This is a genomic window from Flavobacterium esculini (assembly GCF_048284325.1).
In the GTDB taxonomy this organism is placed as follows: Bacteria; Bacteroidota; Bacteroidia; order Flavobacteriales; family Flavobacteriaceae; genus Flavobacterium.
Map to the genome: position 1 here is coordinate 57,672 of NZ_JBLVPI010000008.1, position 57,671 is coordinate 115,342.

General features: G+C 34.7%; 45 protein-coding genes and 1 pseudogene (2 of these 46 cut by a window edge). 17 read left to right on the plus strand and 29 right to left on the minus strand.

The window, feature by feature from the left end; translation table 11 throughout:
• From ACNQGG_RS08820 to ACNQGG_RS08855, 8 genes are all read left to right on the plus strand, one after another.
• Positions 1 to 1,122 carry the 3' portion of a sugar porter family MFS transporter gene (locus tag ACNQGG_RS08820; RefSeq protein WP_416858198.1) on the plus strand. It extends 198 nt beyond the left edge of the window, so 1,122 of the gene's 1,320 nt are visible here — the last part of the coding sequence; its start codon lies beyond the left edge, outside the window; its stop codon occupies positions 1,120 to 1,122.
• Positions 1,123 to 1,127: 5 nt separating this feature from the next.
• On the plus strand, positions 1,128 to 2,726 hold the full coding sequence (locus ACNQGG_RS08825; protein WP_417963111.1) for a glycoside hydrolase family 32 protein: 1,599 nt from the start codon (positions 1,128 to 1,130) through the stop codon (positions 2,724 to 2,726).
• 66 nt (positions 2,727 to 2,792) lie between these two features.
• Positions 2,793 to 5,870 (plus strand): SusC/RagA family TonB-linked outer membrane protein, encoded by a 3,078-nt coding sequence (locus tag ACNQGG_RS08830; protein ID WP_417963113.1) that lies wholly within the window; start codon positions 2,793 to 2,795, stop codon positions 5,868 to 5,870.
• Between the two features lie 10 nt (positions 5,871 to 5,880).
• Positions 5,881 to 7,587 carry a RagB/SusD family nutrient uptake outer membrane protein gene (locus ACNQGG_RS08835; protein WP_417963115.1) on the plus strand — a complete coding sequence of 569 codons (1,707 nt, stop codon included), beginning with the start codon at positions 5,881 to 5,883 and terminating at the stop codon, positions 7,585 to 7,587.
• 27 nt (positions 7,588 to 7,614) lie between these two features.
• Complete coding sequence (locus ACNQGG_RS08840) at positions 7,615 to 9,453, plus strand: hypothetical protein (RefSeq protein ID WP_417963117.1); 1,839 nt, start codon at positions 7,615 to 7,617, stop codon at positions 9,451 to 9,453.
• A 65-nt stretch (positions 9,454 to 9,518) separates the two neighbouring features.
• Positions 9,519 to 10,628 carry a DUF4960 domain-containing protein gene (locus tag ACNQGG_RS08845; RefSeq protein ID WP_417963119.1) on the plus strand — a complete coding sequence of 370 codons (1,110 nt, stop codon included), beginning with the start codon at positions 9,519 to 9,521 and terminating at the stop codon, positions 10,626 to 10,628.
• A 70-nt stretch (positions 10,629 to 10,698) separates the two neighbouring features.
• Positions 10,699 to 11,616, plus strand: a complete 918-nt coding sequence (locus ACNQGG_RS08850; protein WP_417963121.1) for a carbohydrate kinase family protein — start codon at positions 10,699 to 10,701, stop codon at positions 11,614 to 11,616.
• A 267-nt stretch (positions 11,617 to 11,883) separates the two neighbouring features.
• Positions 11,884 to 12,339, plus strand: a complete 456-nt coding sequence (locus ACNQGG_RS08855) for a tellurite resistance TerB family protein (RefSeq protein WP_417963123.1) — start codon at positions 11,884 to 11,886, stop codon at positions 12,337 to 12,339.
• Between the two features lie 557 nt (positions 12,340 to 12,896).
• On the opposite strand, the gene ACNQGG_RS08860 is transcribed toward ACNQGG_RS08855, so the two are convergent.
• The 5 genes from ACNQGG_RS08860 to ACNQGG_RS08880 are packed head-to-tail and all read right to left on the minus strand — an operon-like array spanning position 12,897 to position 21,686.
• A complete protein-coding gene (locus ACNQGG_RS08860) occupies positions 12,897 to 14,705 on the minus strand; it encodes an alpha/beta hydrolase fold domain-containing protein (protein ID WP_417963125.1) in 1,809 nt (602 codons plus the stop codon).
• Positions 14,686 to 17,664 (minus strand): glycoside hydrolase family 2 protein, encoded by a 2,979-nt coding sequence (locus ACNQGG_RS08865; protein WP_417963127.1) that lies wholly within the window; start codon positions 17,662 to 17,664, stop codon positions 14,686 to 14,688. The genes ACNQGG_RS08860 and ACNQGG_RS08865 overlap by 20 nt, the downstream gene beginning before the upstream one ends.
• On the minus strand, positions 17,664 to 18,788 hold the full coding sequence (locus ACNQGG_RS08870; protein ID WP_417963130.1) for a glycoside hydrolase family 88/105 protein: 1,125 nt from the start codon (positions 18,786 to 18,788) through the stop codon (positions 17,664 to 17,666). The genes ACNQGG_RS08865 and ACNQGG_RS08870 overlap by 1 nt, the downstream gene beginning before the upstream one ends.
• A 24-nt stretch (positions 18,789 to 18,812) precedes the next feature.
• The gene (locus tag ACNQGG_RS08875; protein ID WP_417963132.1) at positions 18,813 to 21,545 is read right to left on the minus strand and encodes a glycosyl hydrolase; all 2,733 of its coding nucleotides are present in this window, start codon (positions 21,543 to 21,545) and stop codon (positions 18,813 to 18,815) included.
• Between the two features lie 9 nt (positions 21,546 to 21,554).
• Positions 21,555 to 21,686, minus strand: a complete 132-nt coding sequence (locus tag ACNQGG_RS08880; protein ID WP_417963134.1) for a hypothetical protein — start codon at positions 21,684 to 21,686, stop codon at positions 21,555 to 21,557.
• Between the two features lie 1,260 nt (positions 21,687 to 22,946).
• Between ACNQGG_RS08880 and ACNQGG_RS08885 the strand changes: the two genes are divergently transcribed.
• The 5 genes from ACNQGG_RS08885 to ACNQGG_RS08905 all read left to right on the plus strand — a co-directional run bounded on the left by ACNQGG_RS08885 (position 22,947) and on the right by ACNQGG_RS08905 (position 30,430).
• Positions 22,947 to 26,015 (plus strand): SusC/RagA family TonB-linked outer membrane protein, encoded by a 3,069-nt coding sequence (locus ACNQGG_RS08885; RefSeq protein WP_417963136.1) that lies wholly within the window; start codon positions 22,947 to 22,949, stop codon positions 26,013 to 26,015.
• 23 nt (positions 26,016 to 26,038) lie between these two features.
• A complete protein-coding gene (locus ACNQGG_RS08890) occupies positions 26,039 to 27,982 on the plus strand; it encodes a RagB/SusD family nutrient uptake outer membrane protein (protein ID WP_417963138.1) in 1,944 nt (647 codons plus the stop codon).
• A 1,021-nt stretch (positions 27,983 to 29,003) separates the two neighbouring features.
• Entirely contained in the window at positions 29,004 to 29,759 is a 756-nt protein-coding gene (locus ACNQGG_RS08895; RefSeq protein ID WP_417963140.1) for a hypothetical protein, read from the plus strand.
• 1 nt (position 29,760) lies between these two features.
• On the plus strand, positions 29,761 to 30,198 hold the full coding sequence (locus tag ACNQGG_RS08900; RefSeq protein ID WP_417963142.1) for a DUF5675 family protein: 438 nt from the start codon (positions 29,761 to 29,763) through the stop codon (positions 30,196 to 30,198).
• A gap of 7 nt (positions 30,199 to 30,205) precedes the next feature.
• Positions 30,206 to 30,430: a hypothetical protein gene (locus ACNQGG_RS08905; RefSeq protein ID WP_417963144.1), complete on the plus strand. Its 225-nt coding sequence runs from the start codon at positions 30,206 to 30,208 to the stop codon at positions 30,428 to 30,430.
• Positions 30,431 to 30,666: 236 nt separating this feature from the next.
• Here the strand turns inward: ACNQGG_RS08905 and ACNQGG_RS08910 are convergent, their stop codons facing one another.
• The 23 genes and pseudogenes from ACNQGG_RS08910 to ACNQGG_RS09020 all read right to left on the minus strand — a co-directional run bounded on the left by ACNQGG_RS08910 (position 30,667) and on the right by ACNQGG_RS09020 (position 52,756).
• Positions 30,667 to 30,861, minus strand: a complete 195-nt coding sequence (locus ACNQGG_RS08910; protein WP_417963277.1) for a GDCCVxC domain-containing (seleno)protein — start codon at positions 30,859 to 30,861, stop codon at positions 30,667 to 30,669.
• Positions 30,862 to 30,936: 75 nt separating this feature from the next.
• A pseudogene (locus ACNQGG_RS08915) lies at positions 30,937 to 31,281 on the minus strand (MerC domain-containing protein); the annotation flags it as partial.
• An 87-nt stretch (positions 31,282 to 31,368) separates the two neighbouring features.
• Entirely contained in the window at positions 31,369 to 31,749 is a 381-nt protein-coding gene (locus ACNQGG_RS08920) for an ArsR/SmtB family transcription factor (RefSeq protein WP_417963278.1), read from the minus strand.
• A 194-nt stretch (positions 31,750 to 31,943) separates the two neighbouring features.
• Positions 31,944 to 32,123 (minus strand): hypothetical protein, encoded by a 180-nt coding sequence (locus tag ACNQGG_RS08925; RefSeq protein WP_417963145.1) that lies wholly within the window; start codon positions 32,121 to 32,123, stop codon positions 31,944 to 31,946.
• 25 nt (positions 32,124 to 32,148) lie between these two features.
• Entirely contained in the window at positions 32,149 to 32,571 is a 423-nt protein-coding gene (locus tag ACNQGG_RS08930) for a DUF6943 family protein (protein WP_417963147.1), read from the minus strand.
• An 881-nt stretch (positions 32,572 to 33,452) separates the two neighbouring features.
• Positions 33,453 to 33,926: a hypothetical protein gene (locus ACNQGG_RS08935; RefSeq protein WP_416858091.1), complete on the minus strand. Its 474-nt coding sequence runs from the start codon at positions 33,924 to 33,926 to the stop codon at positions 33,453 to 33,455.
• A gap of 21 nt (positions 33,927 to 33,947) precedes the next feature.
• Positions 33,948 to 35,426, minus strand: coding sequence for a Fic family protein (locus tag ACNQGG_RS08940; RefSeq protein WP_416858092.1), 1,479 nt, complete (start codon positions 35,424 to 35,426; stop codon positions 33,948 to 33,950).
• Between the two features lie 277 nt (positions 35,427 to 35,703).
• Complete coding sequence (locus ACNQGG_RS08945; protein WP_417963150.1) at positions 35,704 to 36,918, minus strand: efflux RND transporter periplasmic adaptor subunit; 1,215 nt, start codon at positions 36,916 to 36,918, stop codon at positions 35,704 to 35,706.
• 2 nt (positions 36,919 to 36,920) lie between these two features.
• Positions 36,921 to 38,168: a heavy metal-binding domain-containing protein gene (locus tag ACNQGG_RS08950; RefSeq protein WP_417963152.1), complete on the minus strand. Its 1,248-nt coding sequence runs from the start codon at positions 38,166 to 38,168 to the stop codon at positions 36,921 to 36,923.
• Positions 38,169 to 38,170: 2 nt separating this feature from the next.
• Positions 38,171 to 39,427, minus strand: a complete 1,257-nt coding sequence (locus ACNQGG_RS08955) for a TolC family protein (protein WP_417963154.1) — start codon at positions 39,425 to 39,427, stop codon at positions 38,171 to 38,173.
• Entirely contained in the window at positions 39,414 to 41,351 is a 1,938-nt protein-coding gene (locus ACNQGG_RS08960) for an efflux RND transporter permease subunit (protein WP_417963156.1), read from the minus strand. The genes ACNQGG_RS08955 and ACNQGG_RS08960 overlap by 14 nt, the downstream gene beginning before the upstream one ends.
• Complete coding sequence (locus ACNQGG_RS08965) at positions 41,348 to 42,643, minus strand: efflux RND transporter permease subunit (protein ID WP_417963158.1); 1,296 nt, start codon at positions 42,641 to 42,643, stop codon at positions 41,348 to 41,350. The genes ACNQGG_RS08960 and ACNQGG_RS08965 overlap by 4 nt, the downstream gene beginning before the upstream one ends.
• A gap of 5 nt (positions 42,644 to 42,648) precedes the next feature.
• The gene (locus tag ACNQGG_RS08970; RefSeq protein ID WP_417963160.1) at positions 42,649 to 43,119 is read right to left on the minus strand and encodes a heme-binding domain-containing protein; all 471 of its coding nucleotides are present in this window, start codon (positions 43,117 to 43,119) and stop codon (positions 42,649 to 42,651) included.
• 1 nt (position 43,120) lies between these two features.
• On the minus strand, positions 43,121 to 43,831 hold the full coding sequence (locus ACNQGG_RS08975) for a DUF3347 domain-containing protein (RefSeq protein WP_417963161.1): 711 nt from the start codon (positions 43,829 to 43,831) through the stop codon (positions 43,121 to 43,123).
• A 192-nt stretch (positions 43,832 to 44,023) separates the two neighbouring features.
• The gene (locus tag ACNQGG_RS08980; RefSeq protein ID WP_417963163.1) at positions 44,024 to 44,842 is read right to left on the minus strand and encodes a heavy metal-binding domain-containing protein; all 819 of its coding nucleotides are present in this window, start codon (positions 44,840 to 44,842) and stop codon (positions 44,024 to 44,026) included.
• Positions 44,843 to 44,862: 20 nt separating this feature from the next.
• Complete coding sequence (locus ACNQGG_RS08985; RefSeq protein WP_417963165.1) at positions 44,863 to 45,381, minus strand: DUF3347 domain-containing protein; 519 nt, start codon at positions 45,379 to 45,381, stop codon at positions 44,863 to 44,865.
• Between the two features lie 152 nt (positions 45,382 to 45,533).
• Positions 45,534 to 45,905, minus strand: a complete 372-nt coding sequence (locus ACNQGG_RS08990) for a hypothetical protein (RefSeq protein ID WP_417963167.1) — start codon at positions 45,903 to 45,905, stop codon at positions 45,534 to 45,536.
• A 323-nt stretch (positions 45,906 to 46,228) separates the two neighbouring features.
• A complete protein-coding gene (locus ACNQGG_RS08995; RefSeq protein ID WP_417963169.1) occupies positions 46,229 to 46,858 on the minus strand; it encodes a hypothetical protein in 630 nt (209 codons plus the stop codon).
• 182 nt (positions 46,859 to 47,040) lie between these two features.
• A complete protein-coding gene (locus ACNQGG_RS09000) occupies positions 47,041 to 47,700 on the minus strand; it encodes a P-loop NTPase family protein (RefSeq protein ID WP_417963171.1) in 660 nt (219 codons plus the stop codon).
• On the minus strand, positions 47,684 to 48,571 hold the full coding sequence (locus ACNQGG_RS09005) for a transcriptional regulator (protein WP_417963173.1): 888 nt from the start codon (positions 48,569 to 48,571) through the stop codon (positions 47,684 to 47,686). The genes ACNQGG_RS09000 and ACNQGG_RS09005 overlap by 17 nt, the downstream gene beginning before the upstream one ends.
• Before the next feature lie 158 nt (positions 48,572 to 48,729).
• Entirely contained in the window at positions 48,730 to 49,020 is a 291-nt protein-coding gene (locus ACNQGG_RS09010; RefSeq protein WP_417963175.1) for a helix-turn-helix domain-containing protein, read from the minus strand.
• A gap of 372 nt (positions 49,021 to 49,392) precedes the next feature.
• Complete coding sequence (locus tag ACNQGG_RS09015; RefSeq protein WP_417963178.1) at positions 49,393 to 50,223, minus strand: RteC domain-containing protein; 831 nt, start codon at positions 50,221 to 50,223, stop codon at positions 49,393 to 49,395.
• Positions 50,224 to 50,311: 88 nt separating this feature from the next.
• Positions 50,312 to 52,756: an aminotransferase class I/II-fold pyridoxal phosphate-dependent enzyme gene (locus ACNQGG_RS09020; RefSeq protein WP_417963180.1), complete on the minus strand. Its 2,445-nt coding sequence runs from the start codon at positions 52,754 to 52,756 to the stop codon at positions 50,312 to 50,314.
• A gap of 255 nt (positions 52,757 to 53,011) precedes the next feature.
• Here ACNQGG_RS09020 and ACNQGG_RS09025 point away from each other — a divergent pair, with 255 nt between their 5' ends.
• From ACNQGG_RS09025 to ACNQGG_RS09040, 4 genes are all read left to right on the plus strand, one after another.
• Positions 53,012 to 53,395 (plus strand): DUF7793 family protein, encoded by a 384-nt coding sequence (locus ACNQGG_RS09025; protein WP_417963182.1) that lies wholly within the window; start codon positions 53,012 to 53,014, stop codon positions 53,393 to 53,395.
• Positions 53,396 to 53,446: 51 nt separating this feature from the next.
• Positions 53,447 to 54,355 carry a helix-turn-helix domain-containing protein gene (locus ACNQGG_RS09030; RefSeq protein WP_417963183.1) on the plus strand — a complete coding sequence of 303 codons (909 nt, stop codon included), beginning with the start codon at positions 53,447 to 53,449 and terminating at the stop codon, positions 54,353 to 54,355.
• A gap of 140 nt (positions 54,356 to 54,495) precedes the next feature.
• The gene (locus ACNQGG_RS09035) at positions 54,496 to 56,016 is read left to right on the plus strand and encodes a MauE/DoxX family redox-associated membrane protein (RefSeq protein ID WP_417963185.1); all 1,521 of its coding nucleotides are present in this window, start codon (positions 54,496 to 54,498) and stop codon (positions 56,014 to 56,016) included.
• A gap of 97 nt (positions 56,017 to 56,113) precedes the next feature.
• A complete protein-coding gene (locus ACNQGG_RS09040) occupies positions 56,114 to 56,377 on the plus strand; it encodes a DUF6520 family protein (protein ID WP_417963187.1) in 264 nt (87 codons plus the stop codon).
• Positions 56,378 to 56,446: 69 nt separating this feature from the next.
• On the opposite strand, the gene ACNQGG_RS09045 is transcribed toward ACNQGG_RS09040, so the two are convergent.
• Positions 56,447 to 57,671, minus strand: partial view of an alpha/beta hydrolase family protein gene (locus ACNQGG_RS09045; protein ID WP_417963189.1) — the 3' end only. The gene runs 1,415 nt beyond the window's last position; only the last 1,225 of its 2,640 coding nucleotides appear in the window; its start codon lies beyond the right edge, outside the window — the gene reads right to left on this strand; the stop codon is at positions 56,447 to 56,449.

Genomic DNA, 57,671 nt, shown 5'->3' on the forward strand with positions numbered 1-57,671 from the left:
ACAAATAAGTTAGGTCGAAAAAAGACCTTATTAATTATAGGTGTTTTATTTTCTATTTCTGCTGCTGGTTCAGCACTTTCAAATGATCCATTTGTATTTGCTTTTTTTAGGTTTCTGGGAGGTTTAGGAATTGGGGCTTCAACAATTGCGGCACCAGCTTATATATCTGAAATCGCACCAGCCAAGGATAGAGGGCGTTTAGTGGGATTGTATCAATTTAATATTGTATTGGGAATTCTAATTGCTTTCTTATCCAACTATCTTCTAAGTGATGTAGGTCCAAATGCTTGGAGATGGATGCTTGGTGTTCAGGTTTTTCCTTCTATAATTTATACCCTAATGGCTTTTAGTATACCTGAAAGTCCAAGATGGTTGTATTCAATGCTTAGAATTGAAGAAGCAAAACTTATTTTCGAAAAAATTGGATCAAAAGAAGATGTTCAAGATATTTTGGATGATTTAAGTAAAAATAGTAATAGTACTCCTTTGAATGAAAATATTTTTATGAAAAAATACCGTTTTCAATTAATCTTGGTTTTTTTGATAGCTGCATTTAATCAATTATCAGGAATTAACGCCTTTCTATATTATGCTCCCAGAATATTTGAAGAAGCAGGATTAGGTGCAAAAACGGCATTATTAAGTAGCATCGGTATTGGTATTATAAATTTAATCTTTACACTAATTGGAGTTTATCTTATTGATCGATTGGGAAGACGCAAATTAATGATTTTCGGATCTATTGGTTATATTTTTTCCCTTTCAATGGTGGCCACTTCGTTTTACTTAAACTGGACTGGACTGGCAGTGCCTGGGTTTTTATTTCTCTTCATTGCATCTCACGCAATCGGACAAGGAGCTGTTATTTGGGTATTTATTTCTGAAATATTTCCCAATCATTTGAGAGCTTCCGGACAGTCTTTTGGTAGTTCTGTACATTGGGTTTTAGCAGCTATTATCCCTTCGATGGTGCCTATCCTTTTTACAAGTTTTGGCGTTGGAAATGTATTTGCCTTTTTTGCTTTTATGATGGTTTTTCAATTGCTGTTTGTCATTTTTATGATGCCGGAAACCAAAGGAATCTCTTTGGAAGACGTAAGTAAAGGATTAATTAATAAATAAGAATTATGATGAATATATCAGAAATAGGAATTTTTAAAAGAATATTTTTTATGCTAATACTGGTTGTAATGAATAGTTGCATGTCTACTAAATTAAGCAATATAAAACTGTTAACCAATGAAGAATTATATAGACCCAACTTTCATTTCACACCTAATAAAGGCTGGATGAATGATCCCAATGGAATGTTTTTTTACAAAGGGTTGTATCATTTGTATTTTCAGCATTATCCAGATGATAATGTTTGGGGGCCTATGCATTGGGGGCATGCCACAAGTAAGGATATGATAACTTGGAAGGAAGAAAAAATTGCTCTTTATCCAGATGATATGGGGTACATATTTTCAGGAAGCGCGGTTGTTGATGTCAATAATACTTCTGGATTTGGGAGTTTGAAAAATCCGCCAATTGTAGCCATGTTTACGTATCACGATGCTGTAAAAGCAAAAGCTGGAGCAATAGATTTTCAATCTCAAGCTATTGCTTATTCTTTAGATGAAGGAATGACTTGGACAAAATACAAGAATAATCCGGTAATTAAAAATCCAAATATTAAAGATTTCAGAGATCCAAAAATGACGTGGGATGCGATTCATAATCAATGGATAATGGTTCTTGCTGCCGATGTGGAAACTAAAATATATCGTTCTTCAAATTTAATAGATTGGGAATTGGCTTCTGGATTTGGCAAGAATCTAGGTGCGCATGGAGCGCCTTGGGAGTGCCCGGATTTTTTTCCTATTAAAGTTGAAGGTTCAACTGAAATGAAATGGGTGCTTTTGCAAAGCATTAATCCTGGTGGTCCAAATGGGGGATCGGCTACTCAATATTTTGTTGGCGATTTCGATGGAAAAACTTTTACACTAGAGGATTCATTTACCCAAGATTTAAACCAATTTGGAGCTTTGTGGCTTGACTACGGAAAGGATAATTACGCAGGAGTTACCTGGTCTAATATTCCAGATTCTGATGGTCGTAAATTATTTATAGGTTGGATGTCCAATTGGCAATATGCTGATAAAGTTCCTACTGAAAAATGGAGAAGTGCTACGACTATTCCAAGAGAATTGAAACTTATAAATACCGGTGGTCATTATCGAATTGTTTCCCTGCCAGTAAAAGAATTGGATAAATATGTTTCCAAGACTATTAAAAAGGATCTTCTTACTATTGATAAAGCAACTGTGATTGTAGATAAGTCTTCTGTAGATATGTCAAGATTAGATATTCATTTTACTATGAATGGTTTAAAGAATGACAACTATGATTTTATCCTTTCCAATAAAGGAAATAATGCCATTCATTTTGGAATTAATAAAAAGGAGAAGTGTTTTTACATTGATAGAAAAAATGTAAGTAAAACTTCTTTTTCAGATGAATTTGCCAATAAAATATCAAAAGCACCCATTACAGCAGATTTTAATTTAATCGAAGTAAGAGTGGTTATCGATAAGACCTCAATCGAAGTATTTTATGACAATGGAAAAACGGTTATGACTGAAATTTATTTTTCAGATAAACCAATGGATTCTTTTTCAATAGCTAAAGCAAATTCTGATTTTGAGCTTAAAAATGTATTGATAAATCAACTAAATATTAAATAATAGATGTAAAAAATCAAATTAAAGAATATAAAAAAATATAAACTAAACAACTAAAACTATAAATGTATGAAAATCAAGTATTTTAAAAATAAGAAAAACATATTGTCACTATGTTTGTTTTTCTTGGTGTTTATTGCTTCAGGGCAACAAAGACAAATTAATGGTTCTGTTTTATCTGACGACGGTCAACCTTTACCAGGTGCTAATATTCTTGTTGAGGGCTCAAAAAATGTAGCGACTTCAGATATAGATGGTAAATTTAAAATTTCTGCTGAAGAAGGAGATAATATGATAGTTTCTTATATAGGTTACCTAGATGCTAAAATAAAAGTAACTTCAAAAATTACGTACAGTATTAAATTACAATCCAGTTCAAACAATCTTTCGGAAGTTATAGTTGTTGGGTATACAAAAGAAAAAAAATCAGATATAGCTGGTGCTATTTCGGTTGTTAAAGTTGCCGATATTTCTCAAGAGGCTACTCCTAATATTTTAACAGCTTTACAGGGTAGAGTTGCTGGTTTGCAAATCAATTCTGGAGGTACACCAGGAGGAAATGACAGTCAAATATTAATTAGAGGATTAACTACAGTGACAAGTGGGTCAGCTCCGCTATGGGTAATCGACGGAGTTCAAACTACAAGCTCATCCTCATTAAATCCTGAAGAAATTGAATCCATTCAAGTATTAAAAGATGGCGCATCAGCAGCTATTTATGGGACTTCTGCCGCAAATGGAGTAATTGTAGTTACAACCAAGAAAGGTAAAAAAGGAGTTTCTGAATTTAGTTTCAAATCCGAAATAACTGTCAATACTTTAAGAGATAAAATCAGCTTGCTTAATTCGCAACAATGGGCAGATGTGGAATACCAGGCTCAAAAAGGTGCTGGAATTGCCTCTCCCACTCATCCCGTTTTAATTAATAATGGTTCTGGTTTTACCATACCTCAATATTTAGATCCTAATGGTTTGCAAACAGCGGCTAATACGAATTGGGTAAATGAAATTACAAACGATACATTTTCAAACAATACTGATTTTGGATATAGAAAAGGAACTGAAAACTTAAGTTTATACACCCAATTGAGTTACTCGGAAGATAAAGGTATACAGAGATATACCAGTTATGACCGATTTAATTCTAGAATAAATGCATCGTATAAATTATTTAAGGGTAGATTGACGATTGGTGAAAATTTCTTGTACTCTAAATTTAATGAGGTAAAAGCAAACGAGTTTGAAAATGCCATTCTTCAAAATCCAATGCTCCCGCTATATTCTAATCTTGGAGATTACGCCACGATAATAACTGGGGGTATGCAAGATAAACCAAACTCTGTAGCAAATTTATGGAGTAATAGAAATAATAAGCAAAAGAATCAAAGGTTTTTAGGGAATGCCTATTTGGATTTTCAAATTATTGATGGTTTGGTTTTTAATACGACTTTAAATTTTGATAAAGGAACTTATAAATTTAACACTGCAAGTGAAGCTTTTTCTACAAATGGAACAATCCCTTCTGTTTTTCAGAAAATTACTACTGATGATGTGGATAATGATTTTTTGGCTACCATTTTTACTAATACTTTAAAATATGATAAAAGTTTTGGAAAACATAGGCTATCATTATTAGGAGGTATAGAAAATTCGGCAAGAGAAGAAAATTTTCATAACAACCAAATTAATGGGGTAAATATTACTGATCCTGCAGGCTATGTGATTAATGATAATGCACAATATAAAACATTAGTAGGAAAGGTCGAAACATTTAAGATTTCACAATTTGGGTCTCTTAAATATGTCTTTGATGATCGATATATTGTGTCAGGTACTTTGAGAAGAGATGGATCCTCACGTTTTGGAGAAAACAATAAATACGGTATTTTTCCATCTGCTTCTTTAGCCTGGAATGCAAAAAACGAGAAATTTTTAATGGACAGTAAATATGTTTCTAATTTTAAATTAAGAGCATCTTGGGGTATCAATGGAAATGACCAAATAGCAGATTACTCCTATCTTTCCAGTTATGTAGATAATACTGTAGGCAACGTAGTCGAGTTTTCAGATTACAACATAAGTGGAACAGGTTTAGGTACTGCAAGTGGTGTCTTGCAATCTCGTCAGGCTAATCCTGATCTTAAATGGGAGTCAACGGAGCAGTACAATGTAGGGTTTGATTTGGGATTTTTAAACGAAAGAATCTCGCTACAATCAGATTTTTATATAAAAACTACCAATGACCTAATTCTAAGACCAATTGCTTTATCTGTAAATGGAGAAAGTCAACCTCCATTAATTAATGCAGGTTCGGTTAGTAATAAAGGCTTTGAAGCTGTGTTAAGTTACAAAAGTAATCCTGCAAATGACTTTAAATATGGAGTCGATTTGAATTTCTCAACTTATAAAAATAATGTTGAAAGTTTAGATACAGAGTCCAATTTTTTACTAAATGGGGTATCAATAACTAAAAAAGGATCGCCAATAGCTTCTTTTTACGGATTAATTGCTGATGGTCTTTTTAGAACTCCTGAAGAAGTGGCTGTTCATGCAGACCAACCTGGAAAAGCATTAGGTAAAATTAGATACAGAGACGTAAATCTTGATGGGAAAATTGACCAATTTGACAGAACAATTATTGGCAACCCACATCCCGATTTTATATATGGAATAAACTTATTTTCTTCTTATAAAGGATTCGACATGACACTGTTTTTTGACGGAAAACAAGGAAATGATTTGTATAATGCACAGCGTGCAATAGGTGATTTTGACTTTTTTAGTTTTAATCATAATACAAATACTCTAGACGCTTGGACACCAAGTAAAGCTAATTCAAATATACCAGCATTGTCAACATTAAATAGTAATAATGAGTTGCAACCTTCAAGTTATTATGTTGAAAACGGTTCCTATATCAGACTGAAAACAATAACATTAGGGTATAATTTTGATAAAGCTTTATCAAAAAGGTTGGGAATGAATAAATTGAGATTTTATCTAGTGGGACAAAATTTGTTATCGCTCACTTCTTTTACAGGCTTTGACTATGAGGTTTCTGGTTTAAGTGCTGGAGGAATTGGTGTGGCAGGTTATGGGATTCCTCATACAAAATCGATGACTTTTGGAATTAACGCAAATTTTTAAAATCTTAAACATGAAAACAAAATTTAAAATAGTATTTACTTTAATGATAAGCATTCAATTGCTTTCTTGCGTAAATGACAGCGATTTAGATGTAAAGGAGAACTATGTTTTATCAGCAGATAATATTGATCCTGAGCAATTAGTGATAGCGGCATATAGCGCACTTGATTATCGTTATAATACAGGAGAATTTAGAGACTTATGGCCTTTTGACCATGCTCCAGCCAATTGGGCAACAAGTGATATTCGTTGTGGAGATTCCTATAAAGGAGGTGGTGGAACTGGTGATAATCCAGGTGGTGGAATGCATCAGTTAGAAACGCATGATTTATTTCCTTCAAGTGAAAATGCGTACAATGTTTGGAGAGCGATCTATTTTGGAATTAAAAGGGTGGATTCAGCTTTAAGAACTATTAATACAATAGATGAGGCTAAATTTCCTAACAAGAAAGCAAGAATAGGAGAACTAAAAGTTTTAAGAGCTCATTTTTATTTTGAAGCAATTAAAAATTTTGGGTCTATAGTTTGGTATGACGAAAACACTCCAATTGCCGACATTAACAAGACACCAAATTCTTTTGATTTTAGCTTTATGTGGTCTAAAGTTGAAGGTGATTTAACAGATGCAATTGCTCAATTGCCTGACACACAAACAGAATTAGGGAGAGTAAACAAAGTGGTGGCTTATGCTTACTTATGTAAAGCTCAAGTTTTTCAAAAAAAATGGGCAGAAGCAATTGTAAGCGCAAACTATGTGATTAATTCTGGTAAATATGGATTGGTAACCGATATCGAAAAATTATATTCAATACCAGGTTATGGAAATCGTGAAAACATATTTGCAGTTCAGTATTCTATAAATGATGGTTCTCAATTTGGAAATCTCAATTTTGGAAATTTGTTAAATGCACCGGATAGTCCTGGAGATGATATTAAAAACCCTTATTTAAATGGGGATGGTTTTGATAAACCTTCACAAAATCTTGTAAATGCATTTAAAGTTGGCGCAGATGGGCTTCCGCTATTTGATAGTTATAATAATGCAAATGTAGTTCCAACAGACTTAGTAGATCCAAGATTAGATCACGAAATAGGAAGACCAGGTATTACTTGGAAAGATTGGGCAGCTAGACCACAACAACCAGACTGGAGTAGAGATCCCGCAACTTACGGTTATTTTGAAGGCAAGAAAAATGTAATTTCTCCAAATTCAAACGGGTTAGCTTCAAATCCTACAGGGTTCCCTTGGGCACTGGGTAATTTAGACTTTCCAATTATTAAATACAGTGATTTATTGTTATGGAAAGCGGAAGCTTTAATTGAATCTGGTTCAAATGTTTCTGGTGGGGTTACCATAATTAATGAAATTAGGAATAGAGCTAAAAACGCACCTTATGTGAAAGATTTCAATAATCCTTCTCAAAATGCAGCTAATTATTTAATAAATCTTTATCCATCATCATTAACTCAAGATGCTGCAAGAAAAGCGCTTAGAATGGAGCGTAGATTAGAGTTAGCAAATGAAGGACACGGTTTTTATGACCTAGTAAGATGGGGTATTGCTGAACAATATGTTAGCAATTATATTCAGGTTGAAAAAACACGTCGTACCTATTTACAAAGTGCTTCATTACAATCGCATGAACAATATTTACCTATTCCGCAAATTGAAATTGATGCAAGTGCAGGGGTATATAAACAAAGAGCTGGATACTAATAAAAAACTAACCAAATATTCTAAAATATGAAAACAATTAAAAACCACCTAGTTATTTATAAAATAGCAATAGTATTTATGATGCTTATCTTTGCTGTAATCTCATGTTCAAAAGATGATAATTTTTCAGATAATGTTCCGGATTATACGGAATCTATTGTTCAGTCTTTTAAAGTAGGATCTAAATATGCCGATATTAATCATACTATTGGTACGATTACAATGACATTACCCTCTGGAACTGATTTGAAAAATGTTAAACCTGAAATTAGACTACCGGAATCTGCTTCAGTGACACCAGCCTCAGGGTCTACAATAGATTTTAGTAATGGTCCAGTAACTTTTGAAGTGGTTTCTACAAATGGAGCTCATAGAACCTATACCGCTAGTATTGGAGCTTATGGAGATCCCAAAATATTATCGTTCTCGATTGGAGATAAATTGGGCATAATTGATGAAATAAATAATACTATTTCAGTTGAAATCGGAAGCCAAGGTGGTAATTTAAATAATTTAGCTCCTTCATTTGTAATTGCTGGAGGAACTACCGTAGATTTTTCTTCTGGAGTTGCCAGAGATTTTACTTCTCCTAAAGTGTATACTGTTTTATCAAATAATGGATATACCGCTAAACAATATACCGTAACAGTTACACAAATACAAGCGCCTAGAATTGACTCATTTGTAATTAATGGAACTGTTGGTATTATTGATAATGCTGCAAATTCAATTGTGGTTATTTTACCGCCGGGAACTAACCTATCCAGTTTAGCACCAGTAATTACAATGCCTGCAGATCAAACGGTAACACCTGCTTCTGGAGTGGCACAAAACTTTAGTACTGGTAAAGTTACCTATACGGTTAAAAACAAGGAAAATCTAACTAAAGTATATAATGTGACTGTTGAGTCTATAGCCCCTACGAAATATGCTTTTTTAGGATTGGAAAATGATATTACTTCTTTAGTTGACGACGATGCTAAAGCAGCTGCAACTTGGATGCAAACTACCTATGGTGCAAATTTTAAATACATTAAAATTGCTGATATTTCAGCTCAAAATATTGGAGATGTTAAGGTTGCTATGTTGTATTACTTAACCCCTTCAGAAAATCAAAGTTTTTCAGCATCACCAACAGATGTTTCAACAATGTTGCCTGCAGCTTTAAGAGCTGGAGCTTCTCAAGCTAATGTTCTTAAATCTTGGGTTAAAGGTGGTGGAGATATGCTAATTGCTGGAGATCCTAGTCCTTTTATCTTTTCTTTAGGTAGAGTTCCTGCTAATTTTGGAGCTGCAAGAGCACCTGGAAACTATGTGTTCTCCGAATTTGGTTGTGCCGGTGCATCTGGATGTTATGACACAGGTAAACCTGCGGACGATATTTGGGGATTGGGAATGAGAGACACAAACAATTCTGGAAACAGACGTACTCACGCTATTTTTAATGGTTTGACTTTTGAAGGAGGAGCTGGAAACGAATACTTACCATTGCAAAATAGTGCCAATAGAGAAGTTAGATTAATCTGGTGGCAACACTTTGACGGAATTCTTAATCCAAGCTGTTGTGGTTCAGATGCAGCTGTTAAATTTGAAAAAACGTTGACAGCTGTTAAATTCGGAACATTAAGACATATTGGCGATGCTTTTGGATATGGAGCAGTTGAATTTAAAAGAACGGACTTGACAAATGATGCCTCATTTGATTCTCAAATAACTAAAGATTACAAAGGCCACGTATTCACAATTTCAAATACTATTGTGGGTTACGAATGGAATTCTAATGGTACAGCAAATGCTTATCAAAATAATGTAAAAGGTTTTACAAAAAATATTATTGATTACTTATATAGCATCAACAACGATTAATTAATTTCAAAAATTATAATATGAAAAATAAATTTATAAACACATTTCAGCTTAAGTATGTATTGTTGCTAGTAATAGCAACAATCACATACTCTTGTGAAGAACGTCTCAATTATGACGACCAATTGCCAAGTACGTTGAATATAATTGAATCCGTTAAAATAGGTCAAACAAATGCTGCGATAGATAATTTGTCAGGAGTTGTTAATTTTGTTTTGCCTTCAAACACCAACTTATCATCAGTTGTATTAGAGATAGAAAGTCCTAATGGTGTAATTGTTACTCCAGCATCTGGAACTACCGTTAATTTAACAAGCCCTCTAGAGCTAACCGCTAAATCAGGTGATAAAACGAGACATTATATTATTAATGCACGCGTTCTGCCAAATCAAATCGCTTTTATTAGTGATGCAACCTCGATAGATAACATTGTTGATGAAGATGTAAAAGCGGCTGCTCAATGGGCTAAAGCTACTTATGGTAGTAGATTTGTTTTTATTCCTTTCTCAGATTTAACTATAAATTCTTTAAAAACAGTTAATGTAGTTTTCTTTTTTTATGATACACAAGGAACATCTGCTTTACCACAAGTAAGTTTAGATAAAAAAAATGTATTAACTCAATATCTTGTTGAAGGCGGTAAAATGCTCTTAGGAGGCATGGCAACTAGTTATGCTGAAGTAATAGGACGTGATAAAAGTGGTCTTTTAACTATAAAAGGGAATGGTGTTGGATTTGTTGATGCAGGAACTTGGAGTATAGACGGTGGTGTGAATTTTCAAAATGATCAAAGAAACAATCCTATTTATAACTTTACTCAAGTAATTTCTACTGACTCTAATGGGTATTTCCCTGTGATTAATGGGGGATACAAAGAGGATCATAACAATCTATGGGATTTAGGATCATTGTTAGGGCCAGGTCATCAAAAAGGGCAGTTTGCAGAATTTGAAAACCTTTATGGCGGTAAAGTTCTTGCTGTTTGGAGTGGTGTTACTGATGAATGTTGCCCAGGTATTATTGAGTTTAAGTCGAATTCAGTTTATGCAGGAACTATTATAGCAATAGGAATAGGCGGTATGGAGTGGGCCATGAATGACGGAAGAACCAATATATATGCATCTAATATACAAGGGATATATAGAAATTCGATTGATTATTTAGGTACAAAATAATAATTTGTTTGGCTTGTGGTTTTATTGGGCAGGTTTTTCCTGCCCTTTAATTTATTTAATTTATTAAAAAATGGAAAAAAAATATACTTTAACTGCGGTTTGTTTTGGGGAGGTTTTATGGGATATTTTTCCTTCGCATAAAAAAATTGGTGGAGCACCATTGAATGTAGCTTTGCGAATGAATTCTATGGGAGTTGAAACGACTATGATAAGTCGTGTTGGGGATGATGAAAATGGAAAAAACATTTTATCTTTTTTAAACGATCAAGAGCTTACCACCGATTTAATTCAAATGACGGAGGAATATAAAACGGGAGCGGTTCATGTAATGATTAATGAAAAGGGAAATGCCTCCTACGATATTTTATATCCATCTGCTTGGGACAAGATTATAGAAACAGAAATGATGGAAAAAGTAACTGCTGAAGCGGATGTTTTTGTTTTTGGAAGCTTAGCATGTAGAGATGAGGTTACTCGGACCACTTTGAACAAACTTTTAGGGGAGGCAAAGTATAAAATTTTCGATGTAAATCTAAGAGCCCCTTATTACACCACCGATGTCTTAAATGAACTTATGTTAAAAGCTGATTTTATTAAGTTCAATGATGAAGAGTTACGTGAAATAAGTCGCGAATTAGGGTCTCCATACAATTCATTTGAACAAAATATTAAATTTATTGCGGAAAAGACAAATACAAAACAGGTATGCGTTACCAAAGGGGAATTTGGAGCTGTTTTGTACTATAATGATAAGTTTTATTATAATAGTGGTTATTTTATAAAAGTTGTAGACACCGTTGGTGCTGGAGATTCCTTTTTAGCTTCACTAATAGTACGATTATTAAGAGGGAAATCACCACAAAAATCATTAAATTATGCTTGTGCAATTGGGGCTTTAGTAGCTGGAGAAGAAGGAGCTAATCCTAAGATTTCGGAAAAGGTAATTAGTGATTATATGAAAATTGATAAAAAAAGTATAAAGAAATAGTTTAAAGATTCTATCAACCCGCTGTGTGTAATTGTTTTTGAATTACAAGCGGGGTCTAGTATTAATTTATTTCGTTTAGTTGCTTGTATTTAATTTGTTAATCAAAATTTATTACTAATAAAATGGCAGCGATTTTGATATTAGTTTTTAATTTTAAAATTAATTTTGTATGATAATTAGTACTATATAAATCATCAAATGGTAATTTATTCCTAAAGCGGAGCAATGTATGATAAGGTTCGTAGTAACTTTAGCAAAAAAATAAATATGAGTTTATCTGATAAAGTTGAAGAAAATAATAATGCTGCCTTAAATCCCGTAACCTCAGAACTTGAAGCTTGGGTTGGAATTTTATATTCTTGTATTTCCGCGGATAATCTAATTAAGGATTTTGAAACAGCATCATTATCTAAATTGTTATATTCAAAAGAGAAGTTTAATGGAATTGATATTGCACCTCTTTATGCAAAATCGTATCATTTAAAAACGGAACTTGGACAATTAAAATACATTGCTGCTTGTTGTGAACTAATTAATGAAGCGGATAAAGAAACGGTATTTGCCCTTGCTTTGGAAATCTTACTTTCGGATGGCTTGCTAGGGGAAGAAGAAAAAAACGTAATTGAAGTTTTGTCAAACCAACTTAAAATGGATACAGGAATGACTAGTAAAATTATAGAAGTTATTTTCTTGAAAAATAAAGGAAATCTTAAAGAAATATAAGTTATCGCCGCAAAGATTAATACTTTGCTTAAAAACAGAGGAAGTTTAAAGCCATTGTTTTTTTTAATTGCAGTCACAACCCAAAAGAGGATTTCCATACGGGAATTCTCTTTTTCTATTTCAATACCTATTTATATTAATTTTATTACGTAATTTAGAGTAATAAAATTGTTAACCACAATGTGTGAATAATCGATAACGTTGTCTTTAAAAAACATTGAATTATCAAAAAGAAAATCAAAATAGCTAAAAAACACATTCACGAAAGACTGCATCGGGAACCGTATTTCACGCATCCCAGACTGAAGTTTCTTCCTAATATTGTTGTGAACCTATTTGGTCTTATACTTTCCTTTACCGTGGTGGCAACTTTACTCTATTTTGTGTTGAGTTATTTGGTTAGAAAGTTTTACCATTTGGATTAAAAAAGAATTGTGATTTTATTACTTTAAGCTTTTCATAATTGTGTTAACCAGAATTTTAAAGAAGCATAAGTTTTCTTTAAAATAAAAATTAGAGATATTAAAAAGCCCTAATAAATAGAGCTTAATAAGAAATTATTGTTTTTTTAATTGAGTAAGCACAGCTTCCGGAACTCTTAAAACAGTACCGTGACGAGTACCTAATGGAAAACTAATCTTTTCGGAAATATCCTCCCAGCCATTTGCCGTTTCTTTTACAGCCCCATATTTTTTCTGGGTATATTTATCAAAGTAAACTACCCAATTTCCATCTATTTTGACAGCGGTAGGTCCTTCTGCCCAATAATCACCTGTAATAGAATTACCAGCTTTAGTGTAGGGTCCCGTTAAACGCTTGCTGTAGGCTATTTTTATGTTTTTCTGTATTGGTTTTCGGGTTTCATCTTTTAGATACATAACAAAGCCCTTATCTTGTTTTAAAATCGTGGCATCTATGACATTAAAACCAGGCTCATAAAGAAGTTTAGTACGGGTGAATTTTTTAAAATCTTTTGTAATTGTGTAATAAATTCTATGATTGTATCCTTTTTCCTCCTCTGTTTGCGTTTCCATAAATTTTCCTTCAATGGTCGATGCCCAATAAATCATGTATTTATTGGCTTTTTCGTCAAAAGTGATTTCTGGGGCCCAAGTATTACGTGCATTTTTCTCATGGGCCATGACTGGAATAAATTCTTGTTTAGACCAATGAATTAAATCTTTTGAGGAAGCGTAGCCTATTCCTTTATCCGTCCAACTTACGGTCCAGACCATGTGGTACAATCCATCACCACCCTTTATAATGCAAGGGTCTCTCATTAATTTGTCTTTCCCTACTTCAGGAGTCAAAAAAGAAGTATCCTTTTTTAAAGTCTCCCATTTATATCCGTCTTCACTATAAGCTAAATGCAATCCGTCTTCACCATTTCCTTTAAAATAAGAAAAAATATATCCCTCTGGTTTTTTTATCAATCCATTGGAAGTCAGCCATTTTTCACAAGTTTTTGGCCATTCTTTATTAGTTCCTGTAATACCTAAGCCAAAACCATGTCCACCATTTTCATACAGATGTATTTCCGTCGGCACTTTGTTTTGTTTTAAAGCCAGATAATAATTGATACTGTTCTCAACAGGAACCGCCTTATCATCTGTGGCATGCACTAAAAATGCTTTTGGTGTATTGGAATCTACGTGTTTTTCATTCGAATATTTTGCAATCAATTCGCTGTTTGCATTTTTACCCAAAAGATTTTCTTTAGATCCATTATGAGTAATTCCATCTTCCATAGAAATTACAGGATATATCAGGATGGAAAAATCAGGACGGGCACTGATGTTGTCTTTCGAATCATACACATTGTCAGAATAATGTGTGGATAGGGTAGCGGCCAAATGTCCTCCCGCAGAAAATCCCATAATTCCTATTTTACTGGAATCTAAATGCCAGGTAGCAGCATTGCGGCGTAATATTCTTACTGCTTCTTGTGCATCTTGCAAAGGGCCAATGGTTTTGTCTTTCATAATGACATCACTTGGCAATCTGTATTTAAGAACAAAGGCGGAAACCCCAATAGATTGGAACCATTCAGCCACTTTATCACCTTCTTTTTCGTGAGACAAAAGTGCATATCCACCTCCTGGGCAAATAATTACCGCTGTATTTTTGGAGTTATTGTTGTTTGCCAAAAAAACTTTCAAAGTAGGCTCCGTCACTTTTCTAATTCCCGTTATTTTTCCTTGGGAATCTAGTCTCGGTTCTTCCTTATAGCTTTCATTATTTATTGCTCCGGGAATCTGGTCCCATAATTTTATTTCTTTGTTTTGCGAAAAAACGGTAGTTGTTAATCCGAAAAACAATACCAATCCCCAAAATAATACTTTACTTTTATTCATTTTGTTTTTCATAAAATTCTATTTCAACTATACGCAACTGCCCTTTAGCATCTACTGCTGTTTTATCTTTGAATAAATCTAATTCTTTATTTGCCTCGACTTCAATAATTTTGTCAAAAGCATCTTTTTCTGAATTGATTCCTGTTAATTCAATAGTTATTTGTTGTGCTAAAACGGGTTTTAAAGGCAGCGTAATATATCCTAAACTTTGCATAGTATCCCCTTTATACACTTCTTTTCCATCCGCTAAAATTCGAATAGGATAACTTTTGGTTCTCCATCCCGTGAATTTAACCACACATTCATTTATTGCGGAAGGTTTGGTCAAGGTATATACTATTCGGCCCGTACTTATTTTTCCATCATTGGACCATTCTGTCAGTTCATTGTCATCATAACTTTTATAAACTTCTTCATTGTTCGATAAAGCAGTGGCATGTGAAATAAAAACAGGGTTTCTTTTTATGGTATAAGAAGCCGTTTCAGGAGTTGGTCCTTTTTGTAAATTAGAGGATAAATCGGCTCCGGGCAGTTGTTTCGAAAGTCCATTTTCAGTTGAAACGGCGGTTGCATTCAAGACAATTTCTGACGATTGCAAGCCTCCAGATTTGGCAGTAACACTTATTGCTCCTGATTTCAGGGTAGATTGTAACATAATTCTATTTATTCCGTTTTCAACAGGCAGGTTCTTCGAAAGGATATAGTTATCCGGTCCTTGAGCGATTCCTCCTAACCATGTTGCATCACCAGCAACAGAGAATTCAATCATTGCATTGTTTGTTGGACAACGAATACCGTCTTTATCGACTACTTCCACATCCACCAAGGCAACATCGGAACCATCTGCTAACATTCCGCCTGGGTTAGTGTGTTTAGAAAGTTTAATTGCAAATGGTGCTCCAGAAGTGGTTTTTGTTGCTTCGCTGAGTATTGCTCCTTTAGCATCATAACTTACTGCTTTTAAAGTTCCAGATTCCCATTGAATATTGTCAAAAGTAAATAGAAAAGAGTTACTTCTTGTTCCAAATCCTTTAGATTTACCATTAACAAAAAGTTCCACTTGGTCTCCTGTTGAAACAACATATTCCTTTTTTGCAGTGGTATTGGTATAATTCCAATGGCCTAAAAGATGTGTTCGGTGTTTTTCTATATCTACCCAGCCATCCCATATGACTTGATGTGCGAAAAAGCCATCTTTCGGAATTCGCATCGCGTCCACTTCGCCACTGGTTCTGTAATTTGATTCGCCTCTGTGATGGGTATTGGAATCCGAAAAAATAATATTTACACCTCCGGAATTTACTCTTTTACCGGTTCCCGGACGTTCCATATAATAATCATTCCATCGAACTACATTTTCAATAGTATGTCTATCTTGATTGTGATTGTAGTCTGCTGCATTTTGTCCACGATACAGTGGTCCTTCACCTTCTTTATGATACGGAAATGAATATTCATCCCAATATTTTCGTAGCCCTTCATCTCTGGAATATTCTGTAGCCCACAATGGTTTTTTGGCGCTTTTATTTATGTATAGCATTTCTCCGCCGTATTCTGCTTCTTGACTGTCTAACATTTCACGGGAACCGATGGCTCTTCCGCCATAAGGATCATAGGTATTTCGAAGGCTTTTCATTTCTTGCATATGGGGTTCACTGATGACTTCATTCCCACACTCGTAAAAAATAATACTCGGATTATTTCGATTGTAAATGATGGCATCGCGCATCAGGTTGACACGATGATTCCATTGCTCACCTTTAGCATCTTTTTCGGCATCGCCTGCCGGCATTGCTTGCATTAGTCCAACTCTATCACAGGATTCCACATCTTGTTTCCACGGTGTAACATGCATCCATCGCACTAAATTACCATTTCCTTCCACAACTAATTGATTGCTAAAATCACTTAACCATGCCGGAACTGACATTCCTATTGCTGGCCATTCGTTACTCGTTCGTTGTGCGTAGCCTTTCACTTGTATCACACGGTCATTGAGTACAATCTCTCCGTTTTTAAATTCCGTTTTGCGAAAACCAGTTTTAGTTTGTACTTCATCGATGACTTTTCCATCCACTTTTAAGATGGTTTTTACAGTGTATAAATAACCGTATCCCCAACTCCAAAAATGCAATGCTTGTACTTGCTGACTCGCTTTGATTATTTTTGTTTGTCCCGGAGCAATTGTTGTTTTTTCTTCAGAAAATTCAGCTACTTTTTTACTTTCCATATCGAATAATTCTACCTGATACGAAAAAATTTTAGGAACCGCATATTCATTTTTTACCTGAGATTCAGCAGTTATCAACGCTGATTTCCCCGGAATATTAATTTGAGTGGCATGGATATAAGTCCCTGTAGTTTGCAAACTCGAATACAGCGGTAAAGTCTGATATAATTTGTCGGTTATATGCAGAAATACATTCTTCGGAATTCCTCCGTAGTTTGCATTAAAATTGTTGTTATTCCATTGAAAAGTGGATCCCGTTTTTTGTTCTTTGTATTTCCAATCGTTATCAATACGAAGTGCCACTACGTTCTCAAAAGGATGGGGTTTTATGAATTCGCTGATATCTAAACCAAATGCCATGACTCCATTTTCATGCATGCCGACCTTTGTTCCATTCACATAAATTACACCACCCTGACGAATGCCTTCAAATTCTAAAAAAATCTTTTTATTAGAAATCCCTTTAGGTATCCTGAACTTTTTTCGGTACCAAACAATACCTGTAGTTATATCTTCAATTGATTTCTTAAAAGCCTCATTCTGGTTATAAGCATGCGGAAGCGTAACCGATTCCCAATTTTTATCATTAAAATTGATGTTTTTTGCTTCCACGAAATCTCCCGATTTCAATTTCCAATCTGCGTTAAAATTGTATTTGTTTCTAACAAATTCCTGCGAAAATAAAGTAGAAACTGTTAATAATAAGAACCAAAAACATAAAGCTTTTAAATAGTTATCCATTATTTCATTTTATAAATTTCTGATCCTGCCAATAAAAAACAACCTAATCCATAATCTTCAAAATCAGGGATTTTATCATAAGCTAGCGGTTGTCCGTCTTTTGGCTCTTTACCAGTAGATTGCAGGAAGCCTAAAAAGCCATTTTCATGTAAACTTTCTTTTGTCATGGCATTCCAAGCTTTTTGAATTACTGGCAAATACGTTTCTTTTTTCAAAATTCCACTGTTAATACCATAAGCCATTCCGTAAACGAATAATGCTGTGCCTGACGTTTCTTTTTCGCCAAAATTAGTTGGGTCATGTAAGCTTACATTCCAAAAACCATCGGCTCTTTGAATAGGTACCAAGGCAGCAGCCATGGCTTTTAAATCTTTTACATATTGTTCTCTATGAGGTGCATTTTCTGGAATTATGGTCAGCACTTTTGCCAAGGCTCCAATTACCCAACCGTTACCGCGACTCCAATAGCAATCTTCTCCATTAGGCTCTTTATACGGTGCATCAAAATCTGCATCACGCCACCACAAACCATCTTTAGGATTATAAAGGCCATGGTCTCCATGTTTATTTCTGGAATACATATACATTTGGTACATTTTTTCGAAATAGCGATTGTCTTTTTCCAAAACTCCCATTTTTGCAAAAACGGGCATCCCCATTTGTATGGCATCAATCCAAGACCAGTCGTTCAATTGAGGAGTATTAAGCAACATATTGATATTTGCTTTTGTATTCTTCAATTTTTTAGCGTCCGGTTCTAAGTTATATAGATCGATATAGGTTTGTGCTGCACAATAATTGTCTGCATTTCTAGTAGTATTTCCGCTATTAAATCCCCATTTATGAAATTCGGACCAGGAATAGGCATAATTATAATAGGCTTCTTTTGGGTAAATTTCATGTAAGGCCATTAATCCTTCATAATATACCCCACGAGTCCAAATATTGCTGGGACGTTCTTTATTAGTAATTATAGTTTTACCGGTATCCGGCCATTTATCCATAAAATAAGCGTTTGCCAATTGCATTTGTTTCAAGACCAAGTTTCTGTCAAATGTTTGTTGTGCCATTACAGTTCCCGAATATATAAGGGATATAGCGAAAAATAAAAGTAGTTTTTTCATTTTTTAGTTATCGTTATTTAATAATTAGTTGTTTTGTTTTAAGGGTGTAATAGTAACCGGACCTAATAACCCTGATGGAGTAGGATCCCATTTAGTGGCATCAAATTTTTTATAATCTTTATCTACCATATTTATTTCGTAAAAAATCTTCCATTCTTCTCCTTTGAGTTCCATAGCTCTTACCCTGTTAGCTCCCAGATTGGTGACTTGCACGGTCAATGTGTTTTTTCCTTTTTTTAGTTTTCCCAAATTAATTGTAAAAGGAGCCGACCAAGCAGTCCCAATGTACGAACCATTCAACCATACTTTGGCACTTTCGCGTACATCGCCAAGATTCAAATTCCAATTGTCCGCTGTTGTATTTGGAGCATCAAATTGTAACGTATAGGTTGCTGTTCCAGAAAAGGCTTCGGCTTCAGGACTTAATTTTGTCCACGACTCTAAAGTAGAAACTTTGGTTTTCGAAGGTAATTTAGGTCCTCCTTTATCAAAAGACAATTCCCAATTGCCTTTTAAGGCAATGGCATCGGCTGTTTTTTGATAATATTTCCATTCCTGCTGTGAAGCTTTATCTTCCGTTTTAAGTATAAAAGATTGTCCGGATTCAAGGTGAAGCTTAACCAATGTTGCATCTGATGTTTTTTGAACAATAGCATTACCATATTCTTTGGTTAACGGATCAAAAATTACCACTTCCTTGTTGCCAATTTTTAACGGAATAAATCCATCGATTGCCTTAGCAGTATGATTAACCAAATAGTATATTTTTTCTCCGTCAATAGTTCTTCGGATGTATTTTAAACCCGTGTTAACTAGAGTTTCCGGATATACTTGTGCTTCATTTAATGCTTTGAATAGGTCAGCAACAGGTTGAATGCTTTTTTTATTTTCTTCCATTAAAGCGGCTAATTTTTTGTTCTGGTTTTCATATTCATAATAACCGGGAACTGATGTTGGAAGCCCTTGAAAAATAATTGCTCCTCCGGCTTTTTTCAAGGCTATTAATTTTTCTAAAGTTGCCATTGGCATTTTATCGCAGGTAGGAACAATCAGGGATTTAAAAGTTCCTCCCGGTAAAACTATTTTTCCGTCTTTAACCTGAGCCTGAGAAATGAAATTATCCGAAACAAAATCTACTCCAAAGCCATTTTTCATTAGGTTTTGAGTCGTATCATAAAAAGAAGTTCCCTTTAACCATTCTGCAAGGGAGTGTATTTTAAACTCAAAAAATAAAGTTCCGCCTTGGTACTTGTTCCAAGTATCATAAATTGGATAATACAATAAGGTTTCATTGTCTGATTTTCCCAGTTGCAACATGGACTGACAACTGGCGATATAAGAAAATAGGGCAGGAGCATCCTCCCAAGTAGGGTCGGTTGCATTAAAATTTGCAGAAGCATAAAACTTCCATCCTGGCCATTTTGCTCTTTCTGGGGAATAAGTAGAACCATGAAGAAATATATGATTGATTCCATTGAGCAGTAATTCCTCTGCTTCTGGCTTACATTGTGACAATGCTATTTTGAAATGGTCTCGCAACCAGGTAAAAGTCTCTGAAGAAACTAATGGTTTTCCTGAAATATGCGCAGCCGAGGAAGAAAATTTAAGCATAATAGGATCAGCATCACCTTCACGAATGTCTTGTTTTTCTCGTCTTAAACCAGCAATATCAAATGGCATTGAACCGAAAGTTTCACATTCTGGAATATCTGCAGAAGCGTATAAATCAATCAGATTTCCTGGAGATCCATGAGCCTGAAGTTTTGTTTTAAAATTTTTGGAATGCGCCCAATTGGTCCATGGTTTATCAAAACGGTTCAATAACAAATCGGAAAGGGTTTCGCGATAATCGCTTTTAATTCGGTTATCTGTTTCATTATCCGTTTTGCTCAATAGTTTTGGAAGTTGTTTTTTAAGATCATACCCTCTTCTGTTTTCAAATTCCTTTAAGAATAGAGGCGTAAAATCAGTGCCATACACTTCATAGCTATCGTTAAAAATGGATCGAATTTTTGCTTCACGCCCCTTAAAAGCTTTATCAAAAGGAACAACATAAGCGTTAAGAGCTTCCTCTGAATAATGATCTAAAGTATAGCCTTTTCCTCCTGGCGCTGCGCGTTTCACCTGCTGTCCTGTTTTTCCGCTAAAAACGGCATATAGCGTATAATCTGTTTTTTTTGCTTTCCATTTTAAGAGTGTTCCGTCCAATTTATCCGTCAGGTCTATATAAGTACCATCAGCACCATAACCCACTACATTTAAAAGTTGTGCTGGTACTTTTTCTTTTGTACTGTCAGGTTTGATTTCTTGAATGATTTTTGCTCCCTTTTTTACGCTATATTTTTCTACCACTAATTTTGTGGCTGCATAAGGTAAGGTTACTTGAGAACCTCCGTAAGGCCATCCTGTTCCTAAAACCATGTCAACTTGCATGCCAGTACTATCAGCAATATGAATTGTATAATCCAGCATTTCCATCCATTTTGGGGAGAGGTAATCAATAAAATTTCCTTCTTCGCCTTTTACGCCATAAATAGGGGTTATTTCTACACCGCCAATACCCGCCTTATGTAAATCGATTAGATTTTTTTTAAGATTAGGCTTGTCAACGGCGCTTCCCATCCACCACCAACGGGCCCATGGCTGATTGGTATTTGTTATTTTTGGCCATGGCGAAACTGCTGTTGTTTGAGCAGAAGACTCATGCGAAAAAAGAATCCCTATTGCAATAAGGATGTAATATTGTTTGAATTTCATGGACATATATTATTGTTTAACTTTATCAATTGCTAGGGCATAGACTTGGTAATTCCCTTCAAAATTTGCCCTAAAAATAATCAATTTTCCGTCTGGAGAAAAATGTACATTAGGTTCTAATTTATAATTGTGATTTTTCATGTTAACCGATTTTGTGGAAACCAACTATCATCCTTGGCATGAGCGATCTGTGCATTTAAGAATTCTTATTTGTTGTTTAAATAAAAAAAATAAAGTAAAAATAGAATCTCTCTTCAGAAATGCTATCCTGTTGCATCCTGTGTTTTCTAATATAGAATTATCAATGTCGTTCAATCCAAACGAATCCATTCATTTTTCCCTTTTTAATTACTCTTATTTAAAACGCATTAGTTTTAAAGAGCACTAGCCATATACCGTCTTGACGCAACTGAAAATAGAACACAGATAACGCTAATCGAACAAATTAACCCATTTAAATTTGTTCTTTTCTATTGTAATTAAAAAGTCGCATCCTGAAATTTCCAAATCATGTTATTTTTTTTATGTGATAATCAAAAAAAAATTAAAAATCCGTTTAATCTGTATTCTATTTTAATGTTTAAATTTATCTAAAGTAATAGTCATGAAATTTTGGTATTGTTTAAAATGAAAAACTTTTCAGTTAATTTATTTTTTTTTAGTGTGAGAATAGCAAAGTTCATCATGATTTATTTTTTAAATAACATAAAAACGACAAATTGCATCGTAATTTTATCTTTCTAGATACTTCCTGGATTTTTTTAGCATTTCAGATTCCTAAATTTCACACAAAAACCTTAAAAATTGTATAATTGTCATTTTTACAAATAATAAATTAGTATAAATACAAAATATTACGTTAAAAATTCAAAATATTGAATTGCAATCGATTACATAAAAAATAAAAGTCAATTTAACAAAAAATCATAAAATATTGAAAATAAGCAGGATAGTACAGGATAAATATAGGGTATCCTATAAATAGATTTGAATAATTAAGTAATTAAATCTGTATGAAAAACAAAATTTATCTTTTTGATAAGCTTAATGATACTTTTTTATTGATTGCCTATTTTAATTAATGTTATCAATGGGTTCAGGATTTTTATTAGAAGTGTTTTTTTTTCTGGTTTTTTTTGTATTTATAATAATTTAATTGATTTTGCTTTGGTGAATTGAAAATTATTATTTAGTTTTGTGTAATCGATTACATTTATTTAAAAACGATACATAGATGTAATCGATTACACGAAACGACATTAGGCATAGAAAATCAAAACTAATTAAGCATTTTTTTCTATAATATGCTAAAGAGTACATGTACAAATTAGGCAACACTAGATTATCAGCTGTTTTGTCAAAAACAATTTTTTGAATATTAACTAAACTAAATACTATTTCATGAAAAACAAACTTAAAATTTTGATGAGCACCATCATATGTGTATTATTATACACTTCTGGTTATGCTCAAGGAAAAACAATTACGGGGGTAATAAGCGACGCCTCAAAATTCCCTATACCAGGAGTAAACGTTCTTATAAAAGGAACCCAAAAAGGAGTAAGTACCGATTTTGATGGTAAATACAGCATTGCAGTTCCAGAAGGAGCTACGTTAGTTTTTTCTTATATAGGTTTTAAAGCAAAAGAGCAAAAAATAGGTGCTGCAAGCTCCTATAATATTACTTTAGAATCTGAAAGCGCAACATTAGATGAAGTTGTTGTTGTAGGTTACGGTGTAAAGAAGAAAAAAGATCTTACTGGTTCTATTGTAAGTGTAGGTGCTGAAGAAATTGCTTCTAGACCTGTACAAAATGCGGTGCAAGCCATGCAAGGAAAAGCGGCCGGGGTAGATATATCATCTAACGAACGTCCTGGTACTGTGGGTAGTATTAGAATTCGTGGAGCGCGTTCTATTTCAGCTTCCAATTCCCCTCTTTATGTAGTGGATGGAATTCCTTTGAATTCAGGAGGTATTGATTTTTTAAACCCTAACGATATAGAGTCAATCGATGTATTAAAGGATGCTTCTGCCACAGCTATTTATGGTTCTCGTGGAGCTAATGGGGTTATCATTGTATCAACAAAAAAAGGTAAAAACGGAAAATTCACTCTAAATTATGACACTGCACTTACCACAGAAACGATTCATGAAAACGCTCCAATGATGAATGCTGGAGAATACATTGAATTGCGTCGTTGGTCTAGATATTATTCTAATACAGCTGCTTTCCCAAAAGGAGATGCTCCAACAATTGCCAATGATAGAAACATATTTTTAGATACTGCTGATCCAGCTGCATGGGCTAATATCGAAAAAGGATGGGCTGGAGGAACTTGGGATGGTTCAAAAGTTAGCACAACCGATTGGACTAAATTTGTTACTCAAACTGGAATTACGCAACAGCACACTTTAAGTGTTAGTGGCGGTTCTGAAAAAGTGAAAGCCTACGGTTCATTTGGATATATGGACAATACAGGAACGCTAAAAGGGCAAAGTTATAAACGTTACAATGGTATTGCAAATGTTGATATTACACCAACTGAATGGTTCTCTATGGGGGCTAATCTTAATACGAGTTATGGTTTAAATGAATATGGGCAATCAACTGTAGGAAGATCTGCGGTAGCAACTTCTGGAGGGATTTATCAAACGGCAAGACAAAACCTTCCTTATGCTGTACCTTTTGATCTAAATGGACAAAGAATACAAAACCCAGGAGGGGACTCTACTATCAGAAACGTTTATGACGAGCACAAATACTCTCAAGACCAACGTTTAACTTTACGTGCTTTTGGTAGTTTCTATGCTCAATTGGATTTTGGCGGATTTTCTCCAAAACTGAAAGGTTTAAAATACCGTGTGAATTTTGGTCCGGATATTACTTCTTACCGTAATGGAGTGTTTTTAAATGGATTATCTTCTGCTCGTTCAGGGACAAGCTTTGCTTCTTTAGCAAAAGATCAAACTATTTCGTATACTTTAGATAATTTGATTTTGTATAACAAAACAATTGGTAAACACGATTTTGGTTTGACCTTATTACAAAGTCAAACACAATACTCTAATGAAGAAAGTGCCATGTCTGCCAATGATATTAAAAATGTTAATAATAAATGGAATGCTTTGACTACAACAAATGTAGCTCTAGCTGGCTATTCTTCCAATATTACAGAAACGGGATTATTCTCTTACATGGGTAGAATAAACTATAGTTATGACGATAAATATTTGCTTACAGCTTCAGGACGTTATGATTCTGCTTCGCAATTAGCTAAATTAAACAGAAGAGACTTTTTTCCAAGTACCTCATTAGCATGGCGTTTAGACAAAGAAGAATTTTTACAAAATACAACTTGGTTAAACCAATTGAAATTAAGAGTAGGTTATGGGGTTACCGGTAACGCAGCTGTACCTGCTTATGAAACTCAACCACCATTAGCACAAGTACTATACTCAACATCATCCGGTCTTGTAAACAATTCAAAGTTGGGTAACCTTGGGTTAGGTTGGGAAAAAACTACTCAATTTAACTATGGTCTCGATTTCGGATTATTTAATAGCAGAATTTCAGGAAGTTTAGAATATTATACTAGTACAACTAATGATTTATTATTAAGCAGAAGTATTCCATCAGTTACAGGTTTTTTAACTACTCTTGAAAATGTAGGAAAAACAGAGGGGAATGGTGTTGAACTTACCTTAAACACGGTAAATGTAAAAACAGCCGATTTCGAATGGAGTTCTAGCTTAAGTGCTTCATGGCAAAAAAGCAAAATCGTTGAATTACAAAATGGTAAATTTGATGATATAAATAATAATCAATTTATTGGTCAGCCTCAAGGTATCATTTATGGTTTTGAATCGAACGGAATTTGGAAACCGGAGGATGCTGTAGAAATGGCAAAATTCAATGCGTTTTCAGCTACTCCTGTGTTTACATTTGGAAATGCCAGACCGGTAGATCAAAACGGGGATTATAAGATTGATGCCAATAATGACCGTGTGATAATTGGTAGTACTGAACCAAAATTTATAACAGGATTAACTAATACTTTTAGTTACAAAAATATTGAATTATCTTTCTTTGTATATGGACGTATGGGGTACTTATACAATGTTGGGGGAGAAAACTTAAGTGGAAAAACGAGCCAAAGACAACTTGACTATTATACAGACAACAACACCGATGCTGAATACCAAAAACCAATCTTTTCAGCAGGCACAGGCGATCTATTTAATCCAATTCTAGGTTACAAAAACGGTTCTTTCTTAAAAATAAGAAACATCTCTTTAGGGTACAGCTTTACAGAAGAATTGGCAAAGCAAATTGGTGTTTCTAAAATGAGATTCTATGTTCAAGCAAGTAATCCAGCTATGATTTTCTCTAAAGTCAAATGGATGGATCTTGATACACAAACTACCGCTTCTAACAGAGGATTTTCATTAGGGTTAAATGTTCAATTCTAAGATAAATTTTAAAAAAATAAATTATGAAAAATTATAAAGCACTATACATTAACTTAATGCTAGTAGCTACATTGGGTCTTAGTACCTCCTGTAACCAAGATTTCCTGGACGAAGAATTAACTACTGCATATAGTAAAGAACATTACAAAACTGAAGAAGGAATTCAAGCTTTGTCTGTTGGAACTTATTACCAAATTTTTGCCTTAGACATGAATCGAGAGGTTCCTCTTACAGCAAATCAATCAGGTACAGATGAATTTCACATTGGTGGGGATCCTTCAAATAACTTATGGAATTCATATGCTGCTGGATTTGGATCATTTGTAACCGTATCTAATGCTAATACTGTTGCTGCTAACACGAATTGGGACAATTTATATATTGGTATTGGTAATGCGAATCAATTAATTGAATCAGCTACAGCAATTGTTTCCACTAACGATGCAATCAAAAAAATAGCATTAGGGGAAGGGTACTTCATGAGAGCTTATAACTATTTGAAATTGGAAAAACAGTATGGAGGTGTACCACTAAAACTAGATGTTAGCAACTCGGTAGAATTAGAATTCACCAGAGCGACTCCTCAAGAAGTATTGACACAAGTTATAGCTGATTTTACTCAGGCCTATAACTTATTAAGCAATACTGGTGGGCCAAATAAAATTACTAAAGATGCTGCTGCCCATTATTTAGCAAAAACCTATTTAACCCGTGCCAGCGAAATTAATGACACCTGGAACTCAGCTACAAAAACTGCTGATTTACAACAAGTGGTAAGCTTGTCTAACGAAGTGATTGCAAACCATCCATTAGCACCAAACTATGTTAATTTATGGGACTTTAAAGCTGCAAATGGCGCTAATGAAAAGCTACCCGAATTAATTCTATCGGCTGACTTTAACTCCAATCAGTTAACTACTGGAGGTAATCAACAACACCTATACTTTATTTCTACTTATGATCAATTACCTCAAATGATACGTAATACAGCAGGAGGAAGACCATTTAGCCGTTTGGCACCAACTTATTTTACTTATGATGTATTTGATAAAGTAAACGATTCCCGTTTTTGGAAAAGTTTTCAAACAAAAAGTATCGTCAATAATAAATCAGGAACTTATTATGTTAATGGTGATTTAGGTATCATGTACATTATGAATAGTCCTACAGACACTCGATTTGCTAAAACTAGAAATAATGGTACTATAATCTATTCAAAAACTGGAAAAACAATTCCAAGTGTATTTGTAGCCTATGCAGCAGACAATTTTGGATTAATGGCTGATGTAAGATTTCCATCATTAAGTAAGCACATGGATGGCTCAAGAATTGATTTTAATAGTATCAAAGGAAGTCGTGATATTGTATTAGCCCGATCTGCTGAAACTTATTTAATGGCTGCTGAAGCAAAAGTGCGTTTGGCAAAAGCAGGATCTGGTTCTTTTGCAGATGCTTTATCCTATATCAATATTGTACGTAACCGTTCAGCGTATAAATCAGGAGAAGATCGTGCTGCTTATACCGATGGTTCAGCCGCTTGGTCAGTAGCTGTTCAAGGAGGAAGAGCCAGTTCATTTATGACTGAAAACTCGTATTATGAATCGAACAACATTTCTGTTACGACTGCATCAACAGATTTAACCATTTCCAGTATTAGTGCCTTGCCTGCAGCGGATCAGGCTGTAATTACAAAACTAGGGTACTCTAGCGATTACGACCGTATGCTTTGCTTGATATTAAATGAGCGTACTAGAGAGCTTTGCGGAGAGTTTCACCGTTGGGAAGACTTAAGTAGAACTAAAACTTTGGTAGCCAGAGCGAAGGCTTATAATATTGAAGCAGCTCCAAATGTTCAAGATTTTCATACCCTTCGTCCTATTCCACAAACTTTCCTAGATGCAATATATGCAAGTGGAAAACCATTGTCGGCTACTGAAAAACAAGCAATGCAAAATCCTGGGTATTAATTTAAAGGATCTATTGTTAAATATTTTTTTAAGCGCTATAGTTTTTACTATAGCGCTTTTTTTATATGCTTCTTCTTGAATTAGTGCAAGTCTTTTCGATAAATTCGGTGTCTGTAAAATGACAATTTTTAGAGACACCGATAAAGACACTTTAGTTATGCGATTATTTGAATAATCTGGAATGAGATAAAAGCGAAAAACCCACTAAATCGTACGATTTAGTGGGTATTTATAAAGATTGTTTAACAATCCGCGGAGAAAGAGGGATTTGTATCACTCTACTTATGTCAGTGTTTACGGTGTTTCGCAAACTATTTTAAAACAAGGGTCTCGATTTTACTCCTACAATTTATAGGTAAAAAATCATGTAATCTTATCGCTGTAAATATAGTGATAATTAAAGGTTTATCAAAGTAAAAAAAGGTCTTTCATTGTTTAAAATTTGAACTGGTCGAGTAATATTATTGAACTGGAATCGGTTCAAAATTTAGTTGCCTAAAACATAAATTCTATCCAATTATCAAAGGTTCAACTTGTTCAATTTTTAGGCTAGTATATTGGCAAAATTCCTCAATAGATACAAACTCATTTTGGAGCTTATTGAGCTCCTTTCTTATTTTTTGTAGTAGTCTAATGCTTTGACGATAACTCTTTCCAGTTATGCGTTGTATATCTTTTGGGTAGATACATAATCTCTTGTTTTCGGTTCTCATACTCTATATATAGCTTTGATTGGGCTTTGCCTTACTTGAAACCCTTATGATCCAAGTTCTTGCACTCAATAAAAATAGTAAATAATTCCTTTCGTTCAGAAGCGACGATTTGTTTCCATTTATGATGGGTGTAAATGGGTATTTATGTCGATTTCTGCCATTTGTGTCACAAAGTGACATATTGAATAGGGGAGTCTTTTTTATGTGGTTTAATTGGCTAAAATTTGCTTCATAATCAATCGAAAGGTGTTGCAACAGATGATGATTGAAAGAGTTTTAAGTAATAATTTAATCTAAATTTAGTAATTATGGCAAGACAGAAGGGCATAATTAAATTGAAAGGTACTATCGGGGATATTACTTTTTACAAAACCAAAGATGGTCATTTAGCACGTGAAAAAGGAGGAATCGATGCCAGCAGAATTGCAAACGATCCAGCGTTCCAGAGAACACGCGAAAATGGTTCTGAATTTGGTAGAGCAGGGAAGGCAGGTAAAACTTTGCGAACTGCATTGCGAACTTTGCTCTTGAATTCTGCTGACAGTAGAATGGTGAGCCGACTTACTCAAACTATGGTTAAGGTAATTCAAGCGGATTTAACCAACGAACGTGGTTTACGTAATGTAATTGATGGTGAAGCAGAATTACTTGTAGGATTTGAGTTCAATATCGGTGGAAAATTAGGAACTACTTTATTTGGACCGTTTGTGGGAGCAATTGATCGTGTTACAGGTGAAATCACTGTTGATTTGGCATCATTTATTCCTGCGAATATGATTGCAGCTCCAAGTGGAACTACCCATTTCAAAATTATATCAGCAGGGGCTGAAATTGATTTTGAAGCGGAAGTTTTCGTTACTACAAATTCAGAAACGGCAATTCTTCCCTGGGATATGACTCCAACTGTAGCTATCAATCATTTGAATGCGGTAACTCCCAATAGTACAAAACCTTTGTTTTTAGCTCTTGGAGTTGAGTTTTATCAAGAGGTAAATGGTAGAATGTATCCTTTGAAAAATGGTTCTTATAACCCATTAGCATTGGTACAAGTTAGTGGATTGTAAGATGGTTTTAATACTATCCAGAACTTATTTCCCTGATGGAACTAACGGAAAACTCGAATATGAGGGCAAATTCATCTGTTGTACAATTGAATTACCCTGGATAAATAATGAGAAAAGGGTTTCCTGCATTCCGGAAGGGAAATATTTATTAAAAAAGCGTTACAATCGGAAATTTCAATGGCACATTGAGGTGGTTGATGTAAAAAACAGAAGTTTTATCCTGTTGCATCCTGCCAATAATGCTCAAAGAGAATTAAATGGTTGTATTGCTCCGGTAACGAAATTTTCCGGACCTGGTTTAGGTCTTCAATCCAAACAAGCTTTTGTTAAGTTAAAAAATTTAGTTTACAAAACTTTGGAGCGAGAGGAAAAGGTTCTATTAATTGTTCAATTTAATCCTTCGACTCCGCTCAGGACGACAAGGCTAAAAAACAAGTAAATAAATTATGAATATAGTAAAAAGAGCAAAAGCTCCAACTCCTAAATTTTTTAAAGTGCTTCGAAATATAGGATTGGCATTGGCTGCTGTTGGCGGAACTATTCTAGCAGCACCAGTTGCTTTACCTATTGTTATTAGTTCAATTGGAGGTTATTTGGCTGTTGCTGGTGGTATACTATCGGCTGTAAGCCAGATTACCACCATTAGCGAAGATGCTAATACAATCCAGTAATCCAGCATTAATTGGTACTGCTGGCGGCACATTTTTGAGTGTACTACCGAACTTACATTCGGAAGATATTTTGAAAACTGTTTTATTAGCTGCGATTGGTGCAATAGTCAGTTTTGTAATATCAATGACACTCAAATTTTTCATCAAGAAGCACAAAAAATAGTTTAATTCAAGTTGTGGTGACCTTTGAGTTAAACAAAATGAAAGCCTAGTCCGTAAGACCAGGCTTTTTTTATTTAGCAACAATTTTCTCCTGCTTGAATTGGTGGGCATTTAATTGTCCCGTAACTACAATAAACACAACAGTCACCTTTTAATGGTTTCAGTCTTGTTTTACATTTTTCACATTCGTAAAAATATTCGCAAGCATCAGTTGGCATCATTTCTGTTTTTCTGTGTCCGCAGTTTGGGCAAGTTATTGTTGATTGCAATTCTACTGTTTTTCCGTTATAAGTTGTGCAAGTATTGCAAGTTCCGTTGAGTTTATTGCGCTGGTAATTCCAAATTGTCGCGATTAAGAGCCCAAACATCCCTGCGTAAAGAAAATATGTCCAATTGTTGCTATCATTAAAGTGGTAAGCATAAAAAATCAGAAGCCCACTTGGGATAGCAACCATTAATGGATACATACAACGGTGTCTGCGATATGAGATGTAAAGCCCCCCAACTGAAAATAGGACCATAGTTTGAAAAATCCACATTGACCACCCGCCGAAAAGTTCAAAACTTCCAAGTCCAAGTGCTGAAGCGCCAAAGGCAAAAAGCGGAAAGCAACAAGGCGATAAAATTGCCGTAAGAAAAAGTCCACCCGTTCCTAATTTGTCAATATTCGAAGTTAATTTATTTATCATTTTATTTTACTGTCAGTCTTTTAAGGTTATGTATTACTTTCTTATATCCCCAATTTGGATTTGTAATGGTTGATTTTGTATACATTTTTATACAAGTTCTTTTTTTGAGTGATTATCGGTTATGAGTTTAAAAAATGGTCGAAGTAATTGTAATTGTTCCGATTTAAGAGAATAAAAAATAGTCTGGCCAGCACGTCTTGCCTCAATAATATTTCCATCTTTCATTTTACGAAGATGTTGTGAGATAGCCGGAATGCTCATTTCTAAAATATCGGCTAGATCGCAAGGACAGAGTTCACTTTCTTCTTCTAAAAGAAACATGATTTTTAGACGAACTTCGTTTCCTGCCAGTGCTAATAAACTACTTAATTGTCCAAAAGCATTACTATTAGTGCTCAGTTTGTTCTTGCACTCATTGATTTGAATTTTATCTGCTAATGCCCTAAAACAAGATTGATTATTGTCCATATTTTGCATGCTATTGATTATTATGTTACAAACATAATTAATCATTTTGTTATTTAAGCAAATTCTTAAATATTTTAAAAAAGTTTAATACTTATTAATCTAGGGATTTTGGAAAAGTGCAAGTTGTGGTGATCTTTGGGTTAAACTGTAAAACACCTCTTCTGACTGGATTTGGCATTTTTTATTTCAAAAAATTAATTTTCCTCAAATTGGTTTAGCATTACTTCTTCGATTACTACTCCTGCACAAGAACAATATAGACCATTGTATTTTGCACTGTCAATTGCCTTATTTCTGCTGTCGAATACTCCAAAGCAAACTCTTGATGCTTTGCTTTTCCAAATATCAGTTTGGTATAAAATAAATAGCTTCATAAATATTAGTTTTAAGTTTTTAAAATTATTTCTTGCAGTAACGATGTAAAATAACCCTTCTCATATCATTTATAAGTGCTATGTTTTGATGAAATTGTTCCTCTTTGAGTTCCAATAATCGCAACGCTTTGACTTCCTTTTGATGCTGCTCAAATTCTAAGAGCATTTCATCTATTTTACGAGAAAAATCTTTTTTGAAATCATGGATACGTAAAAAGGGAATTACGGAACCGCAAAGGGATTGATGCCAGAATTTTGCTTTCCAAAGGCTATAAGCCAACCAATACACTGTTTCTGTATCTTCTGGATTTGAAAATTGGATTACAAAGCTATTCGTAAATGGCTCTTTTTGAGGTTTCCCACTATTCATCCCTTTATTGAGAATAAAGATGTGGTTTCCTCTGTAAACAGTGTCTTTTTGATGGGTTTTGATAATGAAACTTAGCATGGCTTCGGAATTTAAAAGTTAATTTTCCTTCTGTTTTTCCGTTTTTAGAAGTACTGAATCTGTCGAGACTGCCTTTCCTAAAATTTTTCAAAAAAGAAAAAAGAAAAAAAGAAAGTCGTCTCTAAAGTGGAGGTTTCAAAAAGTCACGTTTTTTTAATAAAATACTACCCGACTTATAATCGATAACGTGTTAAGAATCGGAGATTGGTTTATAAAAAAGAACCTGAAATGAATTCAGGTTGAAGGGTGGAGATTTTAATAAAAACCCGGAGGGCTTGAACTTTACTTTTTAAGAAACCGGAACTTACCTTTACTTTCTTTTTTATTTATTTTTTTCGAAGACAGATGTTCTTGTTTAGTTTTTTCTGGGGAGTTCTTATGGAAACGGCAATTAAACACCCCCAAGCACCGCAGAAAATGATAATTGTAGCGATAGCGGAAATTATTGTTTTTCGAGGAGCGCAGTGGCGGGGTTGCGGCAATCGAACAGCCACCCTAGACCGGGAACGAAGCGTAGCCCCGCCTTTTCCGCGGGACGAAGTGGAGAGAAGGGATAGGAGCGTGAAACGGCGGGAAAAAAATATAAGACAGCCTTTGGCGTTCCTTGATTTAGGGCAAAGTGCTAACGGAGCCAACCCCGATGGCTGTGCGAAGGAGCAACCGCTGAAAAAATAAAGGGCGACAGACGTAATACTGCTGGAATGCAGTGGAACGTAGCTTGCGGAGCGAAACGGAATGAAGCGGTATTGTGGATGTAGTAGCCCTGCCGAACGCAGGAAGTGAACGTGTGAAGATGAGGAACGAAACAAAGAGAACGACCGAAGAGAGACCGCTTGATTGCCCGTGATTTTAAATAGATATATTGTTTAATTAGAATAGCTTTATTTTTTCGCTATTTGCCAAATTAATAAACCAATATTTATTACCCCAAGCGCGATGTTAATCCAAGTTGTAATTTTATTACTTCTCTCGTTTTTGAGGTTTTGTTTTGCGGCCTTTTTGTTTAATTTATTGGCTTCTAAATTTGATTCTGCTAATGCAAATTCAAACTTTTCTTTTTTGATTTTCTTCGCCTCGTTCTTGATTTCAATATCCTCTATTTTAGAAAAACCTCCATTTTCAATAAACTTTTTGGTTGCAATATCAACTTGTATTACATACGTTTCATTGTGATCAAAATAGTCAATTTTAATCTCAGGATGCTTTCCTATTTCTGAAATATAGTATAGCATTTCTTGATTAGTCATTTCAGGAAATACATCTTTGATAACTTCGGTAGCTATGGTAAAATTATCATGAATACCCTCTATTAAGCAGTATTTAAGGATTTCATCTTTTATTTTACTTTCGCTCATACTAAAATAGCGGTAAATTATTTATTGAATTATTTTTAATTTGGCTTCGTCGTGTTCTTTGAAAGCATTGCTCAATTCTAAATGTTTTTCAATAGTTTCCATATTGTCTCCTAAAATTGTTGCACTAAAATCTTGTGCTCTTTGTAACATTCTTATATAAACTGTTGGATCCTGATTGCGAGTTAAACGTCTTAATGCACCTAAATAATCATCTCGATACACAGTTGGGATAATTATTCTTGTTTGTTCTGCTTTGACTAATTCAGCATTCATCATTACTCTAGCAATTCTACCATTACCGTCTAAAAAAGGATGTATTTCGCTTATCATAAACATAATATAAGCTGCTTTTGAAAAGGGTTCTGAGAGTGCTTGGTAATAATCAAATCCTTTGATTATTGTTCCTCTAACTAAAGTATGGTCAACAAAATGCGTTTCACCAGCCCGGTTGTTTTTATCTTTAAATTCTCCAGGTTTTTTAGACGTTCGAGCACTTAGCAATACTTTATGCCTGTATTGCAAAATATGCAACAACTCATCATGGTTTGCGGGTGTAACACTCATTTCTCTTTTATTGCTTACTAATTTGTAAGTCCCTAAAATATCATGAGAATCTTCATCACGATTTGGAATTGGTGTTTCGGTTTGAATAATGCTTTTTGCTTCTTCTATTTCGAATATTGTACCTTCAATGTAATTGGAAAAATAGGCTTCGAAAAATGAGAAATTCCGGAATGCAGTTATCTCAAGATTTTTGTCCGAACAATTTTTAAATTCATTTTGTTTTAATTCTATGAATAGTTTTTCAAATAGTTCTACTCTAGATTTATCATACGGATTTCCTAATGCCCTAGCTACTGCAAGTGGTGATGTTAGTATTTTTGATGGTTGTGTTGTTAATAATGCACTAATTAATTTGTTTAATTTTTCAAACTCACTTTGCATTCCTGTTTTTTCAGCTATTATTCTGGCTTTATCTCTAAATTGATTTAAACCTTCTTCCCCTTTTGACTGAACAATCTGTTCTAATTTGTTTTCAATTTCGGGAAGCGTTATCGTTTTGGATGTAGGGCCAATTTGACGAGATGATTGCAAGTTTTCTAATAATGCTCTTTCCTGTTGTGATACAAACAATTCTCCTGAAAAGGGATTATCTCCCTCAATTGGAAACATACCTTCAAGAAAGCGTATAGTTATGCCCGGTAATTCTATTTTCTTAGTATAGGTATACGTTACAAAAATGTGTCCTTCCGAAGTGGGTTTAAATTCTAAAGCAGACCGATGACTCAATAGTGATCCCGGATATAATTTACCAAGAATAGTAAAGATATTTCGTTTGATGATAACCTCATCAGTATCCGTAAAATTTGATGTATAAATACGTGGGGCAATTTTTCTAATTTTTCCTGTTTTCTCCAGTTTAGAAATTTGTTTACTTATTGCTGTGTCACTTGAAGCAAAAACAACCTCTTGAAGTTGTATTGGTAAAATATTTTCCATTATAAATGCTTTATACATACAAAATTAGATTTAATTTTCCAGTATAATAGGCTTTTTGGAAAATATTTTCCAGTATAGATAGCCTATGAAATTTGAAGACCTCAACTTTTTTCCAGTAAAATGAATTTTAAGGGTATTAATTGCTGTTATTTTCCAGTAAAATATTATTTAAAGAAAATATTTTCCATTATAAAAGGAATTATTGAAAATTAAGTCTTAATCACATAATTTATACCCTTTCAGGTATAAACAACACCTTAGTTGTGGCATTTTTATTTTACATTTTCATTCCTTCCATGGGGTCACTTCCTTTACGGAATTTATATTCACTGTTTATGGCATAGGCTCCGGTTATCACTACTTTTTTTGTTGGATCCATTTCGGATTTAATTTCAATCATTCCATTGGTTTCCGCTCCTGTTTCCACCATTAGACTTTCAAATACTCCTGATCTTTTTTCAGTCCAGATATAAGAAGCATTTTCTTCCCTGATGACAGCATCGGTAGGTATGAATACCCCTTTTATATTGGATTGTGTCAATTTTGCAATTGCCTGCATCCCCGGTTTTAAGAGTAGGTTTTGATTCGGGACTTCCATACGAATTAAAAGCAGTCTGGTATCCGGATTTATTTCCGGATTAATGAATGAAATTCTTGCGTTTACAGTTTTTTCTGGAAAATCTATAAATGAAACTTTGGCGTTTTGCCCTAGGTGCATGCTTTTCGAATAGTTTACATTTACTTGTGTTTCAAGCCAAAGACTATTCAAATCAGCCAGTTTAATTATACCGGAACCTTCCATGATGTAACTGCCTTCGGTGGCTATTAATTCCGAAATAGTTCCACTGTAGGTACTGTAGAAAGTAGTATAAGGAGAAACTTCATTGCTCGTTTTTATACTTTCAATTTGGGTGTTGGACAAACCAAAGAACAATAGTTTCTGTTTGGTTACATTTAGCATGGTTTTAGCATTTTTTCCAAAATCACCGGGCATGGAAAGCTGTTTATAGGCTGTAAAATAATCTTGTTTGGCTATTGCAATATCTTCGCTATATAATAGATATACGGGTTCATTTTTCTTAATGTAATCCCCTATGCTTTTAAAATATAATTTTTCAATTCGTCCCATCGCTCTTGCTGAAATAGTTTTTATTTTTTCTTGATTAATCGTTAAAACTCCCGTATAAGCTTGTTCTAAACTACTTTGCGTTGTTGCAATAGTTTGTGTAGTGATGTTACCAAGCTTAATTTGTTGGGCGCTCAAAGCTATTTCGTTAACCGCCGACTCATCATTTTTCATTGGAGTCAATTCCATGTGGCAAATAGGACATTTCCCTGGCTTGTCTTCCTTCACTTGTGGGTCCATTGAGCAAGTATAGAAAAGACTTTCCTTTGTTTGATGGGTACTATGGTCTTCCTTGTTTTTAGTATTACAAGCTATAAACGCGGTAAGTATTAAAAATAGAATGCTGATTTTTTTTAATGCTTTCATGGCTATTCTGTTTTTATAAAGCTTTCGCTATCAATTAAATATTGTGCATTTTTAGCAATGGTATCGTCAACGGAAATACCGTCTATAATTTGAATGAAATCATTCACTTCAATTCCCGTTTTTATTTCTCTTACTTTAAAACCATTGCCCAGTTTCATGAAAACTATTTTTTTGTTTCCAATACTTACCAATGCTTGTTTTTGTATCCAAGTCCCTTCCGTCGGATTTGTTTTTACAATGCCTTGTAATCGTAAACCGATGGGTAATTTCAACGTATTGTTATTCAAATAAACCCTAATTCTATTGGATTTGTCCGTCGCGCTGAATTGTGTTTCGATAAAGTTCACTTTGGCCGAAATAGATTCGTTTTCATTCAACTCCGAGAAAATGTTGATCGATTGATTGATTTTAATCAGGCTATTATATCCTTGTAAAATATTAAAAACGCCCCATACTTTATCGGTATTCACTAATTTGAAAACGATTTCACTTTTCTTTATGTAATCACCTTCTTTAATGGTTAAAGCTTCCGTAGTTGCACCTGAATTTTGCATGGTCGCATTAGTGCTTTTGGTCATGCTTTCGGTTCCCTGAATGATTCCGGATGCTGGACTGTATATTGAAATTACGGGATTTACTCTTTTGGCGGAAGCCAGTGCATTTATTTGATTATTTGTCATTCCGTAAAGCAATAATTTTTGCTTTGCCGCTTTAATAATTGATGCATTATCGGAATCATTGGAAACTAAATAAATAAAATTTTGCTGTTCTGTCAGTAATTCCGGACTATACAAATCAAATAGTTTTTGTCCTTTACTGACTTTTTTGTATTTATAATTCACGTATATTCGTTCTATCCTGCCACTTATTCTTGCCGCAATATTTACGGAAGAATTTGGGTCGTAAGCAACCAGACCGGGTAAATTAATTTCACTGCTAATGGTGGTATCTTTTGCGGTTGTGGTTTGATAATTACCCACTATAAAATTATCGGTAGGTCTCAAAAGTTCATCAATTGAATTACTGTCAATAACCTGATTTTGAATTGTTTTTTTTACCAAAGCCATTCCGCAAATAGGGCAATTTCCGGGTTTATCCCGAATAATTTGAGGGTGCATAGAACAGGTGTACACTTCGTTTTGAGCTATACTTTCGGAATGATTGTCTGACTTTGTCGCAAAATAATAGATTGCAAATCCAATAATCAAAATTACCAGAACTACTAAACTATATTTTAAATATCTGTTCATAATTATTTTGTTTCCAGCTGTTTTTCAATTTCCACTTGTGTCGTCAAAATAGTTTGTAATTTATCTAAGGCATCTATTTGAGCCATATTTAATGCTTCCCAGGCATTCAGAACAATAAACAAATCGCCGGTATTATTTTGCCAGGCTATTATTGCGGTATCATAATTTCTTCGTAAGGCTGGAATGATATTTTTTTCAACGATATCATATTGTTTTTTTAAGTTTTCGAGTTCGGTATTCATCCCTGAAATCATCCCGGTAGCTTCGTTCAAAATCATCTGTTTTTGCCAGTTCAGGCTTTCGTTTTTTAGCTGAAAACTATCGATGTTGGCTTTATTCATTTTGGATGACCAAGGTGCTAAAGGAATATTAACCATGAGCATTAAAGAGAATTGGTTTGGATCTTCTCCAAATGCAAACATGTGCTCATATTTAACACCAAATTCTGGTAATAATTTTGTCTTTTCGGCTTTTATTTTCAATTGATTTAATGCCATTGTTTTTTCAATAGCCTTCACATCGCTTCGGTTTTGGGAAAGTGAAGTGGTATCCGATTTCATCACATCAAAATCTTTTAATTTATAGGTTGAATCTATCTCAAAAGAGGTGTTTTTATCTCTTGCCATCAATGTATTAAGCATAATTCGTTTTTGAGAGATGTCATTTTGTAGCATTACTATCATATTCTGTAATATGCTGTATTGCGATTTTGCTTTATAATAGGTTGGCAATTTATCCATATTATACTGGTATCGAATTTCCATGCTTTTAATCATATATTCTAAAAGCAATAAATTATCATTGGCAATTTTTACTTTTTTGGTGAGTACCAGCCATTGGTAATAATTCGTTTTCGCTAAAGCATTTAACTGATTGATGGTGTAATTTTTGTTTTCGGCTTCGACAGAAGACATCGTACTCATATAGTTGTAATCCGCTTTTAGTTTTGAAGCATTAGGGATCATTTGTGTAACGCCTAACATATAATTGCCCATTCCTGGGTTCATTTCGTCGGCTTTCCACATTTTGGGATTGTAAGCGGTCATAAAAAAACCGGTACTCACTTGTGGCGGCATCCAACTTTTGGCACCTTTTGCCGCTGCATCCATGCTTTGAATATCGGCATCATACATTTTTAATTGTGGATTGTTTATTTTAATATTCGTCAAAACATTATCCAACGAAAGTGTTTGCGCCACTAAATTAGCGGTACTTAAAAGCAAACAGCTTATAACGATAAAATAGTTATTCTTTAACATCTATAAGTTCTATTTTACCTTTTGTTTTTAATTCACGGAGTTTTACCATTTCAAAAACAACAGGTGTTACCAATAATACATAAATAGTTGAGGTGATTGTACCACCAATAAGTGGAACAGTAATAGGGAGCATCACATCTGCACCCGTTCCTGTTGCCCAAAGAATGGGGATTAATCCAAATAGTGAAACGGAAACCGTCATCAGTTTTGGTCGAAGCCTTTTGGCCGAACCGTCAATAATATACTGTCTTAAAATCGCTTCAGTAATGGTTGCTGCACTGTTGCCATATTTTGCCACCATTTTATTCATGGATTCATTCAAATAAATGGTCATTAGCATCGCTGTTTCTATGGCCATTCCGAATAACGCAATAAAACCAACAGCCACTGCCACCGATAAATTAATGCCATAAAAATAGACCATAAAAATCCCTCCAATTAAAGCAAATGGCACTGTTATCATGGTGATTAAAGCTTCTTTCATCGAATGATACGTAAAGTATAAAATCAGGAAAATGATAATAACAACGATGGGCAATATCATACTTAATGTTTTGTTGGCTCTGATTTGGTTTTCCCATTGTCCGCTCCATTCCACATAATACCCTTTGGGCATTTTTGTTATCATTGCGTTCAGTTTTTTCTGCGCTTCTTTTACGGTGCTTCCCAAATCACGTTCCCGAACATTAAATAATACGCTTCCACGAAGCATCGCATTTTCGCTGTTTATCATGGGTGGTCCATCGCTTATTTTTACGTCAGCAACGGCTTCCAAAGGAATTGGTCCGTATTGCATGGTTTGCACTTGCAGTTTTTTCAGAGCTTCAATGCTGTTTCGGTATTCCTGAGCATATCTCGCATTTACCGAAAAACGTTGCCTTCCTTCGATAGTTGTAGTCAGTTTCATCCCGCCAATAGCGGCTTCGACTACATTATTTACATCGTCAATAGTAAGTCCGTATCGACCTATTGCCTCCCGCTTTGCTTCAATATCAATATACTTTCCGCCTGTTATAGGTTCGGAATACAAATCTTTTACTCCAGCCGTTCCTTCGAGTGCTTTTTTTATTTTTTGGGATAAAGCATTTATGGTATCTAAATCGGCTCCGTAAACTTTTATGCCCACATCAGTTCGGATACCTGTAGAAAGCATATTGATCCGATTGATAATAGGCTGGGTAAAACCATTCGTTACACCGGGAATTTGCAGTTTATTGTTTATTTCGGTTACAATGTCATTCTTGTTTTTCCCCTCTCTCCATTCGTTTTGGGGTTTTAGCAAAACAATCGTTTCAATCATACTTATGGGACTATTGTCGGTCGCTGTATTCGCCCTTCCGGCTTTTCCTAAAACATGGGCGACTTCGGGTATCGATTTTATCAATTTATCCTGCACCTGCAAAATTCGTTTTACTTCGGAATTAGAAACATCGGGCAAGGTAACCGGCATAAACAGAATAGAACCTTCATCTAATGGAGGCATGAATTCTGAGCCCAGACGCGTAAACATCAATACGCCAATTAGTAAAGCAATAATATTTAAACCCAACACTGTTTTTCTCCATTTCAAAGAAAAAGTCAGAATAGGGGTGTAAATACTTTCCAGTTTTTTGTTAATTGGGTTTTTTGCCTCTGGGCGAAGTTTGCCTTTGAGTAAAAAACTGATCAAAACAGGCGTAAGTGAAATGGCCAAAAAAGCATCTACAATAAGGATAAACGATTTTGTCCAAGCCAGTGGACTAAACAGTTTACCTTCCATTCCCGTAAGAAGAAATACCGGCAAAAACGAAGTAATTACAATTATGGTTGAATAAAAAACACCTGGTCCAACCAATTTGGAGGAAGCCTCAATGATCTTCAGTTTTTCTTCGGAAGATAATGGGTCATGTTCTTTTTTAAATATTTTTTTTATGAAATTTTTCATTTTTCAATCGATTGTTGATTACTATCCATTTCTTCCTGTTTCTCCGAAATTGTCCGATAAGCATTTTCAACCATCACAATCCCATCATCAACCACTACACCTATTGCAAGAGCGATACCGGTTAACGACATAATATTGGATGAAATCCCGAAAGTCTGGAGCAAAATAAAACCAACAGCAACAGATATTGGAAGCTGAATAAGGATGATTAAAGCACTTCGCCAATGAAAAAGAAACAGAAGGATAACTATAGAAACAACAATCATTTCTTCGATTAAAGTTCCTTTGACAGATTCGATAGCTTGTTCTATGAGTTCGCTTCTATCATAGGAAGTTTTAAAAGAAACGCCTTCTGGGAGTCCTTTTTCGACTTCTTTCATTTTTAATTTAACCGCTTTTATAACTTTATCGGCATTTTCGCCATAGCGCATCACTATAATTCCGCCTACTACTTCGCCTGTACCATTCTCATCAAAAATTCCCAAACGCAAATCACCTCCCATTTGTATGGAACCCAGATCTTTTACTCTTACAGGAACCGCATTATAATTTTTAACCGTGATATCTTCGACATCTTTTATGTTCTTTATGTAGCCCAATCCTCTTACAATGTAGGCCATATTGCTCATTTCAAATTTTCGCCCGCCGACATCGTTGTTGTTTGCCTTGACAGCATTCATCACCTCCATCATGCTTACATTATAGTACTGCATTTTTAAAGGATCTAACACCAATTGATATTGTTTTTCAAAACCTCCAAAAGAAGCCACTTCGGCCACGCCAGGAACAGTCTGCAATGCAAATTTCACATACCAATCCTGCAAAGCGCGTTGCTCTCCTAAGTCCATACCGTTGGTTTCTAAATGATACCAAAAAATATGTCCCACACCCGTGCCATCAGGGCCTAAGGTTGGGACAACATTTTGAGGCAATAATCGTTGGGCATAATTTAATCTTTCCAGTACGCGGGTTCTTGCCCAATAAACATCAACATCATCTTCAAAAATAATATAGACAAAGCTCATCCCAAACATCGAAGCTCCACGAATGTTTTTAATTTTTGGTATTCCTTGCAGGTTAGAAACCAAAGGATAGGTTACTTGTGCTTCTATAACCTGTGGACTTCTTCCCATCCATTCTGTAAAAACAATGACTTGATTTTCTGATAAATCAGGAATTGCATCTATAGGATTTTGTTGCACGCTATAAATACCCCAGCCAAATAAACAGGCCGAAACAAGCAAGACTACAAATCGATTTCGTAGTGAGAATGTTATTAATTTTTCTACCATTATTCTTAGTTTTCTATTGAAAGGCTATCGGCGGTTTTTTGAATCCAATTAATTACTTCTTTTTTTTGACTACTAGAAAGTATTGCATTCTTATGAATGAAAGTATAAGAAGATAAAGGCATTTCATTAGACTTTATTTGTTTGCTGATTGCTTCTAATTTGCTTATTTGTTTTCGATTTGAGTAGTTTCCAAATTCACTAAAGTTCAAATCTTTCTTTCCATTTTTAATGTGACTTTCCATCAACATTCGCACTGGCTGAATATAGGAATGCCACGGATAATTAGTATTGTTGCTATGGCAGTCGTAACAAGAGGTTTGTAAAATGGTTTGCACATTGGCAGGCACATTATATATTTTTGTAAAGTGCGTAGGCAAAACCTGCCCGTCATCTGAATTATGGGCAGGTTGATACAATTGCATCAGCAAAAAAAGAATAAAACCCACGACAACTATTCTTTTGATGATTTTTTTCATTCTACAATTCTTTTTTCATTGAGCCGCAGCTAAGCATTTTTTTGCCGTAATATGGGTTTTTGATGTCTTTGCTTTCACTAATCCAAATGGCGCCTTTACCATCATCGTACATAGGGCAATGGTCTTGATACAATTTTTGTTCTGTTCCAAAGGTTTTGATTAAATCATTGATGTCTTTGCTTAGCATGGCGAAATGTTCTCTTTGGTGGTCTATTTTCCCTGCATTATCACCTATGTGTTTAGCGTGTTCTTTGGCATCATCGGCGATATCCAAATATTCCTTTTTCAATTTTGCATCTATTGTATTGGGATTTACTTTATTAAAAGTTGCAAATAATGCTTTTGCTGTATTAGAAGCACCTTTTGTATCGTCTTTAGTGAGTGCATTTTTCAAAGCCAAATAATTACTTACAATTTCTTTGATAGAAAATGTAGTTTGTACTACTGACGCAGCAGTTGTTTCGGTTTTGGCTTCAGTTGGACTACCGGAAGTAGTTTTGGCAGCTTCATTTACCGGCGCTGTCAGTTCCATTCCACATTTAGAGCATTTCTCTCCCTTTTTTCCTGTAATTTCTGGATGCATAGGGCATGCATACAATTGTGAAGTGCTCTCTTTTGTTTCTGAATTAGTTGTGACCCCTTCTCTGTTTTTTTGGTTACAAGAAACCATTACGAATGCCATGGTAATGGCTGAAAGAATTATATTTTTCATTTCTTTTTAAATTTATTAATCACTAATTAGGCTACTATGGTACTATTTTATGCTCAATATTTTTTTTGAAAATCCACGTTATTATGTTTTTTTTATTTTACAGCATAATTAAATCATTTTGTGCTTCAATTATAATCATAAGCGCACAGTCAATACATACATAAAAGTAAATCTAAAATTTACAGGAAAGGATTATTTTTTATCACCCTCTTTTTTAGTCATATCCATCCCACATTTCGGACATTTTCCTGGTTCATCGGAAGTTGTACCATCCATAGTGCAAACATATTTTGTAACAATCTCACTGGTGGCTTGACTACCTTTAACAGCGTGGTTATATTTTCTAGTTTTAATCATTTTCATTCCGCATTTGCTACATCCACCTTCTATTAAACTCATTTCTTCCGGATGCATCGGACAGGTATAAGTTGTTTTATGAACTTCTTTTTGTACCATATCCATTCCGCATTTCGGACATTTTCCTGGTTCATCGGAAGTCGTGCCATCCATACTACAAACATATTTTGTAACAACCTCACTGCTTGCTTGACTTCCCTTTATAGCGTGATTGTATTTTCGTTCCGTGGTTTTTACCATTTTCATTCCACATTTGCTACATCCGCCTTCTATTGAACTCACTTCTTCTGGATGCATTGGACAGCTGTAAGTTGTTTTTTGAACTTCTTTTTTTGTCATATCCATTCCGCATTTCGGACATTTTCCTGGTTCATTGGAAGTGGCGCCATCCATACTACAAACATATTTTGTAACAACCTCACTGGTTGCTTGACTTCCCTTTACAGCGTGATTGAATTTTCGTTCCGTGGTTTTCACCATTTTCATTCCACATTTGCTACACCCTCCTGCTGTTAAACTCACTTCATCTGGATGCATCGGACAGCTGTAAGTTGTTTTTTGAGCCTCTTTTTTTGAGGGTTTTGTAACATTTTGAGCTGATGCTACTGTGCTAACTGCTAAGAATACGCTTAGTACGATAATTAATGTTTTCATCTTTATATTGTTTTTAAATATTACTTAATTGTTTCAACTGTTTTACCACAGCCCAACATTTGTGAACCAAAATAAGGGTTTTTAACCGCATTTTCTTTGCTTAACCAATTAGCATCTTGCATTGGGCAATACTGATAATAAACGGGTGCTGTTAATTTTGAAACTTTTATCAATTCATGCATATTTTTAGATAATGATTTGAAAAGTTCCCTTTGCTTCTTGATGTCTTGTGTTTTAGAAATATTTTTAGCACTAGCAGTTAAACTTTTCAAAACTTTCATCCAGACGGTATGCTCCGCTGTTTTTAAGTTTTCCATTTTTACAGAAGTGATCGCTGTTAGTAAGTCCTTTGATTTTACAGAAGCCGTTTTACCATCAGTTTTTACCAAAGCATCTTTCAATAAGAAATAATTATCGAAAACTGGTTTCAATTGGTTCTCAGTTATTTGTTGTGTTTTAGTGTTTTTAATTTGCGCAGTGGAAACCACGACTGATAACAATAGAGTTATTGCCATCATTGTTTTTTTTAATGAGTTCATTGTATGTAAATAATTTAAGGATTGAATTAGCTAAATACCCAAACAATAGTATTTGAAACTATAGTTTAAATTAGAATTAGTCGAAAAAATAAATGATTTTAAAGTAATAATTACTTTTAATTTGACACACTTATGGCTGTCAAAATTGAAATTCAGCTTATTTTTGGTATAAGCCAAAGAGAATAGAAACCAGAAGAAATGAAGGTTTCTGAATTGTAAAAATTTTGTTTTTCGTACGAAAAATTAAAAATTTTGTTATTTAAATTCAATCCATTAATTGTAATTGAACTATTGCATGAAGAAGCGCAGCCACATTTTGAATGCCCGCATTTTCCACCACAACCTTCGTGATTTTTATTTTTAGAATGACTGTCATTTGAGCAAAAACAATCGTCCTTATGAGTTTTTGACGAAGTTTCTTTGTTACAAGAACCTTTCTCTGAATTGTTTCCACAGGCAAAAGTTACTGTTGGCGCCAAGAAGAAGCCAAGTACAACGATTAGAAAAATGTGGAACTTTTTCATCTTTGAAGAATAATAAATCAAAATTAGCTAAATTATAGTAATGTGTCACTAAAAATTTGTTAAAATCGTTAAAATTGATTCCAGCAATAGTATAAACTTTACGGTTACGGACTTGTCGTTATTGGGGTTTCCGATGTAATTAATTCATATCAAATTAATAATCTTATAAAGGCTTTTGCATCGAAACAAGAAGCGATTAATCAAATAGAGGGATTATGTAGTTTAGAGTCTAGAGATAATTTTTCAATGATTATAGTTCAGAATCATTAGTTTAAAAAAATGATATAACTCTCTCGAACCATATGAGAGAGTTTTTTATATAGTTATTTTTGGTTAAAACTGTCAATGTGTAACTGCAAATCATACAAGTAAATCAATTCCTCCTCGTTACTTGGTGTTTGTGCCAGCTGTACAAAATTGATGTTTTGGAAAAGTGAATTTTCTCCCAGTATGTCTTGCATGATGATGAAAACAGCTTGATCTAAAGTCTTTGTATCACAATACAAATTATAGTTTTTCAGAAAAACGATGATATCGAACTTATGCGTTTCTTCATGATACTCTAAAGTTAGGAATTTGAGTTCACTGGCTTTTAATGTAATCTCATGGAAGATATAAGGTTCGTCAAGTCCATCGATAATTTTATCAATTCTTTCGGTTGGTTGTATAAAAGCAGTGAATTTCCAGCTTTTCAATTGCGGTGCATTATCGACTAAATTAATTACTTGGTTAAAGTATTCCGGGTTGCCATTGGCGGTTATGATGAGTTCGGATTTGGCATTGTCATTTTTTGGAAATACAATCATAAAATCAATTTCTTTGCAATAGTAGTTCAGGTTTTTGCTTATCCAAAAGCTGATGTGTTTTTGGTTTTTAGGGGTTTCGTTGATCAGGTTTTTGATGGTTTGATTGTTGTCTTGGAACCAGTTCCAGAAGGTGTTGATTGATTTCATTTTAAATTAAGGTTTTTGATATATGAATTAATATTTTTATTTTTTACCACCCCACCCTTTGGGCACTCCACCAAAGGATGGCAATGTTATCGTTTCTCTTTGCTGTTTTGTCGAATGTGATGAGGTTGAACATGTATTCACGGTTTTCTATTGTTTTTTTATGGGGTTCATGAATGTTCAATTTACCTTTTGTCTTTCGTTCTACTATCAAATGTTATCAAATTGAACATTTGTCGCATCCTAGAACGGAGTCGGTTGCCGTAGCTGTTTTCGATTTCGGAGGCAGAAAGGTTGGTGGTGATGTGCGTGACGGATTTGTTTTCGACAAACTGTTCGTACCGGCTGATGAGTACCTCAGCCATGACGTTGCAATCATTTCCGAAGTGCTTTATTTGCTGTTCGGCACCCAAATCGTCAAAGCAATAACCGGTTAGTTTCGATTGACTGGCTTGCTTTAGCGTGTAACAGTTGATTGCTTCAAAACCGTTTTTGGCAAATTCAAATGATACTTCCCTGCATGTTTTTATTTTGTATTCGGATGAATGATAGGCAAAAGGGCGTACTAAGTTCATTAAGGATGTTTTTCCGCAACCAATTGAACCTGATACTAAAATTCCTTTCGATAAGTCGATCTTTAGGTTCACGGCTGCTTTCTCGTCTTTTATCATATAAATCAACAATTTGTATATGGTAGGGTGATCCATTTCACTGATTTTAAACGAATTTCCATAGGTTGTTTTTCCTTGGTTTTCTAGGTATTCCAAGCATTTTTGGAAATTATACACTTTGAAACCTTTGTGGACCACGAAGGTTTCACGGACGGTTTTACAATGGTTCGTCATAGTTTTTTTGTGTTGCCGTGTGCAAGTGCATCGGTTTTGGTTGGGAGTTGTAATCGGATTTTGGGGTGTTTGTAGCAAACTTAGCTGTGTTGAGCATCCAGTTTCTTGCTGCTGCTTTCCAATCTTTCATTTTTGTTTTACCGCCTATAAGCCAGCCGATGCTGGAGTAATAATTAAAAAACTTATTGGCTTCTATTTGGGAACTTTCCTTGAAAGAGAAGTATTCCAGTATCATTTCGAGTGATGGTACAATGGTTTCAAAAAATAAATCGAGTTCAATTGTTTTTTCTTTTTTGGCGCAACTTTTTTCTTTTTGCCGACCGCTGTCCGTTTGTTCTTTCTCTTTTGGAATTATTATAGGATTCAAATTTTGAACCTGTTCTTTTCTTGAAATTTTTTCTATATCTATTTTTGTATTGTTTAAATTGTTTTTAACTGTTTGTTTTTTATTATATATATAGACCTGTTCATTAACCTGTTCAATAACTTGTTCATTTTTTGATTTAGTCAAATTGTGAACGGGTTCATTTTTTGAACGTGTTGATTGTGCTATTTTTGTATTTGTATTTGTTTTTTCTTTTTCAGAAAAATTGACCATCACGATGTTGGAGCAGGAGTGGGGATTGAATGTTGGGTTATATTCCATAAACCCCAAAAGTTCTAACTCTTTCATGCACTTATGATACGTTGCTTTTGAATTGATCTTGCTGGCTTTCATAATTTCTTCCCGAGAAATGCCTGTTGGATTCTTGAACCTATTCACGTTCCAACATTGGAAGAGCGCCAAATAGAGTGAAATGTGCGTTGGATTGAGGTTAGTTTCAAAATTGATTTTATTGAAAAATCCGGTAAGGTGTTTGATATAGTTCATTAGATATAGTTCAGTTTTTAGTGTTCAGTTGATTAACCATAAGCAGTGCGAAATTGAGGTAAGAGCACAGAGTTGATGAGATTGCTTCGCTAGTTCGGACAAGTGCTCGTGTCGTTCTTCTACGGGATGAAAAAGATTGCTTCGTTCGCAATGACTGGCTATTTAAATAGAGTAGGTGTATTACTGACTTTGTTGTTTTCCAGTAATTTCTCGATGTCTTGATTTGCATAATAAATAGTTCCACCAATTTTAGTGTAGGAAAGTGTTCCATTGATACGCAGGTTTTGAAGTGTTCCTGGAGAGATCTTTAGCAGCTTTCGTACTTCGGGGGATTTTAGCCACTTTTTGGTTTGTTCGGTAATTTGAGATCCGATAATTTTTCTAATTTCTTCTAATAAATCAATTTTGAATTCTAAAAGATCTTCTGTTGTGATAATTGTTGCTGCCATTTTAAAATGATTTAAGGTTATAATTAATTTTATAGCTTTATTGTGGCACAAAATTGATTGCTTTTATTCTTTTTTAATCCCAATGGCTTTCGTAGTACCGAAGTAATTTAACATTTGCACATTTTTAAAAGCAGGTTTTGGGGCTTTTCCGAGTTTCTACTATCTTCATTTTTTGAGTTGCTTAAGTTTTGTATTACACAATCTATTTTTCTAATAAAAAATGCCCCAATTGGGGCATTAATGTGAGAATAGTCATTGTTTTAATGGTACCAAAATAGTACTGGATGACACGCTACTAGGCTTTAATACTCAATTATAGACCGTGTTTCTTGGTTGTATTTTTCGGAAGTACGATTGGGTTCCGATTTTTCATCATTCGTCTTCTTTATGGATTTTCTGCTGCAGATTCAGCATCAGTTCTTCTAAGAATTTTGTTTTGCTGCTTTTTCTATCTTTAATTTCTGAGTAGGTTTTGTAGATATTGTCTATTTTGATGTTGAAGAAATCCTCAAAGGAGGATGCTATAGTATTTATATCGGCAGCTCCATGGTTTAAAGCACCATTGGAGTATAGCGCATAGATTAATTCGGCGAGTGCCGTTTTTGGAGCTGTCCAAAGCAGTACTTTGTGCTTTTTTTCGTCAAATAGTATTGCATTCCCAACTTTGAGTTTCTGCATTGCTTCGCGGATGTAATGAATAAACCGGTACATTGCTTTTACTTTAGCCCATTGCATGTCGTGTGAGGATGAGAATTCCGGGTATTGGTAATACTCAGTCATCGGGGTGAAAGGAAAATTGTTTCGGTGGTTTCTTGTAAAAAACTGATGATCGAGATACGTAGACCCTTGCTCCATGTAATGTACAAAATCGACATTGCGATAAAAGAACTTATTAATTTTTTTCATTTCCTTTTCAAAAAATTCTATTTGATAGGAAGTGCCTGCTTTTGGCTTGCGTAATTCACAAGAACGTACTTCGGTAAAATAGATCAAGTAGCTCATCGGGAGTGGTTTGGTGTTTTTGAAGAAATCAATTTCACACGGTACTGTTTCAAAATCATTTTGCTCAACTTTTTCTTTTAAGTTTGATAGGATTTTGTTGCATAAATTGATTCCGTTACTCGCTTTTTTAAGATGGTTTTCCTCTGCGGTTATAATAGTGTTTATTTGTTTATTAAATTCTTCAATGGTACTTTTGAACATAGGCTTTTGGTTTAACCTCACCAGCCCCTCACCAAAAGGAAAGGGAAGTGAAAAGGGGATTAATTATATTTTTTGGTTGTAGTTAGTTTTAATTTCCAGAACGTGTTTTGTCTTCGTTTTGAAGTGTGCCCATTAATTCCATTGAAAAATTATCTCGTGCTTGAATGTAGGCTACTTTTGGAATTATCGTGGCTCCCAGTTTTCTTTTCTCGAAAGTTGCAGATACCCCAAAATCAATTTTATTAAGATTTAATTCCCGAGCCCGTTTAATTCCCTGAAACAGAAGTTGTCGGTAGAGTTGGAATTCTTTTGCATAGGAATAATCCATTCCTATCAGAGCCGGAACATAGGTATGCTCCGTGTTTTTGTAACAAAATAGAATTCCGACTAGTGGTTTTGTAATTTCTTCTTTTTCTTTATTTTTGAGATATAACAATATGAATTCCCATTGAGGATTACTCTCCATTTTTTGGAATACTTCTATGGGATAGGTGAATGTATTTATTGCATGATTGTTATTTTTTACATTCTGATACAGTTTATATGCCTGCTCTGATTCTTCGTTTGTCAATTGGTCTTTGATCACAATATCAAAAGCTTGTTCAAAAGGCAGTATCTCTTTCATGAAATGCTTTCTGGAGCGGGAGGAAAGGGCAGCCGAAAATTCTTCCACATTGTCCCATTTATTATTTTGTATGATACAAGTTTCGGGCATGTTTATTTTTAAAAACCCTTGATTGTGAAAAATACGATTCCATTGTTCGTCTTCTTCGAAATCTCTTAATACAAGCATGTCTGCGTTTAATTGATGGTACAATGTTTCCACCTGTTCCAGTAAAAGTATTATGGCTTCTTCTGCCGACGGGTGTGTTTTATTGATGTAACAATGATCGCCTTCTGTAAATAAGGAACCCATTCCCAAGACTTTTGAAGTCAGGTATAATGGATTTTGTTTTCTTTTTTCTTCCAGTTGAAGTGAAAGGGATTCTGCAGCTAACATATCGTCTTTCCAGAGTCCGTAAGTAAAGAAAGTAGCAACTATTGGAGTTCCTTTTTTATCAGTGATCAGATAGTAATGAAAGTCCCACTTGTTTTCTGGATAATTGGAATTCTTAAAAGAATTTTCCAAGAAACATAGTCCATCCCAGTCGAATGTGCTTTGTTTCCCTAATAGCTCATTCCAGTTCTGTTTGTTTATTTTTTCTATGGCTGTTTCGTACTGTAATTTTAAGTCTGTTTTTGGCTCTAAATTTCTAACAGTAGAAGCCGTTTCTACAATGCCAAAAGCTTTATTTACTTTGTGTTGCGAATTGCCTGACTCTTCTAATGCTTTTGGGAAATGGTATTCCATCGCCTCCACTAGTGCTTTTATTTCTTCTTTTTGGTTGTGTCGGGAAAGTGTGATTCGAATACCTGTGTTTTTGATTGGGACTGCCGGATAAATAGCCGGATTTACATAAAAACCTTCTTTAAATAGCCGTTGTACCATTTTATAGGCGGTCAAAGGCATGGCGGTACCCAAGAAAAACACAGGGGAGTTATTCAGGGCAATCATCGGAAGTGCAGTTTTTTCCAATAATGATTTGAAATATTCTATTTTTTCTGATAAATCGCATTGTAAGCTGGTGATTTCAGGTGAAAGATGAATGTCTGCCGATGCAATTGCAGCTGCTACAGAAGCCGGTTCCAGTTGTGCAGAAAAAGTAAGCGGTCCACCAAAATTTTTAATTTTTTCACGCAGTTGGTTATCGGTACAAAGTAATGTTGCTCCACTGGCACCAAATGTTTTACTCAAAGTACCGAATAGTAAAACATTGTCCGGTAAACTTTTTAAAATGTCCAATACATATCCAGTACCATTTTTTCCTCTCCAACTCATTCCGTGTACATCGTCAAAATAGAGCTGTAACTGTGGGTATTTTTTGCACAGTTCCATCAAATCTGGTATGGGTGCAAAATCGCCAAACATAGAATATACACCGTCAGCCATATACCATATTTTATTGCATCGTGTCGCTAGGTATTTAATTTTATCCTCCAGCATATTTAAATTGTTGTGTCGAATCATTTCGACCGGAATACCTCTTATTTTTAGTAATTGACAGGCATTCTGAACGCTCCAATGTACCTGATGGTCTAAAATCACACCGTCTTCATCCCTTACCACTGTTGGAATTACTGCCAAATGGCCAAGCGTACTGTTTTTCGTTATTATAGGAGGTATTCCATACATTTTTTCAATTTTTGATTCCAGCTCGTTATATAGTGGATTTGAAATATAGGTTTTGGAAAGTGGGAATTGTGTTCCATAATGTTGTATGGCTTCTATTGCTGCTTCTTTTAATCGGATGTCTTGTTCGAGTCCCAGATATCCTGTTGTACCAAAATGAAACATTTTTTTGCCTTTTATTTGTAGCGTTCGTCCATTCAATATTTGATCTTCAGCATAAAGATGTAGTACTCCTTCTTTTTTTGCCCCCGAGATTACCCCATCTACCGTATCAATGAAATTGTTGTGTTTGATTTTTGCCATACTTTTTAAGTTTAAGTTGTTGAGATGTAAAATTTTACCCGTATTTGCGTCCTATTAGATGCTATTTATTGGGTAAAATTCTGAATAAAAAATTGATAGCGTTGTATCGAATTTTACAAAACTCCCGATGTGATAAGACATACTCCCGATTTGATAACTTCCGTATTTTTTTATGTTATTTATGCTGTTTTGATGCTTTTAATAATTATAATTATTGCTATTTTTACCAAATAACACTATTTTATTTGAAATTTTATGAGACTTTCACCTGACTATTATGAGAATCAATATGCTCATTTCTGGATTCGAAATAGTATTCTTTTTTTTGAATACAAGCCTAATATTGTTATTGATTTAACTGTAGCCCAGCGTATTGTGGCAGATAGAATACATATACAAAATGAGAAAGCCTATCCTATATTGTGTGATATCAGAGGTGTTGTAGATTCTGATAAAGCTGCCAGGGATTATTTGGCTCAATCGGGTTCTGTTTTAACCAAAGCGGTCAGCTTAATTACGCACCAAAACGTTTCCTTAATTATTACTTCTTTTTATCTTAAAATATGTAAACCAAGTGTTCCAACTAAGCTTTTTACTGATGAGTCCGACGCTTTAGCTTTTTTGGAAGGTTACAAGTAATACTATAAAGCACTACTTTTATTTTTAAATAAGTACCCTATACCCCTAAGCATGCAACAGGAAATTAATCAAAAGCGTATTCAAAGTATGTACCAAATGCTTCTTGAAATGGGAAGTGGTAATTTTACGAATCGTATCGAGCGAACAGAGCAGGATGATGAACTGGAGGCATTAGTTGTGCTTGTTAATATGGTTGCGGAAGAAATGAAGGAATCTGTTTTTCATTCGGGCTTTATTAATCCTCATTATACTTATAAAAATCTGGTTCAAACCTCTTTTATTTTGGACACCGATTTTATTATCAGAAGTTATAATTCAGCTGTTCCTCTATTATTAGGATTTTCGGATGAAAGACTCCATAACACTCCTTTTAGTAGTATACTCTCGAAGGAATCCTTGCCCATTTGGGATTCTGCTGCGGTTGGTATTCTTCATGATGAAGCCTATAATAGTATCTTACCACTTGCTTATATTACTCATAAGCAATTGCTTGTGCCTTGCTTTTGTACCATTTCAAGATTAAAGCACAGTACTTCTATTTTAATCAGTTCAGTTACGACTGTTATTGATGAAACGCTACTCGCTAAAGCATTGGTTTCTGTAGAAGATACTAATTTGCTTAGTGGTTTCAGTAGTTATGCTGATGTACAATTGATACAGCATGTATATGATTATATTTTAAAGCATTTGGATTCACCGTTGCCCTCTTTAAAAGAGCTCTCTCAAATTTTTGGAACCAATGATAATAAATTGAAACAAGGGTTTAAACTTTTATTTAAAACGAGTATTTACCAATTCTATACTAATGAACGGTTAAAAAGAGCACATCTTTTGATCCAGCAAACCACAATACCCTTAAAAAGAATTGCTACTATTATGGGATTTAACACCTATCCCAATTTTTCAAGAGCCTTTAAAAAACATTTTGATTATGCTCCCAATGAAGTCGAGAGGAGGTAGCTGGTTAGAAGTTAAGAGTTAGAAGGTTGCTTTCCGTTATTTAAAAACTCCCTTTTGAGCAAGTTAAGCTCCCGAATTGATAACACTTATTCTTTTGTTTTTTCGGAATTTTATATCGGATTAATTTAAAGTTTATCGATATGAAACTAAGTGCTTCAACCCAAAGTATTCTTCTCAACAGTATTTGCCTGTTGTATGTTTTATTGTTTGTCTATGCCGCTGCAAGCAAATTTTTGGATTTTGAAAACTTTCAGGTGCAGTTGGGACAGTCTCCCTTGCTAAGTGCTTTTGCCGGATGGGTTTCATGGGGTATCCCGATTACAGAAATTTTGATATCTATTGCTCTGCTATTTTCAAGATATAGGTTAGTTGGTTTGTTTGCCGCTTTCAGCTTGATGGTTCTATTTACAACCTATATTATTATCATTTTGAATTTCAGTTCCTTTATTCCTTGTTCCTGTGGTGGTATCCTTGAAAAGATGAGCTGGACGCAACATCTGGTGTTTAATATTGTGTTTGTTTTTCTAGCTCTTATCAGTATTCTATTGATGATACCTAAAAAAATAACCGAGAATACTAAAAAACATAAACGTATTTTTATTCTAATTCCAGTCGTATTCGTTTGTAGTATTGTCGTTGTGATTTTACTTTTTGTATTATCAGAAGACATTATTCATCATCGTAACAATTTTATTCGCCGTTTCCCGCACCATCCGATTACAAAAACACATGAAGTAGACCTAAAGCATCCGTCTTTTTATATTGCAGGAATTGAGAATGAGAAAATTTATCTAAGCAATTATGAGGCACCTCTTCATGTCTTAGTGATAGACACGGCATTGCAGCAGCAACAACCCTACGTCATAAAACTGTCCAAACCGGACTTGACTTTTCGTTCTATACAGGTGCGGGTTCAATACCCATATTTTTACCTGATGGACGGTACTGTTCCTTGCATTTTCAGAGGCAATCTAACGGATTGGAAAGGCAGTTTATGGATGTATGGTACAGTCTATTTTACAAAGGCTGAGCCGCTAAATTCTGAAACTTTCGCTATGCGTACCATAAGCAGTAAAAACCATGAAAATATTTTGGGAACTATAACAGTTACGGATACTACTAAAGTAAGATTAGCTCCGCACTTATTGGAAAAACAAATTGATGGCGTTTTTGATACTGATGGCATGTTGTTGTACAATACTCAGTTAAGGAGAGTGCTGTACACCTATTATTATCGTAATGAATATTTGGTTAGTACTATCAGCTTGAATACTGTAGACCGCGGCCATACTATCGATACGATAAGTCGGGCACAAATTAAGGTAGCCCATATCCGATCAAATAACCAAAATAAGCTTGCCGCACCTCCGCTAATCGTAAATAAAATGACGGCTACTTTCGCCAATTATCTTTTTGTACACGCAGCACTTATGGGACGCTATGAAACTGAAGCTATGTGGAACAAAGCATCTATCATTGATGTTTACGATTTTATTGAAAATACGTACTTGTTTAGTTTTTACGTTCCTAACCTACTGGATCAAAAAATGACTGATTTTAGGGTATTCGACGATGTCTTTGTAGCCCTCTATGATCATTCAATTGTGACTTATGCGATACGGAGCGATTATTATAAACCTACGATTTCTAAATCACCCTAATTTATTAAATACGAAATTAAAATATACTGCGCGGTATCAGGACTTCGATCGAAAACCTGTAGAAAAGAGTAGATCATTAACTGTTAATTTTATTATCATGAAAACAAATTTTTTAAAAATGGGATTTCCCATTGCAGTAGTTGTTTTAGCGGTTGCGGGAGCTTTCGCCAACAACATTTCACGTGCTAATTTGAGCACCACTATTGATGTTAATGGACATCTTCCTGCTTCTTGCGAGGAAAAAAACGTAAAGTGTTCCACAGTTCCCAATCCACAAATGTGTACTTTTAGTGGTCAGCAGCTTTACCGCCTAAATGCTGCAGGAACCGATTGTCCAGATGCGTTGTATAAAAAAATTTAATAACCGTTCGCAAGCCAATATTTATTGGTAATACAATGCTGGATTTTTTAAAATCCAGCATTGTTGTTTTTAATTACTACTCAATTTGTCAGTACAGGGCCTTTCTTTGAGATAAAAATCGAACCATTCTTTAGTACGCTGTGTAAGGTCGTTTTTTGTCTCCCGTTTTAAAAAGGAGTGGTTTTCTCCAGGATAGACTAAAAATTGGTTTGGCTTTTGCAGCCTGCGTAATGCTAAATGTAATTCAAGCCCTTGTGTCCAGCTTACCATTCTATCCTCCAGACCGGACCATATTAATAAAGGGGTATTGATTTTTGCAGCCTGTGCTACAGGCGAGTTCTCAATATATCCCTGATAATTCTCAAAAAGGGATAACCCCATCCGTTGTTGCTGTGATTCGTATCTCCACATCCTAGGATGTCCCCAGTTATCATCCAAGCTAAGGTATTGGCTTACAAAGTCGGTTAGTGGACAACCCGCTACCGCTGCAGCAAAAATATTGGTTTGTGAAACAATATATGCTGTTTCATAACCGCCAAATGAGGCCCCTGTCAATCCGATGTGTTGCTCTTCTACAATCCCTTTTGCAGTTACTGCTTTTACGGATGCTACTACACAATCTGTTGCTGATTTACCAGGTTCCCCTACTTCATACGTTATATCAGGATATAAAACCAGATAGCCATCCAAACTGTAATTGGTACGCGGAAATGCATCCGCTGCATTTTCTTCCGGATTGAAGTAACGGTGCAATATGTGCGATTGTTTTTCATAAATATTTACAATCATGGGATACTGTTTGCCTTTTTGAAAGTTGGATGGATAGTAAAGCACTCCTTGTAGCGGAGTTCCTTTGGAATTGCTATAGGAAATCAGTTCGGCATTTCCCCATTCAAAATGGTTCTGTTGTGAATTGGTTTGTAACAATATGGTTGGCTGTTGCTCTTTTCCGGTCCAGAATAATAATCGTGGAGATTGTTCAAAAGACTGCTCCCGGTATATATAGACTGGAGCATGTTCTGCCTTTATCAGGTGGTCTATCATTTTATCTTTATAAACGATATTTTTGATGCTTCCATTGGGCTGCCAATAACAATAGCCCGATGATTTGTCATCGCCAAAAGCTTCCAATAGTAATCCTTTAGAGAGATCAAATTTATTTCCGGGCAAGATAGCATTTCCTAACAGTTGCGAATCCTGATAACTGTTCTCAGCAATTCGGTATTGAATATGCTTTTCACGGCCGTGGGTTAGTCTTTTTCGTGATCTCCTATCGGCAGAGAGCAACCAAATA

What these genes read in the sequence shown, in the direction of transcription:
- ACNQGG_RS08825 (WP_417963111.1), top strand. Translation starts at nt 1,128, where the DNA reads ATGATGAATATATCAGAAATAGGAATTTTTAAAAGAATATTTTTTATG.
- ACNQGG_RS08830 (WP_417963113.1), top strand. Translation starts at nt 2,793, where the DNA reads ATGAAAATCAAGTATTTTAAAAATAAGAAAAACATATTGTCACTATGT.
- ACNQGG_RS08835 (WP_417963115.1), top strand. Translation starts at nt 5,881, where the DNA reads ATGAAAACAAAATTTAAAATAGTATTTACTTTAATGATAAGCATTCAA.
- ACNQGG_RS08840 (WP_417963117.1), top strand. Translation starts at nt 7,615, where the DNA reads ATGAAAACAATTAAAAACCACCTAGTTATTTATAAAATAGCAATAGTA.
- ACNQGG_RS08850 (WP_417963121.1), top strand. Translation starts at nt 10,699, where the DNA reads ATGGAAAAAAAATATACTTTAACTGCGGTTTGTTTTGGGGAGGTTTTA.
- ACNQGG_RS08855 (WP_417963123.1), top strand. Translation starts at nt 11,884, where the DNA reads ATGAGTTTATCTGATAAAGTTGAAGAAAATAATAATGCTGCCTTAAAT.
- ACNQGG_RS08860 (WP_417963125.1), bottom strand. Translation starts at nt 14,705, where the DNA reads ATGAAAAACAAAATGAATAAAAGTAAAGTATTATTTTGGGGATTGGTA.
- ACNQGG_RS08865 (WP_417963127.1), bottom strand. Translation starts at nt 17,664, where the DNA reads ATGGATAACTATTTAAAAGCTTTATGTTTTTGGTTCTTATTATTAACA.
- ACNQGG_RS08870 (WP_417963130.1), bottom strand. Translation starts at nt 18,788, where the DNA reads ATGAAAAAACTACTTTTATTTTTCGCTATATCCCTTATATATTCGGGA.
- ACNQGG_RS08875 (WP_417963132.1), bottom strand. Translation starts at nt 21,545, where the DNA reads ATGAAATTCAAACAATATTACATCCTTATTGCAATAGGGATTCTTTTT.
- ACNQGG_RS08880 (WP_417963134.1), bottom strand. Translation starts at nt 21,686, where the DNA reads ATGAAAAATCACAATTATAAATTAGAACCTAATGTACATTTTTCTCCA.
- ACNQGG_RS08885 (WP_417963136.1), top strand. Translation starts at nt 22,947, where the DNA reads ATGAAAAACAAACTTAAAATTTTGATGAGCACCATCATATGTGTATTA.
- ACNQGG_RS08890 (WP_417963138.1), top strand. Translation starts at nt 26,039, where the DNA reads ATGAAAAATTATAAAGCACTATACATTAACTTAATGCTAGTAGCTACA.
- ACNQGG_RS08895 (WP_417963140.1), top strand. Translation starts at nt 29,004, where the DNA reads ATGGCAAGACAGAAGGGCATAATTAAATTGAAAGGTACTATCGGGGAT.
- ACNQGG_RS08900 (WP_417963142.1), top strand. Translation starts at nt 29,761, where the DNA reads ATGGTTTTAATACTATCCAGAACTTATTTCCCTGATGGAACTAACGGA.
- ACNQGG_RS08905 (WP_417963144.1), top strand. Translation starts at nt 30,206, where the DNA reads ATGAATATAGTAAAAAGAGCAAAAGCTCCAACTCCTAAATTTTTTAAA.
- ACNQGG_RS08920 (WP_417963278.1), bottom strand. Translation starts at nt 31,749, where the DNA reads ATGGACAATAATCAATCTTGTTTTAGGGCATTAGCAGATAAAATTCAA.
- ACNQGG_RS08925 (WP_417963145.1), bottom strand. Translation starts at nt 32,123, where the DNA reads ATGAAGCTATTTATTTTATACCAAACTGATATTTGGAAAAGCAAAGCA.
- ACNQGG_RS08930 (WP_417963147.1), bottom strand. Translation starts at nt 32,571, where the DNA reads ATGCTAAGTTTCATTATCAAAACCCATCAAAAAGACACTGTTTACAGA.
- ACNQGG_RS08935 (WP_416858091.1), bottom strand. Translation starts at nt 33,926, where the DNA reads ATGAGCGAAAGTAAAATAAAAGATGAAATCCTTAAATACTGCTTAATA.
- ACNQGG_RS08940 (WP_416858092.1), bottom strand. Translation starts at nt 35,426, where the DNA reads ATGGAAAATATTTTACCAATACAACTTCAAGAGGTTGTTTTTGCTTCA.
- ACNQGG_RS08945 (WP_417963150.1), bottom strand. Translation starts at nt 36,918, where the DNA reads ATGAAAGCATTAAAAAAAATCAGCATTCTATTTTTAATACTTACCGCG.
- ACNQGG_RS08950 (WP_417963152.1), bottom strand. Translation starts at nt 38,168, where the DNA reads ATGAACAGATATTTAAAATATAGTTTAGTAGTTCTGGTAATTTTGATT.
- ACNQGG_RS08955 (WP_417963154.1), bottom strand. Translation starts at nt 39,427, where the DNA reads ATGTTAAAGAATAACTATTTTATCGTTATAAGCTGTTTGCTTTTAAGT.
- ACNQGG_RS08960 (WP_417963156.1), bottom strand. Translation starts at nt 41,351, where the DNA reads ATGAAAAATTTCATAAAAAAAATATTTAAAAAAGAACATGACCCATTA.
- ACNQGG_RS08965 (WP_417963158.1), bottom strand. Translation starts at nt 42,643, where the DNA reads ATGGTAGAAAAATTAATAACATTCTCACTACGAAATCGATTTGTAGTC.
- ACNQGG_RS08970 (WP_417963160.1), bottom strand. Translation starts at nt 43,119, where the DNA reads ATGAAAAAAATCATCAAAAGAATAGTTGTCGTGGGTTTTATTCTTTTT.
- ACNQGG_RS08975 (WP_417963161.1), bottom strand. Translation starts at nt 43,831, where the DNA reads ATGAAAAATATAATTCTTTCAGCCATTACCATGGCATTCGTAATGGTT.
- ACNQGG_RS08980 (WP_417963163.1), bottom strand. Translation starts at nt 44,842, where the DNA reads ATGAAAACATTAATTATCGTACTAAGCGTATTCTTAGCAGTTAGCACA.
- ACNQGG_RS08985 (WP_417963165.1), bottom strand. Translation starts at nt 45,381, where the DNA reads ATGAACTCATTAAAAAAAACAATGATGGCAATAACTCTATTGTTATCA.
- ACNQGG_RS08990 (WP_417963167.1), bottom strand. Translation starts at nt 45,905, where the DNA reads ATGAAAAAGTTCCACATTTTTCTAATCGTTGTACTTGGCTTCTTCTTG.
- ACNQGG_RS08995 (WP_417963169.1), bottom strand. Translation starts at nt 46,858, where the DNA reads ATGAAATCAATCAACACCTTCTGGAACTGGTTCCAAGACAACAATCAA.
- ACNQGG_RS09000 (WP_417963171.1), bottom strand. Translation starts at nt 47,700, where the DNA reads ATGACGAACCATTGTAAAACCGTCCGTGAAACCTTCGTGGTCCACAAA.
- ACNQGG_RS09005 (WP_417963173.1), bottom strand. Translation starts at nt 48,571, where the DNA reads ATGAACTATATCAAACACCTTACCGGATTTTTCAATAAAATCAATTTT.
- ACNQGG_RS09010 (WP_417963175.1), bottom strand. Translation starts at nt 49,020, where the DNA reads ATGGCAGCAACAATTATCACAACAGAAGATCTTTTAGAATTCAAAATT.
- ACNQGG_RS09015 (WP_417963178.1), bottom strand. Translation starts at nt 50,223, where the DNA reads ATGTTCAAAAGTACCATTGAAGAATTTAATAAACAAATAAACACTATT.
- ACNQGG_RS09020 (WP_417963180.1), bottom strand. Translation starts at nt 52,756, where the DNA reads ATGGCAAAAATCAAACACAACAATTTCATTGATACGGTAGATGGGGTA.
- ACNQGG_RS09025 (WP_417963182.1), top strand. Translation starts at nt 53,012, where the DNA reads ATGAGACTTTCACCTGACTATTATGAGAATCAATATGCTCATTTCTGG.
- ACNQGG_RS09030 (WP_417963183.1), top strand. Translation starts at nt 53,447, where the DNA reads ATGCAACAGGAAATTAATCAAAAGCGTATTCAAAGTATGTACCAAATG.
- ACNQGG_RS09035 (WP_417963185.1), top strand. Translation starts at nt 54,496, where the DNA reads ATGAAACTAAGTGCTTCAACCCAAAGTATTCTTCTCAACAGTATTTGC.
- ACNQGG_RS09040 (WP_417963187.1), top strand. Translation starts at nt 56,114, where the DNA reads ATGAAAACAAATTTTTTAAAAATGGGATTTCCCATTGCAGTAGTTGTT.